The organism is Micromonospora sp. CA-248260 (genome assembly GCF_050942205.1).
GTDB classification, from domain to species: Bacteria; Actinomycetota; Actinomycetes; order Mycobacteriales; family Micromonosporaceae; genus Micromonospora; species Micromonospora antibiotica.
Genome location: NZ_CP192021.1, coordinates 5,039,470 through 5,097,140 on the forward strand (window position 1 = coordinate 5,039,470; position 57,671 = coordinate 5,097,140).

A 57,671-nucleotide genomic window follows, 5' to 3' on the forward strand; every position below is an offset into this window, starting at 1 on the left:
TCCGGTGCCGGTGACCACGGTGACGTTCGGCCCGGGTGACCTGCTGGTGGCGTACACGGACGGGTTGGTGGAACGGCGCGACCAGGCGTACGACGCCGGGGTGACGGCCCTGCACGAGGTGATCGTGCCGGTGCGCGACCAGCCGGTGGAGGTGATCGCGGACACCCTGCTGGCCAAGCTCTCCGGTTCCGACGACGACCAGGCGCTGGTGGTCATCCGGCACGTCGGCTGAGCACCCGTGTCGGTGCCCACATTCGGCCCGTGGGTGTTGCCGACGGCGATCTTCGGGAAAGGCGTTGTGGCGGTGGCTAGATTTGCCGCTGACGACAACGAACAGGATCGGGGTACGGCACATGGGGTCCAGCAGTCAGCCCGCGAAGGCGTCCGGCACCTACCGGATCGGTGGCGACCTCCAGGTCGACCGGCTCGGGTACGGGGCCATGCAGCTCACCGGCCCGGGGGTGTGGGGTGACCCGAAGGACCCGGCCGAGGCGGTGCGGGTGCTACGCCGGGCGTACGAGCTGGGCGTCACGTTCATCGACACCGCCGACTCGTACGGGCCGTTCGTGTCCGAGCTGCTGATCAGGGAGGCGCTGCACCCGTACGCCGACGACCTGGTCATCGCGACCAAGGCCGGGCTGACCCGCTCCGGGCCGGGTGACTGGCGGCCGGTGGGGCGGCCGGAATACCTGCGCCAGCAGTGTGAGCTGAGCCTGCGGCACCTGGGCGTGGAATCGATCGGGCTCTACCAGCTGCACCGCATCGACGCGAAGGTGCCGCTGGCCGACCAGCTCGGCGAGTTGGCCCTGCTCCAGCAGGAGGGCAAGATCCGGCACATCGGGTTGTCCGAGGTGACCGTCGAGCAGATCGAGGCGGCGCAGCAGATCACCCCGATCGTGTCGGTGCAGAACCTCTACAACCTGGCCGACCGCAGCGCCGAGGACGTCCTGGAGCACTGCGAGCGCAACGATCTGGCGTTCATCCCGTGGTTCCCGATCGCCACCGGCAACCTGGCCAAGCCGGGCGGCCCGCTGGACGCCATCGCCACCGGCCACGAGGCGACGCCCGCCCAGCTCGCGCTCGCCTGGCTGCTGCGCCGCTCGCCGGTCATGCTGCCCATTCCGGGTACGTCCTCGGTCGGTCACCTGGAGGAGAACGTCGCCGCCGCCCAGGTGCAGCTCACCGACGAGGAGTACGACGCCCTGGCCAAGGCCGCCTGACCGACCCGCCCCGGCGCGTCGTGCCTGACGGCAACAGGTCGAACAACCCTTATGCCTGTCCGTCATATATATGACGGACAGGCATAAGGGTCTCGGCGAAAAGTGCCTCCGACAGCCTCCGCAGCACCCGACCCACGACGGGAGCGATGTGGTTTCCGGCCCCGGACGAGACCGGAACCCCGTTCCTCCCACAGCGCCCGGCACACGAGGGGGGCGATGTAGCGGCATCCCAAGCTGCGGATACCGCTACATCGCCCCCCTCGTTGAGCCCCGACGCGCCGAGCGCCGCACGCCGGGCGGGCCCGGGGGCGGGCGGGCCCGGGGGCGGGCGGGGGCGGGCGGGGCCGGGGCCCGGGTCGGCTCGGGGCAGGGTGGCGGTGGGTCAGCCGCCGGGGGTGATCTCGTTGCCGGGGTCGGTCGGGCGCAGCGCCCGCTGGGCCTCGTCCAACAGCTTCGCCGCGTCGGTACGGCCGTTGACCTGGATCTCCACCTCGGAGTCGCCGACCTGGAGCCGGATGCTCACCTCGGTCCGCTGCTGGTCCACCCAGCTCTGCACCAGGTTGAACAGGCCGGGCAGCAACCCCTGGGCCACCACCGCGATGATCACCGCGTCGCTGAAACCGGCCCGGCCACCGGCCCCGCCCCCCGGGCCTGCGTCGCGGACCAGGGCCCGGTAGCGCGGGTCGCGGTGCAGCCAGGCCAGCAGCGGCACCCGGTGCGGCCCGGCGGCACGCGGGGCCAGCACCAGCCGGGCCGGGGCGGTGGAACGGGGGGCGGTCATCTCGATCTCCCTATCAGTCGTCGCCACGGTGCGACCCGGCACCGGACGGCACCGTCGACACCGGGTGGCTCAGTCGGCACACGCCGGCTCAGTCGTCACCGGGTTGGAAGGTCAGCTTGCCGTCGACCACCGACAGCACACCGCTGACCCCGACCGTCTGGGTGTCGCTGAACGGGGTGGTCCCGAAGTAGCCGACGGTGCTGCCGGTGGCCCGCGCCGACCCCTGCGACTCGTACGCGGTGGAGACCCGCGCGGTGGTCGGGCCGGTCAGGGTCAGCTCGATCCTCGGGTATTCGGTGATCTTCCAGGCGATCTTCTTCACCGTCGAACCGCCGCTGTAGTAGCGCAGCGGGCAGCCCGGTGGCGCGGCCACCGCCTGCGCCGCGCAGCCGTCCAGGTAGGACCGCACGCTCTGTTCCGCCGCCGCCAGCGCCTCGGGTCGCAGGGTGGGCGTCAGCTCCGCGCCGCTCACGCTCTGCTGCCCGGGTACGACGTAGACCACCCGGGGCGCCGTCTCGCTGAGCGCGTTGCTCTCCCCCGCGACCGTGTACGCCCCGGGCAGCAGCGGTACCGCGACCCCCTCCTCACCGGTGGGTGCGGGCACCCCATTGACGGTCAGCGGGGCCGGGCCGCCGGGCAGGGTCAGGGTCGCCGGGGCGGCGTCGAGGTGCCAGCGGTGGAACAGCCCGAGCACGGCGGAGTCGTCGCGGCGCAACGGCAGCTCGGCGGTCAGCTTCCGCCCGGCGAGGGTGTAGGCGACCGTCGCGACCGCCTCGTCGCCGTCGCGTTCCACCCCCGTCACGGAGACGTCGGTGGGCGGGCGGTAGTCCTTCGCCGCCACCATCCGGGCGAGCTGCCCGCTGTCGCCCAGCGCCGCCCGCACGTCGGGGGTGAGCTGGTCGAGCGCCTCGGGGGCGTCGTGGTCGTCCAGGGCCGCGAAGTAGTCGCTGACGGCCGCCTGGGGACGGAAGAACGCCCACTGGGTCGCCGTCAACCCCCCGCCGAGGCAGCTCACCAGCACCAACGCGCCGACCAGCAGTAGCGCCCGGCGGGAACCGACCGTCGCACCCGTCGTACCGCCGAACAGCTCGTCGAGGCCGCGTGCGGTGGCCGCGCGGTCGGTGGCCGGGTCGGGGACGGGGTGGTCCAGCCGGTCCAGGCGCAGCTCGGACGGCGGGTGGGTGGCGCAGACCGCCTCGTCCCAGCCGCTGCGCCCGGTCTCGAAGGAGCGCCGCCGCTCCAGCATGGCGCGCATCCCCTCCCGGTGCCCGGCGAGCACCGCGCCGGTGTCGGCCCGGTACTCGGCGGCCCGGACGTCCCGGCGGTGGCAGGGCAGGACCAGGTAGCGCATGGTGAGCAGCACCGGCCAGAAGAACAGGAACACCACGAAGTCGGTGGCCGGGTGCGGGAACCGGCGCATCAGCCAGGCCGGCAGTGCGTGCACCAGCACCAGCGGCAGGCCGACGCCCCGGATGAACGCGCTGGTCACCTCGTCGCCGGTGCGCCAGTGCACCAGTTCGTGGCTGAGTAGCGCGGCGATCTCCTCGTCGGTGCAGTCGAGTACGGCGGTGCTCACCACCACGTGCCGGGCGTACGCGCGGGCGTTGGTCAGCACCGGGTCGTCCTCGATCAGCAGCCGGGGTTCACCGGGCAGGCCGAGCCGGGCCGCGCAGTCGCTCAGCAGCGGACGCAGCCGTTCGGCCTCGCGACGGCTGAGCAGACGCGCGCCGGAGACCCCCAGCAGCCACGGTTCCAGCAGCACCCGCCCGACGGTATAGAGCAGCCCGACGAGGCCTGCGGCGACCACCATCCCGGCCAGGCCGGTGAAGAGGTTCGCCGGCTCGTCGAAGGCGTTGCGCCAGGGCAGCACCAGGATGGCCAGGAAACCGACCAGGGCACCGAGCGCGAACCCGGCGAACCCGCCGACCACCCCGCCGGAACGTGCCACGAAGGCTTCCAGCAGCGGCCCGACCAGCGGGGCGTCCCGCAGCAGCGCCGGCACCGCCTCCTCGGACTGGGTGCCCCCGGCGATCAGCCCGTAGAGGCCGAGGGCGAGGCCGCCCCAGACGGCCGCCACCAGTGCCAACGGCACGTAGAACCAGGTGGCCAGGAACGAGCCGAGCACGCCCCGCCAGTCCCGCAGGATGCCGGCGCGCAACCAGACCAGGGCGCTCGGGTAGCCGGGCGGGCGGTGGGCGAACCGGTCCCCGGATTCGTCGGCGGGCGACCCGGCCACCGCCCCGGCGGGCGGCGCGGTCGGCGACCCGGCGGGCGGCGCGGTCGGCGACCCGGCCGGTGGCACGGTCGGGGCCGGGGCGGGGTCGACTTCGGGTCCGGGCTGCGGGGCGCTGTCCATGTCGGACACGTCAGGGCTCCTCGACTACAGCGTCACCTGCCGAAACGGCGGGACGATTCCATGGGCACGGCCGAACCACCCACGAGCAGAGTGGGACGATTCCACGAACACGGCGGTTCGTACGGGCCGTGGGAGGCAGCACATTACTCGCTGCGAATGCGCTCGGCGATTCATATTCACCGGCAGAAACGTCGGGACCGTCCATTGTCGGATATCCGTCCGAGTGCGCCGGGTTCGTCGAGCAATGGCGGCGAAACTGCGCCGGCGAACGGGTCCACACCCCCGCAGGATCCGACGCGACGACGACGCCCGACGGATCAGCAGGTGGCGAGCAGGGCGACGAGCCGACGGACGGCCGGGTCGGTGGTGCCGGTCCGCCAGGCCAGGGCCACGTCGACGGTCGGCACCGGGGCGGCGAAGCGCCGCAGGCGTACCCCCGGAACCTTCAGGGCACGGGCCCGGCCGGCCGGGACGGCCGCGACCACGTCGCCGCCGGCCACCGCGCGCAGCAACTGTTCGTCGTCGGGTTCCTGGCGGACCAGGTGGAAACCGCCGTCGGGCCACACCTGGGCGATGGTGCGGTCGAACATGCCGGGGCCGTTCTCCCGGGGCCACATCACCGCCGGCAGCCCGACCACCTCGGCCCGGCGCACCCGGGCCCGGCCGGCCGCGAGCGGATGCCCCACCGGCACCGCCAGCAGCAACTCCTCCCGGTCGACGGGGCGGCAGGTCAGCCCCGCCTCCGGTAGCGGCGGACGGACGAAGGCGACGTCGAGTCGACCGGTGAGCAGCCCGGTCACGTTGGGTGCGGTCCAGCCGGTCTCGGGGACGACCTCCACCTCGGGGTGCGCCGCCCGGAACCGGGCCACCAGCGCGTCCACCCGACCACCCCGGGCCGAGCGGGTGTACGCCAACCGCAGGCGACCGCCGCGCCCACCGACCAGGTCCCGGATGCGGGCGGTGGCGGCATCCACCTCGGCGAGCAGCCGACGGGCCTCACCTGCCACCTGCGCGCCCACCCCGGTCAGCGTGCAGCCGTGACTGTCCCGGTGCAGCAGGGTCACCCCGAGCTGCCGTTCGAGGGCGCGGATCTGCTGGCTGAGCGCCGGTTGGGCGATCCGCAGCCGGGCGGCGGCCCGGGTGAAGTGCAGCTCGTCGGCGAGCACCACGAAGTACCGCCACCGGCGCAGGTCCCACCCGTCCCGGCCTGGGTCCGGCCGGTCCCGGTCGTGGTCCGGTCGGGTCGGACCGGTGGTCGGTGGTGCCCCCATCCAGGGAGCATAAGCGGCACTTATCGCCGGCCGCCGATTCTGTCTTGGACCGGTCCGTCGGGTCGGGGAGACGATCCAGGTCCGGTCGTCCGAACTGCGGGCGGCACCGACGGGAAGGTCGACGATGGACACGGACGTGCTGGTGGTCGGGGGCGGGATCATCGGGTTGACGGCGGCGGTGCGGCTGCGGGAGCGGGGCGTACGGGTGACGCTGCTGACCGCCGACCCGCCCGCCGACACGGTGTCGGCGGTGGCCGCCGCCGTCTGGTATCCCAGCCACACCGACGCCGACCCCCGGGTGCTGCGCTGGGCCACCGACACGCACACGGAGCTGGGCCGGCAGGCCACCGCCGGGGTGCCCGGGGTGGTGGCCCGGCCGACCCGGATGCTGCTGCGCCGGCCGGGGGTGGGCCCGCCGTGGTGGGCGGCGGCGACCGGCGACCTGGTGACCGGGCCGGGCTTCGGCCCGTACGCGGCGCAGCTGCGGTTCACCGCCCCGACGGTGGAGATGTCGCCCTATCTGGACTGGCTGCGGGACCGGTTCACGGCCGCCGGTGGGGTGCTCCGGGCCGGTCGGCTCGACCGCCTCGACGACGGCTTCGCCCTCGCCCCGACCGTGGTCAACGCCACCGGCCTGGCCGCCGGCCGACTCGCCGCCGACCCTGCGGTGCACCCGGTACGCGGGCACCTGGTGCTGGTGGCGAATCCGGGCCTGACCACCTCGGTCCGGGACGAGGAGAACCCGGCCGGGATCACCTACGTGCACCCGCGCCGGCACGACGTGGTGCTCGGCGGCACCTTCGAGCCGGACGAGTGGGACACCGGCCCGGACCCGGCCACCTCGGCGGCGATCCGGGCCCGGTGCGTGGCGCTGGTGCCGGAACTGGCCGACGCCCCCGTGCTGGGGGTGCGGGTCGGGTTGCGGCCGGCCCGGCACGGTGGGCCGAGGGTGGCGGTGCGGGCCGCGCCGGGGCGGCGGCTGGTGCACGCGTACGGCCACGGGGGTGCCGGGGTGACGCTGTCCTGGGGGTGCGCCGACGAGGTGGCCCGGTTGGCGCTGGACACCTGAGCGGTGCCACCCGGCCCCGCCCCACCAGGGGGACCGTGGGACGGGGCCGGGCGTCGGGGCGGAGGGGCGGGCACCCTCCCCCGCGCTAGCGGCGTTCGTAGAAGGTGATGCTCACGCCGCCGGGGGCGGAACCCGGGTCGGAGCTGAGCCAGGTGTTGGCGTTGAGGAAGGCGTACGGGCCGGCGGCGCGGGCCTCGAACGTCGGCACCAGCCGGCCGAACGCCCCGCAGTTGCGGACCAGGATCAGCTCCCGGTCGTTGGTGGACAGCACGTACCGGGCGTCGAGCGTGCTGGTCGCGCCGATGAGCTGGTAGTCCGCCCCGCCGGGCAGGACGGTCCCGGTCACCCGGCCGGTCATGGTGCCGCCGGTGATGGGGATGATGTTGCGGGTGCCGCGCTTGCTGGCCCCGACCGAGACGCTGGCCCCGAGCGTGACGGTCTCGGTGAACACCGCCGCGCCCCGGGTGCCGCTGCCGGTCAGGCAGTCCCACGACTGGTTGGCCGTCCCGGCCGGGTCGCGTAGCTGCACGCGCGGGTCGGCCGGGGACACCCCGGCGACGTCGTACACGGCCAGGGTGAGGGTGTTCGTCGCGGTGTCGACGGTCCGGGTGCCGACGTACGTCCCGGTGTTCAACCAGGCGTACGCGCTGGAGTTCGGGGCCTCGAAGTCGGGCACGATCCGCACGGTGGACTCGCCGGCCGGTGCGACACCGCAGGTGCGCAGGTAGATGGGGGTGCCGTCGCCGGTGCGCAGGATGGCGACCTGTTCCAGCTCGGTCGCGCCGGTGCCGAGGGTGAGTTCGAGGTCGAGGCCGCCGGTGAGGATGGTGCCGTTGATCCGGTCCCCGGTGATCGTGCCGCCCCTGATGTCGAGGATGCGGCGGTGGCCGTACTGGGTGACGCCGACGTCGCGGATCGCGCCGAGTTGGGCGGTGGCGCGGAAGACCAGCCGGCCACGGGTCGGGGGCACGAGGCCTGCGGACCGGCCGCAGGTCCAGGACGGGTCGGGCACGATGGTCGCCTCCGCGCCGCTCGGGGTGGTGCTGGGGGTGGGTGGCGGGGTGCCCGGGGTGGGTGTGTTCGGCGTGGTGGGCGGGGTGGTGCTACCGGTGCAGGGGGTGCCGTTGAGCGCGAAGTCGGTCGGTGCCGGGTTGCTGGCGTTGTTCCACGAGCCGTTGAAGCCGAACGACGTGCTCGCCCCGGTGCCGAGTGCGGCGTTCCAGGTGGTGTTGCCGACGGTGACCCGGCCGCCGTTCTGGGTGACGGTGCCGTTCCAGTACTGGGTGATCTGCTGCCCGGCGGTGAACGACCAGGTGAGCTGCCAACCGTTGAGCGGGTCACCGAGGTTGGTGACGGCGACGTTGGCCCCGAACCCGCCGTTCCACTGGCTGGAGACCGTGTAGGTCACCCGGCAGCCGGTGGCGGCGGAGGCCGAGGTGGCGACCCCGACGACGCCGACCAGGGTGGCGGCGGCAAGCGCTCCCGCGAGCAGGGGCCGCCGGTGTACGAGCCTCATCTGGTCCTCCCGCATCGACGGCACGACGCCGCGCACGCACGGTTATGTTTCAACCAGTGTCTCGATCGGACAAACTTCTGTCAATCGACGTATCTCGATTAGGTTGCCGTGGTCGACTCCTCCGGACACCGGGCGGCGCGGGTCGCGGCGAAGGAACGATCCGGGAGGTGGGGACCGGCCCGGGGCGACTCTGAGCCGGGCTCGGGAGCTGGAGTTCGGCCGGCTGGACGTAGATCGAGCGGCGGGCCACCGCGTCACCCTTGGCGTCGATCTGGTAGCCGTCGAGCCAGGCCCAACCGTCGTACGTGATCCACTCGGTGCGGACCCGGATCAGGCGGAACAGGATCGGCCTGACGAACTGCGGGCTCGCCTTCCGCGTCACCTGCACCAGCACCCCGGCCCGCAGCGCGATCATCGCGGCCCCTCCTGGCCCGGCCAGTGCCGCTGGTTGATCGGGATGCGGTGCCGGTAACGGCAGGGCAGTTCGTTGCCGCACCGGCAGACGAACCGCCACCGCCGCCACGACCACGCCGGCCGGTGCCGCCGCGCCAACGTCATCGCCGTGGCGAGCAGATACTCGTGGTAGGACACTCGTCGTGACATACCGACACGGTCCCTGGTGGAGGTTTAGTCAGATGGCAATAGCCGATCGCAAAGTAGGCGACTCGCTACCGTCAGCCACATGAGTCGTGACCCGGTGCTGCTGATGGGTCCCTACGAGATCGCCCAGCGGATGGGTGTCTCGCGGCAGCGGTTCCAGCAGCTCACCCGGCATCCCACCTTCCCGAGGCCCTACCAGGAGCTACGCGGCATGAAGGTGTGGCTGGCCGAGGACGTCGAAGAGTGGATCACGAAGCACCGACCGCCGCGCCCCACCGAGGACGACACCCCGGAGTGACCGGCCGCACCTCGGCGCACGACCGTTCGTCGCCGGCACTCACGACGTACGCGACACAGTCGGATCTTGGCGGGAGTGGGTCGGACGCCCACGGCAACGTCCCCGCCGTCGGAGGTCAACAGTGATTGTGGAGAGTTCTTGTCGCCCTGGCGACAAGAACTCTCCACGAAGAAGACCGAGGGCCGGCCTTCGCCAGCGACGAGACGAACAGCGCGCGTACGGCGGAACGGCGCGTCGCGGGGTGGCCCGTCTCGGCAGGACGGTGTCGGAGCTGGGCGTTGCGCAGCTCCTGTTTGCCGGCTCCGACTCCCCTGTTCCCCGCCGGCCCGTTCGACGTGCTCGACGCGGATGTCTTCCATCGCACGTGGCAGGTGGTCGCCCTTCGTTCCCCCAGGCATGTCCCGTACCGCCGACCCGGAACGGCGTACCCCCGGATTGTTAAATCTTGGGGCCGGCACATAGCTGATCTTGTTTGCCGGATTGGCCTCCCCTACGCTCCCTTCTGCCGGCCACGCCAACCGCGTCCATGGCCCACGCAAAGCCTGCCCGAGGAGCACAATGCTGCCCAGATCCACCTTCTTCGCAGGCAGGCGCCTTGCCGCCGTGGCCGTGACGCTGACAACCACGCTGCTTGCCGTCATGGTCGGGCAACCGGCGAGCGCAATCATCGACGGCACCACCAGTGGCAACCTGACGGGCCAGGTGAACATCTGGATCAACAACGGCGCGTCGTTCCAGTGCACGGGTTCCCTGATCGGCGAAAGATACGTGCTGACCGCAGAACACTGCCTGGTCAGTCCGATTACCAGCATGCGCATCTGGACCGGGAACCGAGCCCCGAAACAGGGTCAGCAGATCGCTGTCGACGGTTACGCGGCGGCGGAGAAGGGCTACGACATCGCCATCCTGCACCTTGCCGGGCCGGTCAAGCAGACACAGAACATCGTCAAATACAGTGCCGGCCCTGGGATCATCAAAGCCGGCGTGAACGTGGCCGTGCGCGGCTGGGGCCGCGAAAGCCGGACCGGCACCGGCCCCAGCCCGTCACTGAAGGTCTGCTCGATGAAGGTCGAGTCCTCCGTTGCCGACGTCTTCCAGATCAAGAGGATCAACGGAGTAACCGCAAAGGGCGATTCCGGCGCGGGGGTCTGGGACGGAAGTCTGATCCGAGGTGTCGTCTCCACCGGGGACGAGCAGGCCTACACGAACGCGGTGCCGACCGCGCTCGTCGCTGACTGGATCTATGCGAAGACCAACGTCCGGGGCGTCACCTCCTGAGCGGCGACTGATCAGGTCACGACCACTGCGGCGGGCCGATCCTGGGATTCCCTGGATCGGCCCGCCCGGCGTTTACGCGTCACCACCGGGAGCGCTGCGGAAGCGGCGGCCAGCCGGGCAGCCCCACGCATGTGCATGCCGATGACCGGGTCCGACCGGCTACCCGCGTGCCCGGTGGCGGATCTTGATGTCGTCGAGGTCGGTCGCCACCGACCGGAGGTCACGGTGGTCGACACCGAGTGCCGCGACGGCTGCTGCGGCAAGCGTTTCCGCCCGCCCGATCACGACCGCCTCCCCGTCCTCCTCGGTGGCCGGGATCAGGCAGCGGAAGGTGAACGCGAGCAGGGACCGCTCATAGGTCACCGTGCCCTCTTCGGTGAACTTCGCCCGGAACACCTCATGCTCATCGGCTCTCGCGAGCAGCGCGGCACGCTGCACGTCGCCGAGCGGCGCGAACTTGCCGCGCACGATGACCTGATAGGTCTTACCGGCCATGGTGGGGACCTCCGGCTCTGCTGAGCACGACGACATCGGATGGGCGGCGAGCTGGTGCGCCCGGAAGGAAGACGGACAGGCCACCGGGCAACACGCCACTGACCGGCCGGTACGGTACACGCTGGCGACCCTACCGGGAGGGCCACCAGCACGCCTACGCTTTTCCCCAGCGGTGCGCCTGCACGGCTCAGTCGGCGTCGACCCGGGAGCCTGTCGCGCCGAGGGCTTCGGCGATGGCGGCGAACTCGCGCAGGGCCGCCTGGAGGTCCTCGACGATCTCCTGGGCGATCACCTCGGGTGGCAGCAGCGCGTCGGCGTCCTCCAGGGAGGCGTCCTTGAGCCAGGTGATGTCCAGGTTCACCTTGTCGCGCGCGATCAGCTCGTCATAGGAGAACGCGCGGAAGCGCTCGGTCGGCACCCGCTCGGAGCGGTCCTTGCCGGGCAGGTAGCAGTCGACGAAATCCTGGAGGTGTTCCCGGCGCAGCGGGTTCTGCTTGAGCGTGAAGTGCTGGTTGGTGCGGAAGTCGTACACCCAGAGGTTTTGGGTCCAGGGTTGTTCGCGGGCGCGCTTGCGCTCGAAGAACAGCACGTTGGCCTTGACGCCACCGGCGTAGAAGATGCCGGTGGGCAGGCGCAGCATGGTGTGCAGGTCGTACTGCTTGAGCAGCCGGCGGCGGATGGTCTCCCCCGCGCCGCCTTCGAACAGCACGTTGTCGGGCAGGACGACGGCCGCCCGGCCGTCGATCTCCAACAGCGCGGCGATGTGCTGGACGAAGTTGAGTTGCTTGTTGGCGGTGGTGGCCCAGAAGTCGGCGCGTTCGATCTCGCGTTCCTCGCGGGAGGAACGGCCGTCCTCCCCCACCATCCGGATCGACGAGCTGCGCCCGAACGGCGGGTTGGCGAGCACCAGGCTGACCCGCTGGTCAGGCTCCCGGCCGAGGGCGTCGCGCACGGCGATCAGCGACGGGCCGTTGGGGGTGCCGATGCCGTGCAGCAGCATGTTCATTGCCGCCAGCCGGGCGGTGCCGTCGACCAGCTCGGTGCCGGTGATCGCGCCGTGGGCGAGCCGTCGCCGCTGGTCGGGGGTGAGGGTGCTGCCGTGGTGACGCTGGATGTGGTCGTAGGCGGCGAGCAGGAACCCGCCCGTGCCGCAGGCCGGGTCGGTGATCGTGTCGTCGGGGGTGGGCAGCATGCAGTCGACCATCGCGGCGGTCAACGCACGCGGGGTGAAGTATTGCCCCGCGCCGGATTTCGCGTCCTCCGCGCCCTTGGCCAGCAACTCCTCGTAGGCGTCGCCCTTGACGTCGACCCCGGTGCCCGACCATTCCTGCTTGTCGATCAGGTCGACGATCAGCCGCTTGAGCTTCGCCGGGTCCTGGATCTTGTTCTGCGCCTTGCGGAAGATGGTGCCGAGGGTGCCACCCTCCCGGGCCAGCCCGGTGAGGATGTGCCGATATTGCACCTCCAGATCGTCACCCTCGGCGTCCAGCAGGGTCTGCCAGCTCAGCTCGGCGGGCACGATCTGCTCCGGCCGGAACGTCCGGTTGGCCCGCTCGTCGGCCATCTTGAGGAACAGCAAATAGGTCAACTGCTCCACATAATCGATGGTCGACACGCCGTCGTCGCGCAGCACGTCACAGTAGTTCCAGAGCTTCTGCACCAGACGGCGCGAATCCACAGTGCTCACAGTGGCAAGGTCTCCTGCTGGTAGTCGTCGCCGGTCACCCTGGTCGGCGGTGCCGCCAACTCCCTGGGGGTACGCCGGGAGCGCGTCCGCTGCTTCGGGATGGTGGCCGAGCGTTCGGCCCTGATCCGGGCGAGCAGCTCGGCGGCCGGCTCGTCGTTCGGATCCTGCGGCACAAGCCGCCCCGCAAACGCCTCCGCCAGCAACGATGCCCGTAGCGCGTCTGCCTTCCTCGCAGCGTGCTCAACCTCCGCGATCAGCCGGTCCACCCCCGCCAGCCGATCGGCGGTGCGCGCCACGATTTCCCGCTGCTCGGCGAGCGGGGGTATGGGGAACTCCACCGCCTTGAATCTCGTAGCCGAGAGGTGGGCGATATTGGTGGTAATCCTCACTTCGCGGGCGAAGCGTCCGGCGTGCATATGGCGTCGGAAGACCAACAGCGCCCACTCCGGATCAACATCGGGGCCAGCCCGGAACCGCAGCAGGCTGTTGGTGAAGGCAACGTCCCGGGGGACGCCACGATACAGTGCAGGACGACCGAGAAACTCTGGGCTCTGGCCTTCATTGAGCAGAATGTCGCCCGGCACGAGCTTGAACTTCTCGAAGATGGCCGGCGGGAAATCCATCTCCATCACATCGGCGGTGTCGATGCGGTCCTCGAACACATTTGCGACACGCAGATAGGGCCGCATGTGCTCCCCGGTGTGCCAATCGGGGTGCCGCTGCCGACCGAGGTCGACCCGACCCGCCTCCGCAACGGTCACGGTCCGCCAGCCGGTCTCGTCACCTAGCGGAACGGCATCGACCAGCACTCGCTTCTTCAGAGCGCGCAGGCGCAGCAACTGCTTGGCGAGCAGGTCGGCCGCTTTATCAAGTCGCGAGAGGTGAACTCCGAGATCAGCGACGATGCGACACTGCTCCCGGACGGGTGGCAACCTGACTGGAATTCGATTCATTGCCGCCTGGGTCAGCTTGAGGCGGGTCGTTCCATTAGCGTATCCGCGATAGTCGAAGGAATTCAGATAGTGGTGGAGGTAGCTGATTTCCAGCATCCCCCTCGGACGCAACACATGGGCGTGGTTGTTGACCCATGCAGGTCCGTAAATCCGGTAAGCCTTACCTTTGTAGAGATCAAAGAACTGCACGCCGTCTTCTCCGAGCAGCACCAGATCTTCGTCAAATATGGCAGCATCGATAAAGCCGACCTGTCCGGCTGCACCGTAGTAAGGCACCGAACCAGACCGTTCCGCGCGTTCCTTGGCACTGACGGGGACTCGCTGACTGTCGAGGACGTCGACAAGCTCACCCAGCGGCGCGACAATCCAACCCGGAGGTAGGTCGGTCACGCGGACAGCTCCTGGTTGAGTTCGGTGAGGAGGGGTTCGGCGCGGTTGCCGAAGGCGCCCGCGTACCCGTCGATGCCGCCGCGTTCGGTGAAGGGTGCCCCTTCCAGGTCGTCGGGGGTGATCTCCACGCTGACCGCTATCACGTCCTTGATCCTCTCCAGCCACCACACCTGATCGGCAGTGAAGGTAGCGCCCGCCTGCTGTTGCCGCAGCAGCCACCCACGGAAACGCTCCTCTGTGGCCGTACGAAATGGACGCAGTTCCTGGTCGTGGCCCAGTTCGTAGCGGATCAGGGCGACCAGGTCGGTCACCCCGCGCGCCCCGGACTGCTCGGCGGTGCGGCCGAGCAGCACGTACGCCTGCCACAGCGACTCCGGGGTCCACGCCTGCGGGGGCCGGGCGATCCGGGCCGCGAGCTCCTTGAGCTGTTCGTAGCTGACCCGGCCCTTGCCCTCGTAGAACACCTGCAACCCGGTGATCTCGTCGCGGTGCTGTTCCAGGTAGTCGTGCCAGCTCCGCACGGTCACCTGGGCGCGTTCGGCGGCGGGCACCCCGGCCGCCGACACCAGCTTGTCGACGTTGACCTCGTCGATGGTGATGTCGTGGGCGCGGCGGATCTCCAGGATGCGGTCGCGGAGCTGCGGGTTCGCAGCCAACGGGCGCAGCGCCCCGGCCAGCAGGTCACGGACGGCGTCCGGCCCGGCCTGGGTCGCCGGGTTGAGCTGTTCGGGGGCGACGGCGTCGACCAGGCCCCGGACGATGCCGGTGAGCGGCTGCCCGCCCAGCTCCGCCAACTCGGCGCGTTCGTCGTCGGTGAGTTGCCGGTCGAGGCGGGACAACCGGGACGCCAGGGTGGCCACCTCGTTGGCGTCGGCGGTGAGGGTGCCGGCCTTGCGCAGCAGGTCACGCAGCGAGATCTGCTGTTCGGTGTGCCGTTGCAGCGGCACCGCCTCGTCCAGGTCGGCCTCGGTGACGCCTACCGCGTCGACGATGACGAACCGGTCCTTCACCTGGGCGTCCGGGGTGACGGACTGGAAGTCGGCCGGGTCGATGGTGCGTGCCCCACGCCCCTTCATCTGCTCGAAGTAGGTGGCGCTGCGCACCGGCCGGAGGAAGAACACACACTCCAGCGGGCGTACGTCGGTGCCGGTGGCGATCATGTCGACGGTGACCGCGACCCGCATCTCCGGGCTGTTGCGGAACGCCTGGATGAGGGTGTCGGGGTTGTCGCCGTCCCGCCGGGAGGAATAGGTGATCTTTCTGGCGAACTCGTTGCCGCGCCCGAACACCTCCCGGACCATGGCGACGATCTCCTCGGCGTGGTTGTCGTCGCACGCGAAGATCAGCGTCTTGGGCACCGTGGAACGGCCGGGGAAGATCTCGGTGAACAGCCGCTCGCGGAAGGTCTCCAGCACCAGCCTCAGCTGCCCCTTGGAGATCACCGACCGGCCGACCTGGCGGCCCGCGTACGTGAAGTCGTCCTCCAGCTCCTGGTAGCGCTCGGCGCGGGTCCGCCGGTCCCGCAGCGGCACGACCGTGCCGGCCTCGATCTTCTGCCCGCCCTCGGTGATCTCGGTCTTGATCCGGTAGACGTCGAAATTGACGTTCACCCCATCGGCGACCGCCTGCTCGTAGGTGTATTCGGACACCAGGTTCTGCTGGAAGAAGCCGAGGGTCTGCTTCACCGGCGTCGCGGTCAGCCCCACCACGAAGGCGTCGAAATACTCGATCACGGCACGCCACTTGCCATAGATCGAGCGGTGACACTCGTCCACCACGATCAGGTCGAACGTCTCCGGCGGCAACTGCGGGTTGTAACCCACCTCGGCCGGGGAGTCCAGGTCGTAGCTGTCGTACGCCCGGTCGTCCAGGTCGACGTCGGGTAGTTCGACGCCGCGCAGCGCCCCGTGGAGGCGCTGGATCGTGGAGATCACCACGTTCGACGAGTCCAGCAGGCCGACCCCGGAGAGCCGGTCCACCGTGTACAGCTCGGTGAACTTCCGCCCGTCGTCGGGGGTCTGGTAGCCGGCGTACTCGCGCAGGGTCTGCTTGCCGAGGTTGTTCCGGTCGACCAGGAACAGGATGCGGCGGGCACGGGCGTGCTTGAGCAGCCGGTAGCTGCTGGTGACTGCGGTGAAGGTCTTGCCCGCCCCGGTCGCCATCTGGATCAACGCCCGGGGTCGGGCCTCGGCCAGCGAGCGTTCCAGGCCGTCGACCGCGTCGATCTGCGCCGGGCGCAGACCCAACCGGTCCAGCGTCGGCATCCGGCGCAGCCGGGCACGCAGCGTCGGTGCCTCCGGCTCGTCGTCCGCCTCCCGCATCCACCGGGCGAGCGTCTCCGGCCGATGGAACGCGAACACCTCCCGGGTACGCGGAAACGGGTCGAGCTGGTTGACGAAAGCGGTCTCCGTGCCGGTGGCGACGTATCCGAACGGCAGTGCCGCCTCCCGCCGCCACGCGCTGAGCCGCTGCTCGGCGGTCAACCCGTTGAGGTAGCGGCCGAGCTGCGCCTCCACCCCACGCGGGGCGGTGCCCTCCCGCTTGGCCTCGATCACCCCGACCAGCCGCTGGTTGACATAGAGCAGATAGTCGGCGCGGCCCGTCGCCAGGGTCACCTCGCGCACCGCGACGCCGACGCCCGCGTACAGGTTGAGCTGGTTCTCGTCCTGGACCTGCCAACCGGCGGCGGTGAGCTGACAGTCGATCTCGACCCGGGTCTGCGCCTCGTTCAGCGGCTCCTGGGAGGCGCGGCGGGCGCGGGCGATGAAATCCTCCCGCTTGGCGGCGGACACCGTCACCGGCTGCGCACTGTCGAATGCCTGCTGCGCCGCCTCGGCGGCCGGTTCGAGACTGGCGACCAACGCGGCGGCCTGCGGGCGTCGAGCGTCGGCGTCCCGCACCGCCTGCTCGGCGGCATCCGTCGCGGCGGCCTGGGCCAGCGCCAGCGACGGTTGCCCGTCCAGCAACAGCTTCGTCTGGGCAAGCTCCTGCTTGTACCGTTCGATCTCGGCGCGCAGCCCCTCGGCAATCGACACCGGGACCTGCGCCGGAGGCGGGGTCGGGGGCACGAAGCCACGCGGGGAACGGTCGTCGGTCAACGCCCGGTGATACCAGACGCCCAGCTCGAAACAGGTCCGTAGCAGCGCCAGTGCCTCACGGACCTCGCCGAGGTGGTCGTGGACCGCCCGGTTGCCGGTGTCCCGCAGGCGGTCGAAGGCGGCGTAGACCTTCGCGGTGACGGCACCCGAGGTGTGCAACGCCTGCACCTGGTGAAAGAACGTGTCCTTGGCCGGGGTGACCTGGGTACGCCGTACCAGGTCCCGGGCGAGGACGTCACCGAACGCGCGGGCCTTGAACATCGCCGACTGCGCGTCGACGTAGACGAGCAGTTCCGCCCCGGCGCCGTACCAGACCAGCAGCGGATGGTCCGCCAAGAACCCGAAGTTGGCAGACTGCTCCGCCAGGCGGCGTACCTCTCGATGATCCACGACTCTCCACGTCCATAGCCGACGGTGAACACGTCAGAATATGAACGGGTGTACATTTTCGGAACCTGGTGCGTTATCGGAAACCCGACAACGTCGGGGCACGGGCGACGTCGGGGCACGGGCGACGTCGGGGCACGGGCGACGTCAGGACACGGGCGACGTCCGGACAGACTATGCGGGGAAGGTCTTATGCCACAGCGTCATGAATATGCCTGACAGGCATAACCCTCCCCCAGGAATCATCCCCGCCCGGGGTCAGCCGAGGGGTAGCTCCCTGATGGAGCTGGCGACCTCGATCGACGCCTCCGCATCGAACCGGTCGACATCCACCAGCACGTCGACCGCGAGCCCTGGTCGGACCAGCCAGAACGCCTCGCCCCCGCCGGTCAACCCGACGCCGTCACCGCGCCCGAACTCGGCAAGCGGCCACTCAGCGGAATCCCGCTCGTGGTACCCGGCCAGGAAATCGCGCACCTGCAACAGCGTGGTCAGCCGTTCCCCCCGCAACACGTGCACCCGCAGGTCGACCCGGTAGCCGTCCTCCACCGCACGTTCCCAGACCCGGCTGGCGAAGCTGACGTCCTCCCACTCGGAAGCGAAGTCCGACACCAGTTCCCCGGCCCCTTCCGGCACCCACCCGACGTGGAACCCGTCCAGATCGCCACCGTCACGCCCCTGCACCGTCATCCCCCACCGCCTCGATCGTGTCCAACTGGTCGACCGCCAGCGCCGAGGCTGGCGGTGGAACTGACTTCGCGAAGAATCGACACCACGAATCCGGCGGATCACACCGCCCGCACGCGTTACGCCAGCGGCCATCCGGCAGATCGGTGGCCACACGGGCAACCCGACCACGGCCGGCCCGCCCACACCGGTCGTGGGGCCACTCAATTACCCAACGCGCGTACCTTGGAGATCGTCTCCTGGAGCTGCTGGTAGGCCGGCTGACCGCCCTGCGTGGCCTGGGCGAGCGCCTGCCGGTAGCTGTCGATCACGCCGATCAGCGGGCCGGCGGCGACGCCCTGCAACGCCCCGGCGACCAGGGAACGCGCCTCGGCGGCGTCCTGTGCGGCCGCTGCCGTCTTCGCCCGCGCCTCGTCCAGCTTCTGCGAGGCCGCCGCCAGCTTCGCGATCATCTCCGCCGCGCTCACACACGCTCCCCCTGGCCTGTCGACACACCACAGTCACGCCGCCGCACCGACGATGACCACAGAGAGCCTACGAGGTGAACACCGAACGCAGCCACCCCCCACCGGGACCACCCCCACGCGGTACGGGTGACCACCGCCAATGCCCGGCCCATGCAAAGCCCCCACTGGCCGCCCCCGCCCGGCTAACCCCGCTGGGCTACCCCCGCTCGGCTAACCCCGCTCGGTTAGGCCGCCACCTGCGGCCAAGATCGTGCTCGATCCACGATGTAGTGGCCTCGTAACGCCCGCGGGGATGCCACTACAACCAGGAAGTAGCACGATCTTGGCGTCGGCGTCGGAATGGGGCGTTGGCGTCGGCGTCGACATGGGGCGTCGCCGTGGGGCGTCGGCGTGGCAGGGCACGGGGTGTGGGGCATCCCGGTCACTCCCGCTCGGCGACAAACACCCCAAGCCCGTGGACACCCTGCACCCATCCCTGCGTCTGCAAGACGAGAATGGCTTGCCGCACGACGGTCGTCGAGACGCCGTGCTCAGTCTTGAGCTGCATGGTGGAGGGCAACTGGTCCCCTGGCGCAAGCTCTCCTGATTCGATCTGCCCACGGATCTGGTCCGCGAGTTGTTGCCACTTGGGCTTGACGGGCATGTGTGTACTCCCAGGTCTGCCCCGCCATTCGATCACGTGCCACTACTCGTGACAAGTAACGTGTTGTCGTGCTTGCCTTGCGTGACTAGATGTGTAAAGCTCCCATCGATCGGCTCCCAGGTCTGCAAACCCGGAGCTGGTCGGTTCCGCACCCGCACAGAGCGCCCGGTCGGGTCATCCCCCCGACCCGACCGGGCGTGCCACCACCTGCCCACACGCCCCGACCACTTGTGCACCACCCTCACCAAGATCAGATTGCGATTTTGTACACGACACGCCGAGGGGAGTACGCAAATCGCAATCTGATCTTGAGCGCCAGTCGCTCAAGCAACTGGACCAGCACCGTGCAGCTGACCGTCGCCCCCGACGGCGCGCTCCAGCCACCAGACCCCGCCGAGACTCACCGGATCCGGCTCAACACCCACCAGCCCTCGCCCGAGGAGACCGACCTGGAGGTACCCCGATGAACGACCGACCCGACCACCACCCCAGCCGACGACAGCACGACAACCAGCGACCACACGACAACGAGCGAGCACAGGGCGACCAGCGAGCACAGGACAGCCAGCGAGCGCACGACAACCGCCGTCCGTACGACAGCAACGCGTCGGACGCCGACCTGCCCTCGGAGTCCGGCGGCGACCTCGGCCTGCTCGTCTCCGACCAGGACGTCGAGGACGCCGACGACATCCTGTTCGCCCATCCCCCGCGCGTGGTGACCCGCCGGGTCTGCGGCTGTGGCGCGGACTACCCCTGCGAGCAGGTGAGGTACGCCCGACTGATCAAGGCCGCCGCGCCGAGGGGACGCCGGTGAACGCCGCCGAGCTGCGCCGGTACGCCGCCGGGCGGGCCGCCGAGGCGCGGCGGACGTTGGCCGACCACGGCATCGAGACGTACACCGGGATCTGTCGGGGGTGCGGCCGGGGCTGCTCCCCGCCGAGGTGGGCGACCGGCACCAACTCGATCCCGACCCGGCGCAGGCGAAACAGGTACCGACCGTGCGGCCCGGCGGTGACCACGTCGGCAACAGCAGCCACGGAGGGCTTACCGCCCGACCTCTCCGGTGGTCGTCCCCGTACGAAAGACCACCGGGAAAGCGGAGGCACCGAATTCGGGAGATCAGAAGAGGCGGAGGTCAGCAGACGTTCGCCGTATTCCAACTCACCTTCGTCACGCCCATTGGTACATAGAAGAATCCGTCGCCGGGGGTAGCACAGTCCGTGCCGGTCATAATCGTTCCGGCAGAGTTGAAGCGCCAGCTGATCGCGGCGTTTCGGTTCGTGTAGTTGTAGTAGTTGAAACCCGTGATGTTGCCGGTCCACTCGGTGGTGGTCACCAGGGACGGAGTCTCCGTAGGGACCCCGTTCGGGTGATCCCAGTGGGGCCAGACGCAGAATGTGCCCGGCTGGCAGTTCCCGGGCGGATAGACGCCGGCCCCCAGCTGGGGTGCCGCCGAGGCAGGAGGGGCCACAGCCAGCACACCGGCGACGACCCCGGCGATGGCGAAGGATTTCAACAGCACGGCTACCTACTCCCATTGATGCTGGTGGATCGAAATCTCAAGCTACCGCCGGAAAGTTGCACGGTCAAGTACCTGACGCTCGCGGGGTGCCGGCAGGAAACTCGGGCCACCCGGCGGCAGCAATCAGTGACGAGGTTGTTGACACGGGGAATACAATCGATCCAGATCAATTCATTGCGGGGTGAACGAGCTCCGGCCCCGTTCCTGGACACCGTGAGGAAGGGAAGCTCATGCGCAGTTTCACCAGCCGAATCGCTGCGGGTCTCGCCGCCGCATTGATCACCACACTGGCCGTAACGATACCGGCGTCGCCCGCAGCCGCTGTCGAGACGCTCAAGGTCCCCGACGTCGGCCTCGTCTTCTACCAGGCCACCACGCAGATCATCGTCGGCAGACAGGCCACGCCCGACGGCATCTGCCGCCCGGTCCCGGCAGAGGCGATCTGGGCGATCGGCTGGAACGGCTTCGGTTCCGTCTCCGGCTACCGGACCTCCGACTGCACCGGTACCGCGTCCGAGCTGAACAACTTCCACAGCTGGCCGTACGAGGGCTACTACCTCTCCTACCGGGCCGGCTGACCAGCGTCCCCGGTGGTCGTTCGCACACGAGCACCGGGACGAGGTCCCTTCTTCACCGCCGCCGCAACGACCACCACCGCCGCAGCAGCAGCCGCCACCGGCCCCGCCAGGCACCTCACCGCACGACGCGGAACAGCAGCAGGGTCACGCAGTACGCCAGCGGCACCAGCAGGACGCAGACGACGAAGCCGAGCGGGGCGTACCGGGGCGGATCGGTGCTGGCCAGTGCCGGCCGTCCCCACCGCCCGAGGATCAACCAGCCGGCGACGAAGGAGATCAGCGGCAGCCCGGCGCAGGTCAGCGCGCCCAGGGTGAAGCCGTCGACCACGCCGATGCCGTTGGCGACCACCAGCACCAGCATGACCAGTGCCCCGACGGCGGCACAGCCGGCGTAGACGGCGACCGCGCGGGCGGTCGGTGACCAGGTGGGCAGCAGAGCGGGTCGCCGGGCCAACGCCTCGGCCTGCTGCCCCAGCCGGTCCGCCTCGTCGACCAGCCGCCCGGTCTCCGCCAGCACCACCGCCGGATCGCCGTCCACCCCGGACCCGCCGGGAGCCGTGCCCGCCCCGGGGGCGGGCCCCGGGGCCGAACCGGAGCCGACGGCGGGACCCGCACCGGCCCCGGGGACCGGCCCCGGACCGGGGGTCGGGTCGGCCACGGCAGGTAGGCCGGCGGCGGCGGCGAGCTGGGTGAGGCGCTGTTCCTGGGCGGCCAGCCGCTGACCGAGCTGGGTCACCCCGGCGTGCAGGCTCCGGCGGCGTTCCGCCTCGGCGGCGGCACCCCGCTCACCCTCGCGGATCCGGGCGGAGAGCTGCCGGACGGCCGCCGCGTAGTCGTCGTAGCCGGCCACTCAGCGTTCCTCCTCGTCGGGCTGGTGTCCGGGGCGGACGAACGGCACGATCACCGTGCGCCGCTGGGCGTGCCGGTCGACCAGCAGGGCCCGGTTGGGGCGAGGGGTCCACACCAGATCGGTCACCCCGAGATACAGCCCGAGATCGTCGGCGGGCACGTTCAACGCCACCAGGCAGGCCACGTCGTCGCGGTTCTGGCTACCACCGAGGTCGTCGGCGAGCCGACGCAGCCCCCGCCACCAGCCGAGCAGGTGCACCCCACGCCCCGGCCCCTCCCCCAGCAGCGCCCGCAGGTCGTCGTGGCCGGTGCGGTAGGTGTCGGGGTCGGCGGCGGCGAGCACCGCGCCGGCCGCGTCCACCCCGAAGACCACCAGGTACGTCCGGCCGCGCTCGCCGGGGCCGGCGGTCAGCGCACCGATGCGGGCCCGCAGGCCGGCCGCGTCGACCTGGGTCACCTGGTGTCCGGCGGCCTTCAACCCGGCAGCCGTGTCGTCGGCGAGTTCGTCGGCGGCCGACACCAGCGGGACCAGCACGAACTCGGCCTCGCCGGGGCGGTGCTGGCCGGCCAGGCTCAACGCGGCGGCCCGCAGCACGTGCCCGCCGGTCGCCGAGGTGCCCACCACGGCCAGGTGCCGGCCGGGGGAGGCGTCCAGGTCGAACCGGGCGGTGCTGCCGACCACGTCGACCGTCCGGCCCACCAGCACCGCCGGGCGGCGGGTCACGGCGGCGGCCGGCATCGGCTCGTCCTCCACGTGGGCGGTGGCGTAGCCCCGGAAGACCGCGGGCGGGCCGGTGTCGTCGGGGCGGGCGTCCCACAGTTCGTAGCGCAGCCGGGCGAGCTGGCGGGCGTCGGCGTGCGCGTCGGGGAACCGCAGCAGGGTGTCCGCGCCGGCCGCCCCGGCGGCGGTGTTGACCAGCGCCGTGCCGATCCGGGTCGGGCCGGTCACGGTGGCCCGGGGGCCGAGCACCGGCTCACCGCCGGGCAGCGCCACCCGCAGCGCGAACTGCCCGAACAGCGACTCGGCCCGGCCGTACAGGGCCTCCACGCCGCTGGTGCTCTGACTGGCCAGCACCAGGTGCACCCCGTACGAGCGGCCCTTGCGGGCCAGCTCCTCCAGCAGGTCGACGGCTTCCCGGGCCAGCCGGTCGTTGCCGGCGAACAGCACGTGGAACTCGTCGATCACGGCCACCGTGCGGGGCACCGGTTCGGTGTCCGGCAGGTCGGCGAGCTTGGTCACCCCGTGCCGCTTGAACAGCCCGGCCCGCCGGCCCAGCTCCCGGCGCAGCTCCCGCAGCACGGCCAGGCCGTACTCCCGGTCGGATTCGACGCCGACGGCCCGCGCGTGCGGCAGGAACGACGGGTCCCGTTCGGTGGGGACGAACTCGGTGAAGCTGACCCCCTCCTTGAAGTCGAGCAGCCACAGCTGAAGCTCGGCCGGGGAGTAGCGGGCCGCCAGGCCGTAGAGCACGTCGAGCAGGAAGACCGTCTTGCCCGCGCCGGTGCGGCCACCGACCAGCCAGTGCGGCGTCGCGTCGTCGAAGGCCAGCACCACCGGGGTACGACCCGAGCGGCCGACCACGGTCCGCAGGCCGGCGCGGGCGGACTCGGTCCAGCGCCGCTCGGGCAGCAGGTCGGCCAGGTGCAGGGCGGTGTCCCGGCGCACCTGCGCGCCCAACTGGTCGGCCAACGCCTGGACCGCCCCGGCGGGCGGATCGCCGTCGAGCAGCACCGGCACGGGCAGGCCGGTGCCGTCGGCGCTGAACGGTTGCCCCGGCGGGTCGCCGATGCGGGCGTAGCGTTCGTCGAGGCGTACCTCGGTGGTGCCGCCCAGCGCGGGTGGGACCTGCCCGGGCGTGGTCACCGCGCGCCCGGCGAACAGCACGCACACCCCGGCGGTCGGGCCGGCGTGGGTCAGCGCGGCGAGCCGGGCCAGATCCCGCGGACCGGGCGCGGACGCGGCCACCACCAGCAGCAGTTCCGGTTCTCCCGCACCGGCCTGGGCGGCGCGGGCGTGCGCCTCGGCGGTGTCCAGCAACGCGCCGATCTCCGCCTCGGTGGTGGCGACCCCACCGAGCACCCCGGCGTCGCGCAGCGGGCGCAGCGGAATGAAGGTGGCACCCCACGCGGCCGGGTCGATACCGACCACCCGCACGCTGCCCGGCGTGGCCGTGCTGAGCAGCCGCAGCACCAGCACCCGCAGCAGCACCGCCACCCGGGGATCGCGGGCGTCCCGGTCGACCGCCAGGTGCCGGCCGGCACCCAACGGCAGCAGCAGCGGGAACCGTCCGTCCGCCGTGGACGCCTCCCCGATGCGCACCGGGGCGGGGCCGCCGTCCGCCGGTGGGGCGGCCAGCGTGTCGGCGAGCCGGGCCAGTCGGGCGACCAGGTCGGCGGTGCGTTCCGGGACGGGCTCCCCGGTCAGCCGGTCCAGCAGCGCACGGGCCGCCGTCCACCGCTGCCGGGCCTGCCGGTGCGCGGCGACCGCCTGCCCGTACGCCGATGCGAGCCTGCCCACCCACTGCTCCCCACCGCCGCGCTGACGAATCGAGGGAACCCTAGCGCCCCGGCCGGTCGGCACGCACGACCCGCCCACCGATCAACTCGTCGGCGTCCCGACTGCGGCCCGCCGTCGGCGCCCCGGCTGCGGCCCGCTGTCGGCGGTGTCGCCCGGCGCTCCGGTGGGGCGCCGGAGGCGACCGACGCCCGACGCCGACGGTCGGCGACCCGGGGGCCGCCGACCGTCGGCGTGGGTCAGCGCAGCGCGGCGGTGAGCGCCGGCAGGTAGCCGGACCGGTAACCGTCGGCGTTCGGGTGGTATGCCTCGATGACGCCGCTGACGTCGCGGATCCACGGGGCGGCGGCGCAGACACCGTGCCCGGTGAAGAACGGCCGGGTGTCGGCGAAGGTGGCCCCGACCGCCCCGGCCCGCGCGGCGGTGACCGTGGCGAGCACGTCGGCGGCCTCGTTGAGGATGGTCCGCTTGTAGCTGCTCATCGCCAGCACTCCACAGGAGCCGGTTTCGAAGAGCCGGGGGTAGCCGAGCACCACCAGTCGGGCGTTCGGGGCCCGGTCACGGATCGCGGCGTAGGTGGCGTCGAGCCGGCCGGGCAGCGTCGAGGTGGCGAAGCTCTTGGCCTTGTCGACCGCCGCGGTGCAGGTCGCCGTGCTGCCGAACCGGCAACTGGTGATCACGTCGGCGAAGCCTGCGTCGTTGCCACCGATGGTGATGGTGACCAACGTGGTGGTGGCGCTCAGCGATCCGACCTGCTTGCTGATCACGTCGGAGGTGACCGCGCCACCGCAGGCGGGGAAGGCGAAGCTGGTCACCGCGTTGGCGGCGGCCCAGAGCGGGGCGTACGACTTCTGGCTGCGCAGGCAGGTGGACAGGTCGTACGGGCCGGCGCCGACGCCGGAGGAGTACGAGTCGCCGAGCGCCACGTAGTGGACGGTGGCGGCCTGGGCGGGGGTGGGGACGAGCACGACACCGACGGCGGTGGCGAGCAGGGCGGCGAGTGCGGTGGCCGCACGGGCCAGGGCACGACGGGGTAGGGCGCGGTGGGGCATGACGGTCCTCCGGGGGCAGGAAGGGTGGAGCCTCTGGACCGCGCGCGTGGCCAAGGGGGGTGAGGCGTTGTTACTAGTCGGTAATGCTAGCGAAACATCGACACAAAGAGAACAGCCGATCCCCATCGATCCGACGCACACGTTTCCACCGCCGTCGATTAGGTTGTCGGTGCGAACACCCCGATGGAGGGAGTCCACCCCGTGCGACGTGTTTTCACGGCGGCCATCGCCGCCCTGACCGTCACCACCGCCGGCACCCTGGTGACCGGCACCCCCGGCCAGGCCGACGCCCGACCGGGCAAGAGCCGGTCGGTCGCGGTCTCGGCCGCCCCGAAACCCGGCAGCCCCGGCCTCGGCGACCCCTACTTCCCCGACTACGGCAACGGTGGCTACGACGTCGACCACTACGACGTGCGGCTGCGCTACGAGCCGGCCACCGACCGGCTCAGCGGCACCACCACCATCCTGGCCACCGCCACCCAGGACCTCTCCCGGTTCAACCTCGACTTCCTGCTCGACGTGGAGTCGGTGCGGGTCAACGGGTGGACCGCCCGGTTCGCCCGGGAGGGCGACCACGAGCTGGTGGTGACCGCGCCGCGCGGCCTCACCACCGGCCAGGCGATGACCGTCGTGGTCACCTACTCCGGCGTGCCGTCCGAGACCCTGGTGAACGGCTACTCCGGCTGGACCCGCACCGTCGACGGCGCGCTCGCCGTCAACGAGCCCGAGTCGGCCTGGTGGTGGTTCCCGTCCAACGACCACCCGCTGGACAAGGCCACCTGGGACGTCTCGGTGTCGGTGCCCGACGGCGTCGAGGTGATCAGCAACGGCGTGCAGCCCCGGCCCCCGCTGGCCGAGGCCGGCAACCGGATGCGGTGGGGCTGGCGCAGCACCAAACCCGGCGCGACCTACCTGGCGTTCCTCGCGATCGGCCAGTACGACATCGTCACCGACACCGCCCCGAACGGGCAGCCGGTGATCAACGCCTACAGCACCACGCTGGGCGACCGGGGTCCCGCCGCCCGGGCCAGCATCGAACGCACCGCCGAGGTCGTCGACTGGGCCAGTGGCGTCTTCGGGCCGTACCCGTTCGAGGCGCAGGGGGGTGTGGCCGCGCCGATCGACAGCCTCGGCTTCGCCCTGGAGACGCAGACCCGCCCGGTGTACGGGCCCGGCTTCTGGCGACGCGGCAGCAACCCGTACGTGGTGGTGCACGAGAACGCCCACCAGTGGTTCGGCGACTCGGTCTCGGTGGCGAACTGGAGCAACATCTGGCTCAACGAGGGCTTCGCCTCGTACGCCGAGTGGCTCTGGTCGGAGGCGCAGGGTGAGGGCACCGCGCAGGAGCTGTTCGACTTCACCTACGCCAACTACCCCGCCGGCGACGGCTTCTGGCAGGTGCTGCCGGGCAACCCGGGTGCCGGCGCGGTCTTCGACGACGCGGTCTACGACCGGGGCGCGATGGCCCTGCACCAGCTCCGGCTGACCGTCGGCGACGACGCGTTCTTCCGGATCCTGCCCGCCTGGACCGCCGAGCACCGGTACGGCAACGGCACCATCGCCCAGTTCCAGGCCCTCGCCGAGCGGATCTCCGGCCTCGACCTGGACCCGGTCTTCACGACCTGGCTGTTCACCCCCGGCCGGCCCACCCCGGCCACCGCCACCCGCAGCACGACCGCCCCGGCGCAGCCGAAGTCGTGGACCCAGATCCGGGCGGCGCACCAACTGCTGGCGCGCTGACCGACCCCGGTTCGGGCTGCCCGCCCCCGGCACCGGCGCGGGCAGCCCGGACCGGCCCGCAACCGTGACCTTCCGGCACCCGGGCCGGTCCCGGCGGAACTCGGTCCCGGCTCGGCACGGTTTCGGCCCGAGGTCGGGTCTGGTCTGGTCTGGGGCTGGTCGGGGCCGGGGTCGGCCCCGGGCTGGTCGGGGCCGGGGTCGGCTCCGGGCGACGCCGATCGGGGCAGCGTCGGACCGAGCCGGAACGATGGTTCCGGAGAGCGATATGCCTGACGGGCATATTTATGACTGTCAGGCATATCGCTCTCCGTGGTGATACGTGCTCTCGGGAGGGCTGGCTCCGACACCCCCGTGACACCACAACGGCAGGGCCGGGACAGGTGGTGCCGCAGAAGCGGCTGTGAGCCGGCAGGGCGCAGCGGGCGAAACGGTGGCCGTGCCACAGGCCGTGCCACAAGGTCGGGCCGTCAGCCGACCCGGAGACCAGGTCGGCTGACGGCCACCGTTCGACGGGCGGGGGTCAGCGGGCGGCGAGGGGCTGGCGGGCCGGGTCGACCGGGGCCGGCAGGTCACCCACCCCACCCAGGTAGGAGTGGATCGCCGCGGCGGCGGCCCGCCCCTCGGCGATCGCCCAGACGATCAGCGACGCCCCCCGGTGCATGTCCCCGGCGACGAACACCCCGTCGGCGTCGGTCTGCCAGTCGGGGCGGGCGTCGACCGCACCCCGGGCGTTGCGGACCACCCCGAACTGGGCCAGCAGCGGCTGCTCCTCGGTGCCTTCGAAGCCGATGGCCAGCAGCACCAGGTCCGCCGGGAGTTCCCGCTCGGAGCCGGGCAGCGCGGTGACCACCCGTCGGCCGTCGCGCCGCTCCACCGTCACCTCGGCGATCCGGACGCCCTTGACCTGACCGGTGCCGTCGTCCACGAACTCCTGCACGGCCACCGCGAAGACCCGCTCCCCGCCCTCCTCGTGCGCCGGGTAGTTGCGCAGCACCCACGGCCAGGTCGGCCACGGGTCCCGTTCGGCGTCGCGGCCGTGCGGCGGCTCCGGGTAGAGATCGAGCTGGTGGACGCCGGCCGCGCCCTGCCGGTGGGCCACGCCCAGGCAGTCGGCGGCGGTGTCGCCACCACCGATGATCACCACGTGCTTGCCGGCCGCGTCGATCGGCGTGCCGTCGGGCAGCACCGCCGGCGCGGGTCGACCGTCCCCGGCCGCCGCGACCACCCGGTTGGCGGCGACCAGGTGGGTCATCGCCTGGTGGACGCCGCGCAGCGGCCGACCGGGCGTCTCCGGGGTGTCCCGGCCCTGGAGCGCGCCACAGGCCAGCAGCACCGCGTCGTGCCGGGCCCGCAGCTCCTCGGCGGTCACGTCGACCCCGACGTTCACCCCGGTGCGGAACTGCACGCCCTCGGCGGCGAGCTGGGCCAGCCGCCGGTCGATGTGCTGCTTCTCCAGCTTGAAATCGGGGATGCCGTAACGCAGCAGACCGCCGATCGCGTCGTCCCGCTCGTACACCGTGACGGCGTGACCGGCGCGGGCCAGTTGCTGGGCGGCGGCGAGCCCGGCGGGCCCGGAACCGACCACGGCGACCGACCGCCCGGTCGACGCCGGCACCGGGCGGGGGTTCAGCCCGCCCCGGGCCACCGCCGCGTCGGCGATCTCCACCTCCACCTGCTTGATGGTGACCGGCTGCTGGCCGCCCAGACCCAGCACGCAGGCCGCCTCGCAGGGCGCCGGGCAGAGCCGGCCGGTGAACTCGGGGAAGTTGTTGGTGGCGTGCAGCGACTCGACCGCGGCGTCCCAGGTGCCGGTGCGGACCAGGTCGTTCCAGTCCGGGATGCGGTTGCCCAGCGGGCAGCCGTCGTGGCAGAACGGGATGCCGCAGTCCATGCACCGGGTGGCCTGCTCCCGGATCAGCTCGGCCCCGGCGGGCGGGTACACCTCGCGCCAGTCGGTGATCCGCACCGCCACCGGGCGACGGGCCGGCAACTGCCGCTCGTAACGCAGGAAACCATTCGGGTCAGGCACGAGCCACCTCCTGGGCGACCACCCGCGCGGCGGGCGGCACCGACGCGGTCAGCGCAGACATGACCGCGTCGTCGACGTCGCGGCCGGCGGCTTCGGCGGCCTTCATGATCTCCATAACCCGGCGGTAGTCCCGGGGGACCACGGCGGTGAACTCCTCCACCGCCTCCGGCCAGTTCTTGAGCAACTCCGCGCCGACCGCCGAGTCGGTCTCCGCGACGTGCCGCTGCACCAGGTCGTGCAGCAACTCCCGCTCGGCGTCGCGCAGTGGGGACAGGTCGACCAGTTCCGCGTTGACCCGGCCGGTGTCCAACCGGTGCACGTACGCCGTCCCACCGGACATGCCGGCGGCGAAGTTACGGCCCGTCTCGCCGAGCACCACCACCGTGCCACCGGTCATGTACTCGCAACCGTGGTCGCCGACGCCCTCGACGACGGCCACCGCACCGGAGTTACGCACCGCGAAGCGCTCCCCCACCCGGCCGCGCAGGAACAGCTCACCGCCGGTGGCCCCGTACAGGATGGTGTTGCCGGCGATGATCTGGTCCTCGGCGCGCTGCCCGGCGGTGGCCTCGGGGTCGACGAACGGCGCGGCGGCGTCCGGGCGGATCACGATCCGGCCCCCGGAGAGCCCCTTGCCGACGTAGTCGTTGGCGTCGCCGTGCAGTCGCAGGGTCACCCCGCGCGGCAGGAACGCGCCGAAGGACTGCCCGGCGGTGCCGCGCAGCACGAACTCGACGGTGTCGTCCGGCAGGCCGGCGCCGCCGTGCCGGCGGGTCACCTCGCCGCCGAGCATCGCGCCGACGCTGCGGTGCTCGTTGCGCACCGCCACCTCCACCCGGACCGGGCTGCCGTCGCGCAGCGCCGGTTGGGCCAGCGCGATCAGCTCGTTGTCCAGGGCCAGCTCCAGGCCGTGGTCCTGGGCGCGGACACCGCGCCGGGCGGCACCCTCGGGCAGCTGCGGGGTGTGCAGCACCCGGGCCAGGTCGAGGCCGTGGCCCTTCCAGTGGTCGATCGCCGGTACGATGTCGAGCACCTCGGTCTGCCCGATCGCCTCTTCGATGCTGCGGAAGCCCAGCTCGGCCAGGTAGCCGCGGACCTCCTCGGCGAGGAAGAGGAAGAAGTTCTCCACGAACTCCGGCCGGCCGGTGAAGCGTTCCCGCAGCACCGGGTTCTGGGTGGCGATGCCGACCGGGCAGGTGTCGAGGTGGCAGACCCGCATCATCACGCAGCCCTCGACGATCAGCGGGGCGGTGGCGAAACCGAACTCCTCCGCGCCGAGCAGCATCGCCACCACCACGTCCCGGCCGGTCTTGAGCTGGCCGTCGACCTGCACGGTGACCCGGTCACGCAGCTTGTTGAGCAGCAGCGTCTGCTGCGCCTCGGCCAGGCCCAACTCCCAGGGGGTGCCGGCGTGCTTGAGCGAGTTGAGCGGGGACGCGCCGGTGCCGCCGTCGTGCCCGGAGATCAGGATGACGTCGGCCTTGAGCTTGGCGACCCCGGCCGCGACGGTGCCCACACCGACCTCGCTGACCAGCTTGACGTGCACCCGGGCGGCCGGGTTGACGCACTTGAGGTCGTGCACGAGCTGGGCGAGGTCCTCGATGGAGTAGATGTCGTGGTGCGGCGGCGGGGAGATCAGGCCGACGCCGGGGGTGGCGTGCCGGGTGCGGGCGATCCACGGCCACACCTTGTTGCCGGGCAGCTGCCCACCCTCGCCGGGCTTCGCGCCCTGCGCCATCTTGATCTGGAGATCGTCGGCGTTGACCAGGTATTCGCTGGTCACCCCGAAGCGTCCGCTGGCGATCTGCTTGACCGCCGAGCGGCGTGCCGGGTCGTGCAGCCGGTCGACGTCCTCGCCGCCCTCGCCGGTGTTGGACTTGCCGCCGAGCCGGTTCATCGCGATGGCCAGCGTCTCGTGCGCCTCCGCCGAGATCGACCCGTACGACATGGCGCCGGTGGCGAACCGCTTGACGATCTCGGTGGCCGGCTCGACCTCCTCGATCGGCACCGCCGGACGCAGCCCGGTCCGCAGGGTGAACAGCCCGCGCAGCGAACCGGCCTGGGCGGCCAGCTCGTCGACCTTGGCGGTGTACTGGCGGAACACGTCGTACTGGCGGCTGCGGGTGGCGTGCTGGAGCAGGAAGACCGTCTCCGGGTTGAACAGGTGCAGTTCACCCTCGCGCCGCCACTGGTACTCGCCGCCCACCTCCAGCCGGGTGGAGCCGACGGTGCCGGGCGTCGGCCAGGCCTGCCCGTGCCGGGCGGCGACCTCGGTGTGGATCCCGGCCAGCCCGATCCCGCCGATGGTGCTGGGGGTGCCCCGGAAATAGCGGTCGACCAGCCGGGTGTCCAGGCCGACGGCCTCGAAGACCTGCGCGCCGCAGTACGACGACACCGTCGAGATGCCCATCTTGGACATGATCTTGAGGACGCCCTTGCCGAGCGCCTTGACGTAGTTGCGGACCGCCTTCGCCGGCTCCACCCCGACCAGGGCCCCGGTGGCGATCATGTCCTCCACCGACTCGAAGGCCAGGTAGGGGTTGACCGCCGCCGCGCCGTACCCGATGAGCACCGCCGCGTGGTGCACCTCGCGGCAGTCACCGGACTCCACGATCAGCGCCACCTGGGTCCGGGTCTGCTCCCGCACCAGGTGCTGGTGCACCGCCGCGGTCAGCAGCAGCGACGGGATCGGCGCCAGGTCGGCGTTGGAGTCCCGGTCGGACAGCACCAGGATGCGCACGCCGTCCTCGATCGCCTCGGACACGTGCCGGCAGATCTCGGTCAACCGGGCCTTGATGCCGGCCCCGCCGTCGCGGATGCGGTAGAGCCCGGACACCCGGACCGCCTTGAAGCCGGGCAGGTCACCGTCCTCGTCGACGTCGAGCAGCTTCGCCAGCTCGTCGTTGTCGATCACCGGGTAGGGCAGCACGATCTGCCGGCAGCTCGCCGCACCCGGGTCCAGCAGGTTGCCCTCCGGGCCGATGGTCGACGCCAGGCTGGTCACCAACTCCTCCCGGATCGCGTCCAACGGCGGGTTGGTGACCTGCGCGAAGAGCTGGTGGAAGTAGTCGTAGAGCAGCCGGGGCCGGGTCGACAGCGGCGCGATCGGGGTGTCGGTGCCCATCGAGCCCAGCGGCTCCGCCCCGGTACGGGCCATCGGGGCGAGCAGGATCTTCAGCTCCTCCTCGGTGTAACCGAAGGTCTGCTGCCGCCGGCGCACCGAGTCGTGGGTGTAGACCACGTGCTCCCGGGCGGGCAGGTCACCGAGGTCGATCAGGCCGGCGTGCAGCCACTCGTCGTACGGCTGGGCGGCAGCCAACTCGGTCTTGATCTCGTCGTCCGAGACGATCCGGCCGTTGACCGTGTCCACCAGGAACATCCGGCCCGGCTGGAGGCGGCCCTTGGCGACCACCGAGGCCGGGTCGAGGTCGAGCACGCCCGCCTCGCTGCCCAGCACCACCAGCCCGTCGGCGGTCCGCCACCAGCGCCCCGGCCGCAGGCCGTTGCGGTCCAGCACCGCCCCGACGATCTCACCGTCGGTGAAGGCGACCGAGGCCGGCCCGTCCCACGGCTCCATCAGGCTGGCGTGGAACCGGTAGAACGCGCGCTTGTCCGGGCGCATCGCCGGGTCGTTCTCCCACGCCTCCGGGATCATCATCAGCACCGCGTGCGGCAGGCTCCGGCCGGCCAGGTGCAGCAACTCCAGCACCTCGTCGAAGTTGGCCGAGTCGGAAGCGGCCGGAGTGCAGACCGGGAACACCCGGCGGATGTTGCCGGGCAGGTGCGGGCTACGCAGCAGCGCCTCGCGGGCCTGCATCCAGTTCCGGTTGCCGCGGATCGTGTTGATCTCGCCGTTGTGCGCGATGAACCGGTACGGGTGGGCCAACGGCCAGGACGGAAAGGTGTTGGTGGAGAACCGGGAGTGCACCAGCGCGATCGCGCTGTCGACCCGCTCGTCGGTCAGCTCCGGGAAATACTCCGGCAGCTGGTCGGGGGTGAGCATGCCCTTCCAGGTCATCGTCCGCGCCGACAGCGACGGGAAGTAGGCGGTCACCCCCCGCTCGGCGGTCTCCCGCTCGGCCTGCTTACGCACGCAGAACGCCACCCGGTCCAGGTCGATGCCGGACAGCGGGGAACCGGCCGGACCCGCCGGGGTGTCGGTGAGCCGGTGCGCGGCCAGGAAGAGCTGCCGGATCCGGGGCATCGCCGCCAACGCCGTCTCACCGAGCCCGCTCGGGTCGGTCGGCACGTCGCGCCAGCCGAGCACCTCGGCCCCCTCGACGAGGGCGTACTTCTCCACCACCTGACGGGCGCGGGCCTCACCGCCGTCGTCGTCGGGGAGAAAGACCAGACCGGTGGCGTACTGGCCGGCGGGGGGCAGGGGGAAGTCCACCACCGCACGCAGGAACGCGTCCGGCACCTGGATCATGATGCCCGCGCCGTCGCCGGTGTTCTGCTCGGCGCCCCGGGCGCCACGATGGTCGAGCCGGCAGAGCGCACCGAGGCCGTTCGCCACCACCGCATGGGAGCGCCGCCCGTGGAGGTCGGCCACGAAGGCCACCCCGCACGCGTCGTGCTCGTGCGCCGGGTCGTACAGACCGGTCGCGGAAGGGACCGGCTGCGGGCTGTGCGGGTACGGAAGGGCCACCGGGTCTCCTGTCGTCACTCAGGTTGTTTCATGGTCGGGACGACGTCGGCCCTGGGCGGTCTGTTGAGTCTACGTTAGGGCGACCCGGGCAGGGCCAGTGCGGATTGATCACACCTTCCAGACTCTGGGACGTGTAGTCTCGCGCGGTGGATCCTGCGCACCGCGACCTGTTCGACCGGTTGGAACGCTTCTATGACGCGGTGCCCCGGGACGCCGCCCGCGCCGAGGAACACGGCGGCCTGGTGCTGTTCGCCCGGGACGGGGTCGGTTGGCCGTTCTATGCCCGCCCCCGCCTGGACGCCACCGCGCCACCGTCGCTGGCCGACCTGCACACCGTCCGGGAACGGCAGCGTGAGCTGGGCCTGCCCGAGGCGTTCGAGTGGGTGCACGAGACCACCCCGGACCTGCTCGCCACCGCCCGGGCCGCCGGCCTGAGCGTGCTGGAGGCCCCGCTGATGGTGCTCGACCCGCAGGTGATCCCGGCCGACCCGGCGACGCTCACCGACGTACCGGTGCGGGTGCTGGACCCGGACGCGCCCGGCTTCGCGCTCGACGTGGCGGCCCGCCGCGCGGTCGCCGCGGTCGGTTTCTCCGCCGCCGGCACCGCCCCCGGCGCCGCCGGCCCGGCCGAACGGGACGCCGCGATGACCGAGCTGGACGTGGCCGCCCTCGACGAGGAGCGGGCCGCGATCGCCGCCGGCCGGCGACTGTCGGCGGTCGCCTGGACGCCTGACGACGGCGCGTTGGCCAGCGGGATGGCGATGCGGGTCGACGACGTCGCCGAGGTCGCCGGGGTCGCCACCCTGCCGGCCGCCCGCCGCCGGGGCCTCGCCGCCGCGGTCACCGCCACTCTGGCCCGCACCCTGCGCGCCGCCGGCACCGACCTGGTCTTCCTCTCCGCCGGCAGCGAGGACGTCGCCCGCATCTACCTGCGCGTCGGCTTCCGCCGCATCGGCACCGCCTGCATAGCCGAACCCACCGCCCTCCTCTAACAGCCCCTGTCCCTCCCCCGCCCCGCCCCAGCTCGTCCCGGCTCGGCTCGGCTCGCCCCGCCCCGGCTCGGTGATCAAGAAGTTTGCGTCAGGAAATGGGCCGCGCATGACGTAAACCTCTTGATCACCGGCCCGGGGACGGCCGCGCAGGCGGGGCGGGGCGGGGCAGGCGGGGCGGGGCGGGCGAGCCGGGGGCAGCGGGTCAGGGGGTGGGTGGGGGCGCCAGGCGGCGGCTGCGGCGGCGGCACCGGAGAGCAGGCGGGGGCTGATCGTGCCGAGCGCCGCGTCGCGGGCGCGCAGGGCCAGCCGGCCCCGGGTCTGGAGCACCGCCGACATCCGGCGGGTCTGCCGGACCACGGTGGCCGCCCGGGGACGGCGCAACCGGTCGTACGCCAGCACGGCGTCGGGCAACCGGGACTCGCGCAGCAGCGACGACAGGGTGGCCGCGTCCTCGAAGGCCAGGCAGGCGCCCTGTCCCAGGTGCGGTGGCATGGCGTGGGCGGCGTCGCCGAGCAGCACCACCCCGCCCGGCCCGGCGGGAAAGCCGTACGCCCGGGGCAGCGGACGCAACTCACGCACCTCCTGCTGCACCAGGTCGGCGGGTTCGGTGGCCGCCAGGAGATCACCGATCGGGGCGGGCCAGCCCGCGTACCACCGCTTGAGCAGGGCGAGCTGGGTCTGCGGGGACTCCGGGCGGGGCGCACCGGCGGCGGTGGCCACCCAGTAGACGCCACCTCGACGGGACGCGCCGGACGACCCCCGCTCGCCGAGCGAGGCCGCCACGAACCGGTAACCGGCGCCCAGCACCTCACCACCGACCGGCTGGTCGGCCGGCACCGGCACCCGGTACCAGGGGATCACCGCCCGCCAGGCGGCGCAGCCGGAACTGACCACGCTGGCCTCGGGGGCGAGCTGACGGCGCAGCACGCTGTCCGTGCCGTCGGCGGCGACCACCAGGTCCGCCTCGACGAACTGCCCGTTCAGCCCGACCCCGGGCCGCTCGTCGGGGTTCGCCCGGACGCTGTCCACCACGACCCCGGTCCGCAGCTCGACCCGGTCCCCGAGGCCGGCGATCAGGGCGTCGTGCAGATCCTCCCGGTGCACCACCACCGGCATCCGGTCGGCCGGGGTGGGCCGGGGCTGCGCCAGCCAGTGACCGTCGGGGCGGCGGATACCGCCGTCGGGCAGCGGGGTGGCGATGGCGTCCAGGCCGGCGCCGAGGCCGAGTACCCGCAACGCGCGTACCCCGTTGGGCCAGAGCACCACGGCGGTGGGTTCCGGGCGGACCCGGTCGGCCCGTTCCAGCAGGGTGACCTGCCAGCCGGAGCGGGCCAGCGCGCCGGCCACCGACAGTCCGCCGAGCCCGGCGCCGACCACCACCGCGCTGCGCATGCCGGGCCCGCTCAGTTGTCCCGGTCGGCGGGCCGGCCACCCGCGCCGCCGGCCCCCGCTGACGCGTCGACGTCGTCACCCGCGCCGGTCCCGGCGGCCCGGTCGCCGCCGGCCCCCGCCTCCGCACCGCCGCTGAGCCGGTCGGGCTCCGCCGGCTGGTCGTCGTGGCCCGCCGGCTGGTCGTCGTGGCCTTCAGGCTGGTCGTCGTGGCCCGCAGGCTGGTCGTCGGTCGCCGCCGCGTCGTCGGCGGCGGGTCCGTCGGGCCGTACCCCGGTCTCCCGGTACGCGGTGAACTGTTCCTCGTCGACCACCTGGTAGCCCACCGGCGCGACCGTCGCGGCGGACCCCTTGCCGGTCTGGGACAGGTCGACCTGGGAGACGTCGCCGCCGGTCACCGGAGCCGGCGCGGGGGCGTCGATCGGGATCAGGTAACCCCGGGGGCCCCGCACCCGCAGGAAGTAGATCAGCGCGCCGAGGAAGACCAGCCCGGCGGTCCACACGTTGAGCCGGACCCCGAGGATCCGGTTCGCCTCGTCGCTGCGCATCAGCTCGATCCAGAACCGGCCGGCGGTGTAACCCATCACGTAGAGCGCGAAGGCCCGGCCGCGCCCCAGCTTGAACCGCCGGTCCAGGGCGAACACCAGGCCGGCGACGCCGAGGTTCCACAGCGCCTCGTAGGCGAACGTCGGATGGTAGAGGCCGGGCTCCAGGATGGGCTGGTTGGCGTCGTCGCGCAGCGCGTGCCCGGGATTGTCCGGGTCCATCCGGTGGATCTCCAGGCCCCACGGCAGGCTGGTCCGCCCGCCGTACAGCTCGTTGTTGAACCAGTTGCCGAGCCGGCCCACCGCCTGGGCCAGCGGCAGGCCCGGGGCGAGGGCGTCGGCCACCACCGTCAGCGGGATGCCGAGCTGCCGGGCGGCGATCCAGGCACCGACCGCGCCACCGGCGACGGCACCCCAGATGCCGAGACCGCCCTCCCAGATGGCGAACGCCTTCCAGGGGTCACCGCCGGTGCCGAAGTATTTCTCGGGTGAGGTGATCACGTGGTAGATCCGGGCGCCGATGATGCCGGTCGGGACCGCCCAGACCGCGATGTCGAGCACCGCGCCGGGGGCGACGCCACGCTGGCGCAGCCGATGCTCGGTCACCAGACAGGCGATCACGATGCCGGCGACGATGCAGAGGGCGTACGCCCGCAGCGGGACCGGCCCGAGCTGCCAGACGGCGGTCGTCGGGCTGGGCAGCGCCGCCAGGGGCGTCATCGAGACGTGGGTCACGGGTGCACAGGCTACCGCTGCGGAGCCCCACCGTGGCACCCGGTCCGGTCAGACCTGCCACCCGACCATGCAACCCCGTCGTCCGGTCGCCCGACGGACGCCACCCGTGGGGCGAAATGGCAGCATTCCGCCGCAGCGGACACCGCCGTCGCGCCCCCACTGAGTTGATCAATCCGAGCCGTACCGCACCTCGGCGACGGACGGCAGGGTGGGACGGGCCGGCCGGGTGCGGGCTCAGCGGGTCGGGTTGCGGACGCCCTCGGCCAGCTCGGCGGAGAGGGTACGCAGGGCGGCCAACCCCGCGTCGAGGTCCGGGGCGTCCAGCAGCCGGCGGATCAGCGCGCTACCCACGATCACCCCGTCGGCGTACCCGGCGACGGTGGCCGCCTGCGCGCCGGTGCCGACGCCGAGACCCACCCCGACGGGCAGCTCGGTGACCTCCCGCAGCCGGGAGACCAGCACCGGGGCGGCGTCCGAGGTCTGGGAGCGGGCCCCGGTCACCCCCATGATGGCGGTGGCGTAGACGAAGCCCCGGCAGTGCTCGACGGTCATCCGCAGCCGGGCGTCCGTGGACGACGGGGAGACCAGGAACGTCCGGTCCAGCCCGTACGCGTCCGAGGCGGCCAGCCACTCGCCGGCCTCGTCGGGAATGAGGTCGGGGGTGATCAGGCCGGTGCCCCCGGCGGCGGCCAGGTCCCGGGCGAACGCGTCCACCCCGTACTGCTCGATCGGGTTCCAGTAGGTCATGGTGACCACGGGTGCCCCGGTGGCCGCGACCGCCTCGATGATGCGCAGCGTGTCGGCGGTACGGACGCCACCGGCCAGGGCGATGTCGCTGGCCTTCTGGATCACCGGGCCGTCCATCACCGGGTCGGAGTAGGGGATCTCCACCTCGATGACGTCCACCCCGGCCTCGACCATCGCGGTCATCGCGGCGATGCTGCCCTCGACGGTGGGGAACCCGGCCGGCATGCAGCCGACCAGGACGGCCCGCCCGTCGGCCCGGGCCTTGTCGAAGGCCACCCCGATCCGGCTCACGGTCTCACTGCTCCTTGTCGAGGATGCCGAAGTATTCACCGGCGGTGTGCACGTCCTTGTCGCCCCGGCCGGAGAGGTTGACCACGAGGAGCGGTTCCCGGCCCAGCTCGGCGGCGAGCTGCGGGGCGATCTGCACCGCGCCGGCGAGGGCGTGCGCGCTCTCGATCGCCGGGATGATCCCCTCGGTGCGGCAGAGCAGCTCGAACGCGGCCATCGCCTCCCGGTCGGTCACCGGCTGGTAGCGGGCCCGGCCGCTGTCGTGCAGCCACGCGTGCTCCGGGCCGACGCCGGGATAGTCCAGGCCGGCGGAGATCGAGTGCGACTCGACGGTCTGGCCGTCGGCGTTCTGCAGCACGTACGTGCGGGCGCCGTGCAGCACCCCGGGGGTGCCGCCGGTGATGCTGGCGGCGTGCCGGTCGGTGTCCACGCCCTCGCCGCCGGCCTCGAAGCCGTACAGCCGCACGTCGGTGTCGGGCACGAAGGCGTGGAAGATGCCCAGCGCGTTGGAGCCGCCGCCGACGCAGGCGAGCACCGCGTCGGGCAGCCCACCGGTCAGGTCGAGGCACTGCTGGCGGGCCTCGTCGCCGATGCCGCGCACGAAGTCGCGGACCATCTCCGGGAACGGGTGCGGGCCGGCGGCGGTGCCGATCAGGTAGTGGGTGTCGTCGACGTTGGCGACCCAGTCCCGCATCGCCTCGTTCATCGCGTCCTTGAGGGTGCGCGAGCCGGTGGTCACCGGGATCACGGTGGCCCCCAGCATCCGCATCCGGGCCACGTTGAGCGCCTGCCGCTCGGTGTCCACCTCGCCCATGTAGACCACACAGTCGAGGTCGAACAGGGCGGCGGCGGTGGCGGTGGCCACCCCGTGCTGACCGGCGCCGGTCTCGGCGATCACCCGCCGCTTGCCCATCCGCCGGGTGAGCAGCGCCTGGCCCAGCACGTTGCGCACCTTGTGCGCGCCGGTGTGGTTGAGGTCCTCCCGCTTGAGCAGGACCCGGGCACCGATCTTGGCGGAGAACCGCTCGGCGGAGTAGAGCAGGGAGGGGGTGCCGGCGTAGTCGCGCAGCAGGGCCGCGAACTCGGCGAGGAACTCCTCGTCGGTCATCGCCTTGCGGTACGCGGCGTCCAGCTCGTCGAGCGCAGCGACCAGCGCCTCGGGGACGAACCGGCCGCCGAACCGGCCGAAGTGACCGGCGGAGTCGGGAAACTGGCCGGCCGGGGTCGTCACGTCGGCGCTCATGCCGTCGCTCCCCGGCCGTCCGCGCGCCGACGCCCCGTCGCGTCGCCGGTGACGAATCGCTCGCGCTCGCTCATCGCGATGTCCTCTCGCTGCGCAGATCTGCCCGTCGGGTCAGCGCGCCGGGCGGGGCGTGGCCGGGTGGTTCCCGGCGTTGACCAGCTCGGCGACCGCCTCACGGGGGCTCTTCTGGGTGACCAGCCCCTCGCCCACCAGGACGGCGTCGGCGCCGGCCGAGGCGTACCGGATCAGGTCGTGCGGACCGCGCACGCCGGACTCGGCGATCTTGACGACGCTGCTCGGCAGGCCGGGGGCGATCCGTTCGAACACCGACCGGTCGACCTCCAGGGTACGCAGGTCACGGGCGTTGACCCCGATCACCTGCGCGCCGGCCTCCAGGGCCCGGTCGGCCTCCTCCTCGGTGTGCACCTCGACCAGCGCGCACATGCCGAGCGACTCGATCCGCTCCAGCAACCCGACCAGGGCGTTCTGCTCCAGCGCGGCGACGATCAGCAGCACCAGGTCGGCACCGTGCGCCCGGGCCTCGTGCACCTGGTAGCTGGAGACCACGAAGTCCTTACGCAGGACCGGCACCTGCACCGCAGCCCGCACCGCCGCCAGGTCGTCGAGTGAGCCACCGAACCAGCGCCCCTCGGTCAGCACACTGATCGCCCGGGCACCACCCGAGGCGTACTCGCCGGCCAGCTCGGCCGGGTCGGCGATCTCGGCCAGTCGGCCCCGGCTCGGTGAGGAACGCTTCACCTCGGCGATCACGGCCACGCCGGGCTTGCGCAGGGCCGCGTACGCGTCCAGCGGCGGCGGCGCGGCGGCGGCCAGTTCGCGCAACCGCTCCAGCGGAAGCTGCTCCTGCCGTCGCGCCACATCCTCGCGGACGCCGGCCAGGATCTCGTCGAGCACGCTTGCGGACGCCGCCGAACCGGCCCCGTCCCCCTCTGCGTGCGCATGCTCAGCAGTCACCAACGGACTCCCCTCTCCGGGTGTCATGGGCCGATGCTAGGGGGCGCCACCTGGCGACAAGTGCCGGGGGTATGGCGCTCCTCACGAGATGGGCTGTGGCATGATGCCGGACCTCCGGTGAACGGAATGTCACACAGCGCCACCGTACCCGTCGGCGGGTGTCATCGACATCCGTCGTCCGGAGCCGCCCGGACCATCGATAGACGCCCATATGCGTTATGAGATCACGTTCCGGCGCACCGCGCAGCTCGGCCCGGTCGAGGCGGCTGTGACGAAACTCAAGGATCTCCGCCCGGTGCAGGTGGGGGCCGTTGACCGGCCCGTCACCAGGGCGAAACGTGAACCGGGCAGCATCGGTTTCGGGCAGACTCGACCATGCGCCTGCCCACCATCGGATCTCATCGTGCGGGGTGACCTATGAGCACTGCGGGGCCGAACGCCGGCATCGGACTCACCACCATCTCCCGAACCGTCGCCTCGCTGGCCGTCGAGGTGGTGCACACCCTGGAACGGGTCGTCGCGGGCGAGGGGCGGGTACGCACCGCCCGGGGCAACGCCTGGGAGGCGGTCTGCGCCGACCGGGCGCGCGCCGACCAGCGCGCCGAGCTGGACCGCCTGGTCGCCGAGCTGGCCGCCACCCGGGCCGCGGCCCGGGACCGGCACCTGGGTCAGGACCGGCGGGCCGTTCGGGACCAGCGCGCCACCTGCGCGCCGCAGCCGGTCAGCTGACCGTCGGGTCCTCACCCCGGTCGAGCGCGTCCCACGCCGCCCGGTTGCCCCCTCGGCGATCGGCCGACCGTCGGGCCGGTCCGGCCCGGTGGCGCGCGCCGTCCGCTCGTAGCGGGCACCCATCGTCGGCCAACCCGCGCCGCGCAGCGCGGTGAGCAACCCGCCTCCGGCCGCCACCAGGCCGCCGAGCAGGCAGAGCGCCGGCCACTGCCGGTGCGCCTCAGCCCCCGGGTCGACGGCCAGCCCGTAACCGCCACCGGCCGCCACCGCCAGGCCGAGCAGGGCGACGAAACCACCCAGCAGCCGCCGCAGCCGCCCCCGGGTGGCCAGCACCGCACCGCCACCGGCCAACGCGACCAGCGCCAACGCGGACAGCCAGGGCAGCAGGTCCGCCCCGGAGCGGTCCTGCCGGGCCGGCGGCAACGCCCCCCGGGCGAGCACCTCCACCGACCAGGTGCGGGTCGCCGTCCAGGTGGCCAGGCCCGCCCCCGCCAGGCAGAGCAGCACGGCGTACGCCAGCTCACGCCGCCCGGAGGTGGCCGAACCGCCGGATTCCGCCGAACCGTCGGGGACAGCCGGACCGTCGGAGGCGGTGCCGCTCACCGGGCCGGTCGCAGGGTCTCGGCGGCGGCGATGGCAGCCAGCACGGCGGCGGCCTTGTTCCGGGTCTCCTGGTCCTCGGCGGCCGGATCAGAATCGGCCACCACCCCCGCCCCGGCCTGCACGTACGCCCGGCCGTCGCGGATCAGCGCGGTCCGGATCGCGATCGCCATGTCGAGGTCGCCGCCGAACCCGAAGTAGCCCACGGTGCCGCCGTAGAGCCCTCGGCGCACCGGCTCCAGCCCTTCGATGATCTCCATGGCGCGGACCTTCGGGGCCCCGGACAGGGTGCCGGCCGGGAAGGTCGCGGCCAGCGCGTCGAAGGCCGTCCGGTCCTCGCGCAGGGTGCCCACCACCGTGGAGACGATGTGCATCACGTGGCTGTACCGCTCGATGGTGGCGAACTCCGGCACCTGCACGGTGCCCGGCTGGCAGACTCGGCCCAGGTCGTTGCGGCCCAGGTCGACAAGCATCACGTGCTCGGCGCGTTCCTTCGGGTCGGCCAGCAGCTCGGTGGCGAGCCGGGCGTCGGCGACCGGGGTGGACCCGCGCGGCCGGGTGCCGGCGATCGGGTGCAACATCGCCCGCCGCTGCCCGTCGGTGTCGGCGTTGACCTTGAGGTGCGCCTCCGGGGACGAGCCGACGATGTCGAACCCGTCGAAGCGCAGCAGGTACATGTACGGGCTCGGGTTGGTCGTCCGCAGCACCCGGTAGACGTCCAGCGGGTCGGCGTCGGTGGCCCGCTCGAAGCGTTGGGCCAGCACGATCTGGAAGCACTCGCCGGCCCGGATCGCCTCCTTCGCCGCCTCGACCGCCTTCGGGTAGCCGCCGTCCGGGGTGCGGCTGACCACGTCGCCGGCCGGTGGCCGACCCACCGTCGAGATCATGGGCGGAATCGGTCGGGACAACGCGGTGGTCATCGCGTCGAGCCGCCCCACCGCGTGGTGGTAGGCGGCGGTGACCCGGTCGGCCCGGTCCGGGTCGGTAAGCGGTGGCAGCACCGCGTTGGCGACCAGGATCGCCGACCCGTCGTAGTGGTCCAGCACCACCAGGTCGGTGGCGAGCATCATGCCCAACTCCGGCACCCCGAGGTCGTCCTCGGTCAGCTCGGGCAACCGCTCGAACCGGCGGATCAGGTCGTACCCCAGGTAGCCGACCATGCCACCGGTCAGCGGCGGCAGGCCCGCCGCCGGGTCCGGGGTGCCACCGGCGAGCGCCTCGACGGTCTCCCGCAGCACGTGCACCGGGTCGCCGGAGACCGGAACGCCGGCCGGCGGGGTGCCGGTCCACTGCGCGACGCCGTCCCGTTCGACCAGGGTGGCGCTGCTGCGCACCCCGATGAACGAGTACCGCGACCAGGCCATGCCGGCCGAACCGACACCCTGCTCGGCGGACTCCAGCAGGAACGTTCCCGGCCCGCCGGCCAGCTTGCGGTAGACCCCCACCGGGGTCTCCGCGTCGGCCAGCAGCCGGCGGGTCACCGGCACCACCCGCCACCGGGCCGCCGCCGCCACGAACCCCGCGAGATCCGGGCTGAGCGCACCGTCGGTCATCGCTGGACCCCCTGACCGGTGACCGGGAGTTCGGTGAAGAAGCAGGTGTGTTCGCCGGTGTGGCAGGCAGCGCCGACCTGGTCCACGCCGACCAGCAGCGCGTCGCCGTCGCAGTCCAACGCCACCGAACGGACGTACTGGTGGTGGCCGGAGGTGGCGCCCTTGACCCAGTACTCCTGCCGGCTGCGCGACCAGTAGGTGGCCCGGCCGGTGGTGAGGGTGCGGTGCAGCGCCTCGTCGTCCATCCAGGCGACCATCAGCACCTCGCCGGTGTCGTGCTGGCGCACGACTGCGGCCACCAGGCCGTCCGGGGTGCGGCGCAGCCGGGCGGCGATGGCCGGGTCGAGACGGGACGGGCGGGCCGCGTCGGCGGGTCCGCCGTCGCTGGGGGCAGAGTCAGGTACGGGCACAGTTCCCGATTGTCCCGCACGCGGTGCGGGCACCTGCGCCCCGTCCCCGACCGCCCGGGACAACTGGGCGACGTAGCGGTCCAGCCGGCCATCGTGCAGCGCCAGGGCGAGGTCCGGGCCGGCCGTCTCGGCGATCCGATCGGCGTACGGGCGGACCAGCGGGAGCACCCCGGCCACCAGGCGGGCCGCGGCGACGCCGACCTCGGCGGCGGCAGCGGGGCGTACCCCCAGGCAGCGCAGCATGTCGTCGCGGTAGCCCGGCGGCGCGACCGGCAGGTCCAGGGCGGCGGCGAAGGCGGCCCGGCGGGACACCACCCGCACCCCGGGTTGGCCGGGCGCAGCACGCACGGGCAGAGCCGGGCCAGGTCGGCGGCGGCCAGCCGGACGCCGAGCGGGTCGTCGGCGGCCAGCGCCCCGGCCACCTTGCCGAGGGTGGCGACCAGCTCCTCCAGCCGGGGCTGGTCGGCGGGCTGGCAGAGCACGGGCAGGTCGATCCGGCGACGCCAGGTCGGGTCGGCCCAGAGCAGCCGGGTGGGGGTGGTCACCGGCAGCCCGAACGCCCAGTCGGCGGGTTCGCCCAGCCGGTCGACCCAGGTGCGGACGTCCCGCGCGGCCACCGAGACGTGCACGATCCGCCCGTCGACCTCGGTCAGGTAGGCGCGACGGGTGTCGTACGGCGTCTCGGCCGGCCGGCCCGTGCCACCCGGACCGGCGCGGTCGGCGTCGACCGGGGTCGTCTGCCGGGCCGGACCGGTCGGGCCCGGCGCGGACGGCGGACCGGCCCGGCGCGGGCCCGGCGCGGGACCGACCCGCTCGGGCGGCCCCGGCGCAGCGGCCCGGCGCGACAGGGCCGACGGCCCCGCACCGGGCGGGGACGCCGGGTCCGAGGGCGGTGACGGGTCCGACAGCGGTGACAGGTGCCACGGATCCGCCGGGACGGGCCGGCCGGTCGCGGTGACCAGGACGTCGAGGTCGACGTCACTGTAGGCGGTGGCGGCTGACCGGGCGTGGCTGCCGCGCAGCAGAATCCCGACCACCGGACGCTCGGCGGAGGCCCGTAACCGGTCGGTCCAGTCGGCCAGGAAGGCGGCCTCCGGCAACGGAGCGTGATCCACCGCGCCATCGTGCCGTACGTCCGATCAGGTCCGCAATGCCCGAAGGCGGACATCCTGTCCGGTCAGAAGGCTAGCGCCCGGTCCGAAGGCTGAAGCCCGGGTCGGGGCTAAAGACCGGTAAGAAGGCTAGCGCCCGATCCGAGGGTAGGGCCGCAGGTGCTGACGGTCGCCTGAGCACGCGGCCCGATCCGGACACCGGCCGAGGTGACCGGATCGGGCCGTTCGTGGCGAGAGAGGCGACCGGCGCAGGTCAGTGGCCGACCGTCCGCATCCCGGCTGCCGCGTACCGCTCGCCGGCCACCGCGTCGGCGGGGACCGCCTCCCGCAACCGGGCCTGTTGGGCGGCGGTGAGCCGCAGATCGGCGGCGGCGGTGTTCTCCTCCAGGTAGCGGACCCGCTTGGTGCCCGGGATCGGGAGCACGTCCGGGCCCTGGGCGAGCAGCCAGGCCAGGGCGGCCTGGGCCGGCGTGCAGCCGATCTCGTCGGCCACCGCCCGGACGGCGGCCACCAGGCGCAGGTTGGCGTCGAGGCTCTCCGCCGCGAAGCGGGGAGCCGCCGCCCGCCAGTCACCCTCGGCGAGCTGGTCCCGCCCGGTGATCGCCCCGGTGAGCAGCCCCCGCCCGACCGGTGAGTACGCCACCAGGGCCACCCCCAACTCCCGGCAGGTGTCCAGCATCTCCCCCTCGACGTCCCGGGTGAACAGGGAGTACTCCATCTGCACGGCCGAGATCGGGTGCACCGCGTGGGCCGTACGCAGGGTCGCCGGGCTGACCTCGGACAGGCCGAGCCGGCGCACCTTGCCCGCCTCGACCAGCTCGGCCATCGCCGTGACGGTCTCCTCGATCGGGGTGCCCGGGTCACGGCGGTGCAGGTAGTACAGGTCGATGGTGTCGACCCCGAGCCGCCCGAGGGAGGCGTCACAGGCCTCCCGGGCCCAGGCCGCGCTGCTGTCGACGCGGACCCCGGTGCCGTCGGGGGTGCGTCGGTTGCCGAACTTGGTGGCCAGGAAGACCTCGTCGCGGCGGGCCCGCACCACCGGGGCGAGCAGCCGCTCGTTGGCGCCGAAGCCGTACATGTCGGCGGTGTCGAGGTGGTTCACCCCCAGGTCGAGGGCGCGGTGCAGGGTGCGCGTCGACTCCGCGTCGTCCGGCCCGCCGTAGGCGAAGCTCATCCCCATGCAGCCCAGGCCGATCGCGGAGACCTCCGGACCGTCGGCCCCCAGCTGTCGACGGATCATCGCCCCTCCTCCGCGCAACGGTAGATTTCGATCTTGTAGTTGAGCACCTTGAGGTCCTCCTCCAGTTCGGCCATCCGGGTCAGTACCCGGACCCGGTGGGCTTCGAACAGCGCCCGTCGGGCGGCCCGCGTCCGGTCGCCCTGGCGGGCCAGCTCGGCGTACCGGCGCATGTCACGCACGGGCATGCCGGTGCGGCGCAGCCGGGTGAGCAGCATCAGCCAGTTCAGGTCGGCCTCGGTGTAGCGGCGGCGGCCGGCCGAGTCGCGGCCGACCGGGGCGACCAGCCCTTCCTGTTCGTACCAGCGCAGTGTGTAGGTGGTCAGGCCGACCCGGGCCGCCGCCTCGCCGACCGACAGGACTCTCTCCCGCGTGCTGATGTCCACGTGCCCCAGGTTCTCAGTTCGAGCGTGCTCGAAGTCAACCGTTGCGCGACACCGGGTAATTCATCTAGCGTTGATTTCAACACAAGATGAGTTTTGAGGAGGCGCGATGGACGACGCCATCGCCGTCCGCGACCTGGTCGTCGACCGGGGTCGACGACGGGTGCTGGACGGCATCGGCTGCACGGTGCCGCGCGGCGCGGTCACCGGGCTGCTCGGCCCGAGCGGCAGCGGCAAGACCACCCTGATGCGGGCCGTGGTCGGGGTGCAGACGATCAACTCGGGCACGGTCACCGTGCTGGGTCGACCGGCCGGCGCGGCCGAGCTACGCCGCCGGGTCGGCTACCTGACCCAGGCCCCCAGCGTCTACGTCGACCTGACGGTCCGGGAGAACGCCCGCTACTTCGCCGCCCTCCAGGGGCGTACCGCCGCCGACGCCGACGCGGCGGTCACCGACGTCGGCCTGGCCGCCGCCGCCGGCCAACTGGTCGGCACCCTCTCCGGCGGGCAACGCAGCCGGGCCTCACTGGCCTGCGCGCTGGTCGGCGAACCGGAACTGGTCGTCCTCGACGAGCCCACCGTCGGGCAGGACCCGGTGCTACGGGCCGACCTGTGGGCCCGGTTCCACGCCCTGGCCGCCGCCGGGACCACCCTGCTGGTGTCCAGCCACGTGATGGACGAGGCGGCCCGCTGCGACCGGCTGCTGCTGATCCGCCACGGCCGGCTGATCGCCGACGACACCCCCGACGCGGTCCGCGCCGCGACCGGGGTGGACGACCTGGAAGAGGCGTTCCTGCGCCTCATCCGGGCCGGCGAGGCCGGCCCGGCGGACATCGGGGAGGCGGCGTGAACCCGACGATCCTGGCCGCCACCACCGGGCGCATCCTGCGTCAACTGCGACACGACCGGCGTACGGTGGCGCTGCTGGTGGTGGTGCCGACGGTGCTGCTCACCCTGGTCTACTACATGTACGCCGACCAGCCCGCCCCACCCGGGCGACCGTCCCCCTTCGACCGGGTGGCCCTGGTGATGCTGGGCTTCTTCCCGTTCATCATCATGTTCCTGGTGACCAGCATCGCGATGCTCCGGGAACGCACCAGCGGGACGCTGGAACGGCTGCTCACCACCCCGCTGGGCAAGCTCGACCTGCTCTTCGGCTACGGCATCGCGTTCGGGCTGGCCGGGGTGGTCCAGTCGACCGTCGCCGCCGCCGCGGCGTACCGGCTGCTCGGGCTGACCACCGCCGGGTCCGCCGCGCTGGTCGTGCTGATCGCCGCGGTCAACGCGGTGCTGGCCGTCGCGCTGGGGCTGCTGTGCAGCGCCTTCGCCCGCACCGAGTTCCAGGCGGTGCAGTTCATGCCGGTCGTGGTCGCCCCGCAACTGCTCCTGTGCGGGCTGTTCGTGCCGCGCGACCAGATGGCCGGCTGGCTCCAGGCCGTCAGCGACGCGCTGCCCCTGTCGTACGCGGTGGAGGCGCTCCAGGAGGTCGGCGCGCACCCCACACCGACCGGCCTGATGTGGCGCGACGTGTCGATCGTGGCCGGCGCGGCGGTGGTGGCCCTGGTGCTGGCGGCGGCGACCCTGCGCCGGCGCAGCGGGTGAGCCCGGTGACCCGACGCACCGGCCGCCGCCCCGGCAACCAGGACACCCGGGAGGCGATCCTCGCCGCCGCCCGGTCGGCGTTCGCCGAACGCGGTTTCGACGCGACCTCGATCCGGCAGGTCGCCACCGCCGCCGGGGTCGATCCGGCCCTGGTCCACCACTACTTCGGCAGCAAGGAGGAGCTGTTCCGGGCCACCGTCGACATCCCGGTCGACCCGGCCGCGCTGCTGCCCGCCGTGCTGGCCGGCGACCCGGACGGGATCGGGGAACGGCTGGTCCGCACGTTCCTCGGGGTGTGGGACTCGCCGGCCGGCGGGGCGGCGGTGGCGCTGCTCCGCTCGGCGAGCAACAACGAGTGGACGGCCCGGCTGATGCGCGAGTTCCTGACCCCCCAGGTGCTGCGCCGGGTGCTCGACCAGCTCGACCTCGACCCGGCGGAACGGCCGCTGCGCGGCGCCCTGGTCGCCACCCAGATGATCGGCCTGGCCATGATGCGCTACGTCATCCGCCTCGAACCGGTCGCCTCCGCCACCCCCGACACCCTGGCCACAACCCTCGGCCCCACCATCCACCGCTACCTCACCGCCCCCCTCCCCTAACCCCGCCCCGGCGACGCCCTGCCCCGGCGACGCCCCGCCCCGGTGATGCCCTGCCCCGGTGATGCCCCGTCCCGGTGATCAAGAGGTTTACGTCACGAAAGCCGCCCGGCATGACGCAAACCTCTTGATCACCGGGGCAGGGGGCGGGGGTGGGAGCGGGGGTGGGGGTCAGGGGTGGGGGTGGGCGGGGGTGGGGAGGTGGAGCAGGGGGTGCAGGAGGTGGGGCAGGTCCGCCGGGTCGGTGGCCGGGTGGGGGAACGGCAGGCGGGTGCGGCGGCGGTCGCCGGGTCGGCCGTACGCCACGACCAGGCCGTAGCGGTCCAGGCGTACCACCCGGGGCTCGTCGCCGGTCAGCCGGAGCCGACCGCGCAGGTACGCGACCGTCTCCGGCCCGTGGCGGTTGGCGAGATCGGCCAGCAGCGCGGCCTCGTCGGCGTGCAGCGGGTCCGGCTCGGCGGCGGCGTACTCGCCGGGATCGACCCGGTGCACCACACCGGCGGTCTCCAGCCGGGCCTCGACCACCTCGAAGCGGTGCAGCCGGAAGCGGCTCCCGACGTCGAGCAGGTCGCCGGTCGGGTCCACGGCGGCGAAGTCGACGGCGGCGCGACGGGCCGACTCTCCGTCCAGTGGCACCGCCCAGCCGGAGACCCAGGCCCGGCCGGCCGAGGGCGCTCCGGCGGCCGGAGGCAGATCGAGCACGTCGAGCACCACGGCGACGTCCCGGGCGACCCCCGGGTCGAGCTCGGCGGCCAGGTCGCTGAAGACCGGGACGAGCAGCAGCACCCGCCCCTCCACGTCGGTGGCGTGCCGGACGTGGAACGGCCCGGGTCGGTGGGCGAGATGCACCAGGCCGGGCAGCCGACCGGCCACCAGGGTACGGATCAGCTCAGCAGGGGTCGGGGCCACCGGGCACCTCCGATAAAGGTTAGCCTTACCTAACCCGCAGCGTAGAGCACCCGGGCGACCACGTCCACCGACCGCCGATTCCGCAGGGACACGCTGCTCGGCGGCACGGACCCGGCGGCCGGTCGCCCGTCACCGGCACCGCGCCGGACGTCAGCGGGCCTGCGCCAACCAGCCAGCCGAAGCGTCCACAGCAGGTGGCAGGGCGGTGTCCGGTGCCGGCCGGTCAGCGGGTCTGTTCCAACCAGGAGGCGTAGAGCAGGCCGTAGACCGAGTCGGGGTCACGGAGGAGTTCCTCGTGCGGGCCGCGCTGCACGATCCGACCCCGGTCCACCACCACCACCTCGTCGGCGGCCTGCGCGGTGGAGAGGCGATGCGCGATGGCCAGCGTGGTACGACCCCGGGTCACCGCGTCCAGGGTGCGTTGCAGGCGTACCTCGGTGGCCGGGTCGACGGCGCTCGTCGCCTCGTCCAGCACCAGCAGATCCGGATCCGCCACGTACGCCCGGGCCAGCGCCACCAGCTGCCGCTCCCCGACGCTCAACGCCTCCCCCCGCTCCCCCACCGCAGTGGCCAGACCCGCCGGCAGACCGTCCAACCAGTCGGCCAGCCCCAGCTCGGTGAACGCGGCGGTGAGCTGCGCGTCGGTCAGCTCGGGGCGGGCGAAGCGGACGTTCTCCCCGACCGTGGCGTCGAACAGGAACCCGTCCTGCGGCACCATCACCACCCGGGACCGCAACGAGTCGAACCGCACCTCGTCCAGCGGCACCCCGGACAGCAGCACCCGCCCCTGCGTCGGGTCCATCAGCCGGGTGAGCAGCTTGGCGAAGGTGGTCTTGCCGCTGCCGGTCTCGCCGACCACCGCCACCCGGCTCTTCGCCGCGATGTCCAGGGTGACGCCGTGCAGCACCGGCGGCCCACCCGGATAGGCGAACGTCACCCCGGCGAAGCGGATGTCCAACGGCCCGGCCGGCAGCTCCCGACCCTGCTCGCCCGGGTCGGCCACGTCCGGCGCGATGTCGAGCACGTCGAGCACCCGCCGCCAGCCGGCAATGGCGTTCTGCGCCTCGTTGAGCACCTCGGTGGCGATCTGCACCGGCTGGATGAAGAGGGTGACCAGGAAGAGGAAGGCGGTGAGCTGGCCGACGGACAGCGTCCGGTCCACCCCGAGCGACACCCCGACCACCACCACCCCGGCCAGTGCCACCCCGGCCGCCAACTCCCCCACCGAGCTGCCCATGATGCTGATCCGGATCGCCCGCTGCTGGGCCACCCGCTGCCCGTCGATCGCCTCGTCCAGCCGGCGGGCCGTCCGCCCGGACACCCCGTACGCCCGGATCACCGGCGCACCCACCACGCTCTCGGCGATCGTGCCGAGCAGGGTGCCCATCCGCTGCCGGACCACCCCGTACGCCCCGGCCAACCGGCGCTGCAGCAGCCGGATCATCAGCACCGCCGGGGTGAACGCGACGAGCACCACCAGCGTCAACTGCCAGGAGTACGCCAGCATCACCGCCGTGGTGACCACGAGCTGGCCCAGGTTGACCAGGAGGATGACCCCGCCCCACTGGAGGAAATGGGTGATCTGGTCGACGTCGCTGGTCACCCGGGAGACCAGCGAACCGCGCCGCTCGGACTGCTGGTGCAGCATCGACAGGTCGTGCACGTGCCGGAACGCCCTGGTCCGGACGTTGGCCAGTGCGGTCTCGCTGACCGTGAACAGCCGCCGCATCATCAGGTACCCACAGGCGGTGGTGACCACCAGCACCGCCGTGGTGGCGGTGACCACCGTGACGATCACCCCGAGGTCCGGACCACCGGGTACGGCGATCCCCTGGTCGATGCCGCGTTGCACGGCGACCGGGACCGCCACCCGGCCGACCATGTAGACCAGCGCCAGGGCGATCGTGCCGGCCAGTCCGGTACGTAGCTCGGGCGAGAGCGCCAGCCCCCGGCGCAACGTCTGCCAGGTCCCCTCGACCCGTTCGTCCCCGCCACCCACATTCGCGCTCACCGGCGTCGACCCTTCGTTCGCAACTGCGGGGCTCCGCTGCGCTGCACTCCTCGCGCTCACCGGTCCACCTCGATTTCCAGGCCCGACGGCAGCGGGGCGACCTCGTCGTACGTCCGGTTCTGTTCGCGTTCCAGCTCGGCCTGCTCGTAGGCGGTGACCAGGTCGACGTAGCCGGGCACGCTGGCCAGCAGCTCGGTGTGGGTGCCCCGGGCCAGCACCCGGCCCTGCTCCAGGTAGATCACCTCGTCGGCGAGCGCGATGGTCGCCCGCCGGTAGGCCACCACCAGGATCGACGCGGCTGCCGGCTGGCCGGGTGCCGGGGCGCGCAGCCCGGCCAGGATGGCCGCCTCGACCCGCGGGTCGACCGCACTGGTGGCGTCGTCGAGCACCAGCAGCCGGGGCCGGCCGGCCAGCGCGCGGGCCAGGGTGAGACGTTGTCGTTGGCCGCCGGAGAGCGAGGTGCCCCGCTCCCCGACCATGGTGTCCAGCCCGTCGGGGAGGGCGGCGACGAAACCGTCGGCCTCGGCCAGCCGCAGCGCCGCCCAGACGTCCTCGTCGTCGATGCCCGGCCGGTCCAGGCTGATGTTGGCCCGGACGGTGTCGTCGAAGACGAACGGCACCTGGGCGACCAGGGCGACGGTCGAGGCGAGTGACGCGGCGGTGAGCCGGCGCACGTCCACCCCGTCGAGGGTGACCGTGCCGGCATCCGGGTCGACCAGTCGGACCGCCAGCGAGGCGATGGTGGACTTGCCGGCGCCGGTCGGCCCGACCAGCGCCACCGTCCGCCCGGCGGGCACGGTGAAGGCGACCTCGCCGAGCACAGACGTCCCGGGCAGGTGCGCCTCGGCGGGCTCGTAGCCGAAGTGGACGCCGTCGAAGGCGAGGGTGGCGGGCGTGGCGTCGTCGGCGAGGGTGACGTCCCCGTAGGGCATCTCGCCGGTGGCGTCGAGTACCCGGCTGACCCGGTCCCACCCGGCCACGCTGCGGGGCAGCTCGGCCAGCACCCAGCCGATGGCCCGCACCGGGAAGGCCAGCACGGTGAAGAGGAAGGCGACGCTGACCAGTTCGGTGACGGTGATCGCACCCTGCCGCAGCCGGATCGTGCCGACCACGAGCACGGCCAGGGTGCCGAGGCTGGGCAGCGTCTCCAGCAGCGGATCGAAGACCCCCCGCAGCCGGCCGACGGAGATCAGCGAGTCGCGTAGCTCGTGGGCCCGGCCGGCGAACCGGGCGGTCTCCTGGGCCTCCCGGCCCATGGTCTTGACCACCAGCGCGCCGTCGAAGCTCTCGTGGGCGATCCCGCTGACCTCGGCCCGCAGCCGTTGCGCCCGGGCCTGGCGGGGGGCCATCCGGCGGGAGTAGACCACGTTGAGCGCGAACAGGGCGGGGAACACGGCCAGCCCGACCAGGGCGAGCGCCCAGTCGGTGACGAAGAGTGAGCCGACCGCGCCGACCAGCATCACCAGCGTGCCCACCGCGAACGGCAGCGGCGCGATCGGATACCAGGCGGCCTCGACGTCGGAGTTGGCGTTGGACAGCAACGTGCCGGTGGAGTTGCGGTGGTGCCAGGACAGCGGCAGCTCCAGGTAACGGCGCGTCACCCGGCGGCGGTAGGCGGCCTGGAGGCGGAACTGCATGTAACCGGCGCCGAGCCGACGGCCGAAGATGCCCACCACCCGCAGCACGCTGATCCCGAACAACGCCACGGCGGCCAGGGCCAGCGTGCTCGTGCCGACCTCGCCGGACTCGATCGCCGGCACCACCACGTCGCCGACGACCGCGCCGACCACGTACGCGCTGACGATCACCAGCCCGCCGAAGAGCACGCTACCGGCGACCGCCACCGCGAAGATCCGCGGTTGTTCCCGGATCGCCCGGCCGAGGACCCACAACCCCCGGTGGATCACGTCCCGACTCGTCCCGCTCGCCACGCTCTCCCCCGCCGTAAGCCGCAATTATCTCCCTTATCCTTACCGCTCGCCGCCACCTACGCCGCCCGGCGCGGTATGTCCACCATCACGTCGAAGACCGCGCCACCACACCGCGCCCGGGCCGCCGGCCCGCCGGACGGCGCTGCCGGACCGCGCGGGGCAGGTGGGAAGGGTCGCTCGCCGCGCCGACTGCGGCCGACCGTCCTACGATCGCTGCATGCCGCGGTACGCCCGAGCGGAGCGCGAGGCGCTCGCCGACCTGATGCTGGAAGTGGGCCCGGACGCCCCGACGATCAACGAGGGGTGGACCGCCCGGGACCTCGCCGCCCACCTGGTGGTGCGGGAGCGCCGCCCCGACGCCGCCGGTGGCATCCTGCTGCCACCCCTGCACGGGTACGCCGAGCGGGTGCGGCTGCGCACGGCCGCCCGGCCCTGGCCGGAGCTGGTCGACCAGGTGCGCCGGCCGCCGGTGTGGAGCCCGGTCAGCAACCCGCTCACCGACGAGTTGGCCAACACGATGGAGTTCTTCATCCACCACGAGGACGTCCGGCGGGCCCGGTCGGGGTGGCACCCCCGGGACCTCCCGGCGGGGCTGGCCGCCCGGTTGTGGAAGCCGGTCGCCCTGCTCGCCCGGACCCGGGCCCGCCGGTTCCCGGCCAGTCTGCTGGTGCAGGCGCCGGGGCACGGCGAGGTGGCCACCGGCCGGGGTGGTGACCGGGTACGCCTGGTCGGCTCCCCCGGTGAGCTGGTGCTGTTCCTCTCCGGCCGGCAACGGGTGGCCCGGGTCCAGCTCGACGGCCCGCCCGCGTTGACCGAACGGCTGCGTACCGCCCAGCTGGGGATGTAGGCGCCCCGGCCCGCACCCGCGTGCCGTCCGGGCACCGGACCGCACGGCCGGCGAGCACCCGCGCGCCGGCAGGTCACCCGTTGTGCCGTTCCCGTCACCTTCTGCCGTGGCGGTCGACTCGACCGCCCCGACCGCCACCGGCAATGATCTGTGTCGATTCCCCAGGCGTACTCTCCGGCAACGCCACCGGTGGGGTGGCCGACTGGGGAAACCATGCGAAGCTTCGACGTCTCGGCGCTGCTCGAACCACCCTTCGTCAGCCGACGGCACGCCGCCACCGACGCGGTGGCGGCGGCGAGCCTGGAGTGGGCCCACCGGCAGGGCCTGGTCGGGGCGGGTCGTTCGGCGGGCCGGCTGCACCGGGCCGGGGCCGCCGAGCTGGCCGGCCGCGCCTGCCCGCAGGCGTCGGTGGCGCACCTGCGGCTGCTCACCGACCTGTTCTCCTGGCTGTTCGTGGTGGACGACGTCTGCGACGACGACGGGCTGGGCAGCACGCCGGCCACCCTCGCGCCGACCGTCGCCGCGCTGCTGGACGTCCTCGACCGGCACGGGGCCCCGACCGGCCGGGGCGCTCGGTGCCGCCCTGGCCGACCTGTGCCGCCGGGTCGGCCACCAGCGCCGCCCCGCGCTGCTGCTGCGGCTGGTCAGCCAGTTGCGGGCGTACCTGCTCGCGCTGCTGTGGGAGGCGGCGAACCGGGAGCACCGGCGGGTGCCGGGGGTGGCGGAGTACCGCCAGATGCGCCGGCACACCGGTGGGGTACGCCCCAGCCTGGCCCTCACCGATCTGGCGTACGGTCGACTGCCCGGCGCCCGGAGGCGGGTCGACCCCGCGGTGGTCGCGCTGGACGACCTCGCCGTCGACCTGGTCTGCTGGTGCAACGACCTGTTCTCCTACCGCAAGGAGCAGGGTCCGGTGGCCGACCCGCACAACCTGGTGACCGTCCTCGCCGCGCAGACCGGACGGGGTGAGGCGGCCGCCTTCCGCCTGGCTGCCGGGTGGTTCAACGACGGGCTGGCCGACTACCTGGTCCGCGAGGCGGCGCTGGTCGCGCACGGCGGGCCCGCGTTGACGCCCTACCTGGCGGCCCGCCGCTCGTGGCTGCGCGCCACCTACGACTGGTCGGCACGGGCGGACCGGTACGCCTGACCCGGCCGCCGCACCCGCGGGGCTCGGGGAGCGGTCACCGGCCACCTCTGCGGGGATTCAGCCGCCTCACAGGTACGGGGGCTAGCCGATGCCCCGGCGCAGGCAATACCCTTCGGTAACCGCAGCGCGACGTGACCCCCGTCACGTCACCCACCCCTGAAGGCGGCTTCCACGATGGCTCTCGATATCCCGTACCGCTCCATTCCCGACATGTTCCGTAAGCGGGTGGCCGCGACCCCCGACCAGCACGCCTTCGCCCATCCGGCACCCGACGACTCCGGCCCGGTCTGGTTGACCTGGGCCCAGGTAGGCCGGCGGGCCGACGCGGTCGCTGCGGGCCTGCACGGGCTCGGGGTCGGGCTGGAGGATCCGGTGGCGATCCTGGCGAACACCCGACTGGAGTGGATCATCGCCGATTTCGGCATCATGTGCGCGGGCGGGGCGACCACCACCGTCTACCCCACCACCGAGCCGCAGGACGCGGCGTACATCATCGCCGACTCCGGTTCCCGGGTGCTGTTCGCGGAGAACCCGGCCCAGGCGGCGAAGGTCGCGGGCACGCAACTGCCCGCGCTGACCCACGTGGTGCTCTTCGACGGCACCCCCGACCCGGCCGCCGCCGTGCCCCAGTTGACCCTGGCCGAGCTGGAGGAGCAGGGCGCGCAGGCGCTCGCCGCCGACCCGGGCCTGGTCGACCGGCTGATCGCCCCGGTCGGCCCCGATCACCTGGCGACGCTGATCTACACCTCGGGCACCACCGGCCGGCCCAAGGGCGTCGAGCTGCTGCACGGCGGCTGGTGCTGGGAGGGGGTGGTGCAGGCCGAGACGGGTCTGCTGCGCGACGACGACGTGCAGTACCTCTGGCTGCCGCTGTCGCACTCGTTCGGCAAGACGCTGCTCTGCGGCTCGACACACGTCGGACTGCCGACCTACGTCGACGGGCGGGTGGACAAGCTGGTCGAGTTGCTGTCGGTGATCCGGCCGACGCTGATGTGCGGGGCGCCCCGGGTCTACGAGAAGGTCTACAACAAGGCGGTCACCACCGCGCAGGACGCCGGCGGCGCGAAGGCGAAGATCTTCGCCTGGGCCGTCGCGGTCGGCAAGGAGAAGATCGCCCTGGAGCAGGCCGGCCGGCCGGTGCCGGGTGGCCTGAAGCTCAGGTACGCGGTGGCCGAGAAGCTGGTGTTCAGTAAGCTCCAGGCCCGGCTCGGCGGCCGGATCCGGGTGCTCGTCTCCGGGGCGGCCCCGCTGAGCGCGGAGATCGCCACCTTCTTCGCCGCGGCGAACCTGCCCATCTCCGAGGGGTACGGCCTGACCGAGACCAGCGCCGGCAACTTCGTCAACCCGCCCGACGGGTTGCGGATCGGCACGGTCGGCCGGGCGATGGGCGACCTGGAGTGCCGGATCGACACCGACGGGGAGATCCTGGTCCGGGGCCGGCCGGTGATGCGCGGCTACCACAACCTGCCCGAGGAGACGGCCGCCGCGTTCACCGAGGACGGCTTCTTCCGTACCGGGGACATCGGCAGCCTCGACGACGACGGTTACCTGCGCATCACCG

49 protein-coding genes and 3 pseudogenes (2 of these 52 only partly in view) are annotated in these 57,671 nt (G+C 72.6%); 18 read left to right on the forward strand and 34 right to left on the reverse strand.

Annotated elements, in window-relative coordinates; translation table 11 throughout:
• A protein-coding gene (locus tag ACQP2H_RS21485; protein ID WP_433228620.1) for a PP2C family protein-serine/threonine phosphatase crosses the window boundary here: on the forward strand, positions 1–232 show its 3' end. 2,018 nt of this gene lie to the left of the window's left edge; 232 of the gene's 2,250 nt are visible here — the last part of the coding sequence; the start codon falls outside the window, past its left edge; its stop codon occupies positions 230–232.
• 121 nt (positions 233–353) lie between these two features.
• A complete protein-coding gene (locus ACQP2H_RS21490) occupies positions 354–1,220 on the forward strand; it encodes an aldo/keto reductase (RefSeq protein ID WP_363818418.1) in 867 nt (288 codons plus the stop codon).
• Between the two features lie 382 nt (positions 1,221–1,602).
• Here the strand turns inward: ACQP2H_RS21490 and ACQP2H_RS21495 are convergent, their stop codons facing one another.
• The 3 genes from ACQP2H_RS21495 to ACQP2H_RS21505 all read right to left on the reverse strand — a co-directional run bounded on the left by ACQP2H_RS21495 (position 1,603) and on the right by ACQP2H_RS21505 (position 5,628).
• Positions 1,603–2,001 (reverse strand): effector-associated constant component EACC1, encoded by a 399-nt coding sequence (locus ACQP2H_RS21495; protein ID WP_219463820.1) that lies wholly within the window; start codon positions 1,999–2,001, stop codon positions 1,603–1,605.
• Positions 2,002–2,089: 88 nt separating this feature from the next.
• Positions 2,090–4,357 carry a M48 family metalloprotease gene (locus tag ACQP2H_RS21500; RefSeq protein ID WP_433233619.1) on the reverse strand — a complete coding sequence of 756 codons (2,268 nt, stop codon included), beginning with the start codon at positions 4,355–4,357 and terminating at the stop codon, positions 2,090–2,092.
• Between the two features lie 317 nt (positions 4,358–4,674).
• A complete protein-coding gene (locus tag ACQP2H_RS21505; RefSeq protein WP_433228622.1) occupies positions 4,675–5,628 on the reverse strand; it encodes a LysR family transcriptional regulator in 954 nt (317 codons plus the stop codon).
• Positions 5,629–5,752: 124 nt separating this feature from the next.
• Between ACQP2H_RS21505 and ACQP2H_RS21510 the strand changes: the two genes are divergently transcribed.
• A complete protein-coding gene (locus ACQP2H_RS21510; protein WP_433228624.1) occupies positions 5,753–6,697 on the forward strand; it encodes an FAD-dependent oxidoreductase in 945 nt (314 codons plus the stop codon).
• Positions 6,698–6,782: 85 nt separating this feature from the next.
• Here the strand turns inward: ACQP2H_RS21510 and ACQP2H_RS21515 are convergent, their stop codons facing one another.
• From ACQP2H_RS21515 to ACQP2H_RS21525, 3 genes are read right to left on the reverse strand one after another with little or no spacing between them, the layout of a single operon-like run.
• On the reverse strand, positions 6,783–8,213 hold the full coding sequence (locus tag ACQP2H_RS21515; RefSeq protein ID WP_433228626.1) for a DUF3237 family protein: 1,431 nt from the start codon (positions 8,211–8,213) through the stop codon (positions 6,783–6,785).
• A 49-nt stretch (positions 8,214–8,262) separates the two neighbouring features.
• Entirely contained in the window at positions 8,263–8,628 is a 366-nt protein-coding gene (locus tag ACQP2H_RS21520; RefSeq protein ID WP_433228628.1) for a hypothetical protein, read from the reverse strand.
• Positions 8,625–8,816, reverse strand: coding sequence for a hypothetical protein (locus tag ACQP2H_RS21525; protein ID WP_219463829.1), 192 nt, complete (start codon positions 8,814–8,816; stop codon positions 8,625–8,627). Before ACQP2H_RS21525 ends, ACQP2H_RS21520 begins: the two co-directional genes overlap by 4 nt.
• Before the next feature lie 79 nt (positions 8,817–8,895).
• Here ACQP2H_RS21525 and ACQP2H_RS21530 point away from each other — a divergent pair, with 79 nt between their 5' ends.
• Complete coding sequence (locus ACQP2H_RS21530; protein ID WP_219463832.1) at positions 8,896–9,111, forward strand: helix-turn-helix transcriptional regulator; 216 nt, start codon at positions 8,896–8,898, stop codon at positions 9,109–9,111.
• Between the two features lie 558 nt (positions 9,112–9,669).
• On the forward strand, positions 9,670–10,389 hold the full coding sequence (locus tag ACQP2H_RS21535) for a trypsin-like serine protease (RefSeq protein WP_357536921.1): 720 nt from the start codon (positions 9,670–9,672) through the stop codon (positions 10,387–10,389).
• A 159-nt stretch (positions 10,390–10,548) separates the two neighbouring features.
• Here ACQP2H_RS21535 and ACQP2H_RS21540 read toward each other — a convergent pair whose 3' ends face one another.
• The 7 genes from ACQP2H_RS21540 to ACQP2H_RS21570 all read right to left on the reverse strand — a co-directional run bounded on the left by ACQP2H_RS21540 (position 10,549) and on the right by ACQP2H_RS21570 (position 19,196).
• Entirely contained in the window at positions 10,549–10,884 is a 336-nt protein-coding gene (locus tag ACQP2H_RS21540; RefSeq protein ID WP_219463836.1) for a DUF6204 family protein, read from the reverse strand.
• Positions 10,885–11,071: 187 nt separating this feature from the next.
• Complete coding sequence (locus tag ACQP2H_RS21545) at positions 11,072–12,562, reverse strand: type I restriction-modification system subunit M (RefSeq protein WP_433228632.1); 1,491 nt, start codon at positions 12,560–12,562, stop codon at positions 11,072–11,074.
• A gap of 5 nt (positions 12,563–12,567) precedes the next feature.
• Positions 12,568–13,914 (reverse strand): restriction endonuclease subunit S, encoded by a 1,347-nt coding sequence (locus tag ACQP2H_RS21550; protein ID WP_433228634.1) that lies wholly within the window; start codon positions 13,912–13,914, stop codon positions 12,568–12,570.
• Positions 13,911–17,402, reverse strand: coding sequence for a DEAD/DEAH box helicase family protein (locus tag ACQP2H_RS21555; protein WP_433228636.1), 3,492 nt, complete (start codon positions 17,400–17,402; stop codon positions 13,911–13,913). The genes ACQP2H_RS21550 and ACQP2H_RS21555 overlap by 4 nt, the downstream gene beginning before the upstream one ends.
• A 255-nt stretch (positions 17,403–17,657) precedes the next feature.
• Positions 17,658–18,089 (reverse strand): hypothetical protein, encoded by a 432-nt coding sequence (locus ACQP2H_RS21560; protein WP_433228638.1) that lies wholly within the window; start codon positions 18,087–18,089, stop codon positions 17,658–17,660.
• Positions 18,090–18,289: 200 nt separating this feature from the next.
• Positions 18,290–18,553, reverse strand: a complete 264-nt coding sequence (locus ACQP2H_RS21565; RefSeq protein WP_357013967.1) for a DUF6244 family protein — start codon at positions 18,551–18,553, stop codon at positions 18,290–18,292.
• A gap of 421 nt (positions 18,554–18,974) precedes the next feature.
• The gene (locus ACQP2H_RS21570; RefSeq protein ID WP_208570915.1) at positions 18,975–19,196 is read right to left on the reverse strand and encodes a winged helix-turn-helix domain-containing protein; all 222 of its coding nucleotides are present in this window, start codon (positions 19,194–19,196) and stop codon (positions 18,975–18,977) included.
• Positions 19,197–19,504: 308 nt separating this feature from the next.
• On the opposite strand from ACQP2H_RS21570, the gene ACQP2H_RS21575 reads away from it, so the two are divergent.
• Both ACQP2H_RS21575 and ACQP2H_RS21580 read left to right on the forward strand, forming a co-directional pair.
• The gene (locus ACQP2H_RS21575) at positions 19,505–19,663 is read left to right on the forward strand and encodes a hypothetical protein (RefSeq protein ID WP_219463851.1); all 159 of its coding nucleotides are present in this window, start codon (positions 19,505–19,507) and stop codon (positions 19,661–19,663) included.
• Positions 19,660–20,010: a hypothetical protein gene (locus tag ACQP2H_RS21580; protein ID WP_433228641.1), complete on the forward strand. Its 351-nt coding sequence runs from the start codon at positions 19,660–19,662 to the stop codon at positions 20,008–20,010. The genes ACQP2H_RS21575 and ACQP2H_RS21580 overlap by 4 nt, the downstream gene beginning before the upstream one ends.
• Here ACQP2H_RS21580 and ACQP2H_RS21585 read toward each other — a convergent pair.
• Together ACQP2H_RS21585 and ACQP2H_RS21590 are read right to left on the reverse strand one after the other, a co-directional pair.
• The gene (locus tag ACQP2H_RS21585) at positions 19,979–20,233 is read right to left on the reverse strand and encodes a hypothetical protein (RefSeq protein ID WP_357536935.1); all 255 of its coding nucleotides are present in this window, start codon (positions 20,231–20,233) and stop codon (positions 19,979–19,981) included. The two genes, ACQP2H_RS21580 and ACQP2H_RS21585, sit on opposite strands and share 32 nt — an antisense overlap.
• Positions 20,234–20,331: 98 nt before the next feature.
• The gene (locus tag ACQP2H_RS21590) at positions 20,332–20,532 is read right to left on the reverse strand and encodes a hypothetical protein (protein ID WP_255597670.1); all 201 of its coding nucleotides are present in this window, start codon (positions 20,530–20,532) and stop codon (positions 20,332–20,334) included.
• Positions 20,533–20,948: 416 nt separating this feature from the next.
• Here ACQP2H_RS21590 and ACQP2H_RS21595 point away from each other — a divergent pair, with 416 nt between their 5' ends.
• Positions 20,949–21,296, forward strand: coding sequence for a hypothetical protein (locus tag ACQP2H_RS21595; RefSeq protein ID WP_208570917.1), 348 nt, complete (start codon positions 20,949–20,951; stop codon positions 21,294–21,296).
• Positions 21,297–21,411: 115 nt separating this feature from the next.
• Here ACQP2H_RS21595 and ACQP2H_RS21600 read toward each other — a convergent pair whose 3' ends face one another.
• From ACQP2H_RS21600 to ACQP2H_RS21610, 3 genes are all read right to left on the reverse strand, one after another.
• Positions 21,412–22,146 carry a hypothetical protein gene (locus ACQP2H_RS21600; protein ID WP_433228644.1) on the reverse strand — a complete coding sequence of 245 codons (735 nt, stop codon included), beginning with the start codon at positions 22,144–22,146 and terminating at the stop codon, positions 21,412–21,414.
• Positions 22,147–24,663 (reverse strand): FtsK/SpoIIIE domain-containing protein, encoded by a 2,517-nt coding sequence (locus ACQP2H_RS21605; protein ID WP_433228646.1) that lies wholly within the window; start codon positions 24,661–24,663, stop codon positions 22,147–22,149.
• A 236-nt stretch (positions 24,664–24,899) separates the two neighbouring features.
• Entirely contained in the window at positions 24,900–25,712 is an 813-nt protein-coding gene (locus ACQP2H_RS21610; protein WP_219463856.1) for an SGNH/GDSL hydrolase family protein, read from the reverse strand.
• Positions 25,713–25,913: 201 nt separating this feature from the next.
• Between ACQP2H_RS21610 and ACQP2H_RS21615 the strand changes: the two genes are divergently transcribed.
• Complete coding sequence (locus tag ACQP2H_RS21615) at positions 25,914–27,452, forward strand: M1 family metallopeptidase (RefSeq protein ID WP_357536941.1); 1,539 nt, start codon at positions 25,914–25,916, stop codon at positions 27,450–27,452.
• 520 nt (positions 27,453–27,972) lie between these two features.
• Here ACQP2H_RS21615 and ACQP2H_RS21620 read toward each other — a convergent pair.
• Complete coding sequence (locus ACQP2H_RS21620; protein WP_208569686.1) at positions 27,973–29,481, reverse strand: glutamate synthase subunit beta; 1,509 nt, start codon at positions 29,479–29,481, stop codon at positions 27,973–27,975.
• Complete coding sequence (gene gltB, locus ACQP2H_RS21625) at positions 29,474–34,129, reverse strand: glutamate synthase large subunit (RefSeq protein WP_357536943.1); 4,656 nt, start codon at positions 34,127–34,129, stop codon at positions 29,474–29,476. The genes ACQP2H_RS21620 and gltB overlap by 8 nt, the downstream gene beginning before the upstream one ends.
• A gap of 146 nt (positions 34,130–34,275) precedes the next feature.
• Between gltB and ACQP2H_RS21630 the strand changes: the two genes are divergently transcribed.
• Positions 34,276–35,121 carry a GNAT family N-acetyltransferase gene (locus tag ACQP2H_RS21630; RefSeq protein WP_219463864.1) on the forward strand — a complete coding sequence of 282 codons (846 nt, stop codon included), beginning with the start codon at positions 34,276–34,278 and terminating at the stop codon, positions 35,119–35,121.
• 216 nt (positions 35,122–35,337) lie between these two features.
• On the opposite strand, the pseudogene ACQP2H_RS21635 reads toward ACQP2H_RS21630, so the two are convergent.
• The 5 genes and pseudogenes from ACQP2H_RS21635 to trpC form a co-directional block, all read right to left on the reverse strand.
• Positions 35,338–36,513 (reverse strand): annotated as a pseudogene (locus tag ACQP2H_RS21635) (FAD-dependent oxidoreductase); the annotation flags it as partial.
• An 11-nt stretch (positions 36,514–36,524) separates the two neighbouring features.
• Complete coding sequence (lgt, locus tag ACQP2H_RS21640) at positions 36,525–37,790, reverse strand: prolipoprotein diacylglyceryl transferase (protein ID WP_433228650.1); 1,266 nt, start codon at positions 37,788–37,790, stop codon at positions 36,525–36,527.
• Positions 37,791–38,024: 234 nt separating this feature from the next.
• Positions 38,025–38,828, reverse strand: a complete 804-nt coding sequence (trpA, locus tag ACQP2H_RS21645; RefSeq protein ID WP_208569690.1) for a tryptophan synthase subunit alpha — start codon at positions 38,826–38,828, stop codon at positions 38,025–38,027.
• Positions 38,829–38,832: 4 nt separating this feature from the next.
• Positions 38,833–40,068 carry a tryptophan synthase subunit beta gene (gene trpB / locus ACQP2H_RS21650; protein ID WP_433228652.1) on the reverse strand — a complete coding sequence of 412 codons (1,236 nt, stop codon included), beginning with the start codon at positions 40,066–40,068 and terminating at the stop codon, positions 38,833–38,835.
• Positions 40,069–40,179: 111 nt separating this feature from the next.
• Positions 40,180–40,983 (reverse strand): indole-3-glycerol phosphate synthase TrpC, encoded by an 804-nt coding sequence (gene trpC, locus ACQP2H_RS21655; protein ID WP_176738808.1) that lies wholly within the window; start codon positions 40,981–40,983, stop codon positions 40,180–40,182.
• Between the two features lie 477 nt (positions 40,984–41,460).
• Here trpC and ACQP2H_RS21660 point away from each other — a divergent pair, with 477 nt between their 5' ends.
• Positions 41,461–41,772 carry a hypothetical protein gene (locus ACQP2H_RS21660; protein ID WP_433228654.1) on the forward strand — a complete coding sequence of 104 codons (312 nt, stop codon included), beginning with the start codon at positions 41,461–41,463 and terminating at the stop codon, positions 41,770–41,772.
• Here ACQP2H_RS21660 and ACQP2H_RS21665 read toward each other — a convergent pair.
• From ACQP2H_RS21665 to ACQP2H_RS21680, 4 genes and pseudogenes are all read right to left on the reverse strand, one after another.
• A pseudogene (locus tag ACQP2H_RS21665) lies at positions 41,765–42,375 on the reverse strand (Trp biosynthesis-associated membrane protein). The gene ACQP2H_RS21660 and the pseudogene ACQP2H_RS21665 overlap by 8 nt on opposite strands.
• Positions 42,372–43,925 carry an anthranilate synthase component I gene (locus ACQP2H_RS21670; RefSeq protein WP_357014006.1) on the reverse strand — a complete coding sequence of 518 codons (1,554 nt, stop codon included), beginning with the start codon at positions 43,923–43,925 and terminating at the stop codon, positions 42,372–42,374. Before ACQP2H_RS21670 ends, ACQP2H_RS21665 begins: the two are co-directional and overlap by 4 nt.
• Positions 43,922–44,335: a phosphoribosyl-AMP cyclohydrolase gene (gene hisI, locus ACQP2H_RS21675; protein ID WP_308291109.1), complete on the reverse strand. Its 414-nt coding sequence runs from the start codon at positions 44,333–44,335 to the stop codon at positions 43,922–43,924. The genes ACQP2H_RS21670 and hisI overlap by 4 nt, the downstream gene beginning before the upstream one ends.
• Before the next feature lie 207 nt (positions 44,336–44,542).
• Positions 44,543–44,817 (reverse strand): annotated as a pseudogene (locus ACQP2H_RS21680) (phosphoribosyl-AMP cyclohydrolase); the annotation flags it as partial.
• On the opposite strand from ACQP2H_RS21680, the gene ACQP2H_RS21685 reads away from it, so the two are divergent.
• Complete coding sequence (locus ACQP2H_RS21685; RefSeq protein ID WP_433233771.1) at positions 44,768–44,992, forward strand: hypothetical protein; 225 nt, start codon at positions 44,768–44,770, stop codon at positions 44,990–44,992. The pseudogene ACQP2H_RS21680 and the gene ACQP2H_RS21685 sit on opposite strands and share 50 nt — an antisense overlap.
• A gap of 708 nt (positions 44,993–45,700) precedes the next feature.
• Here the strand turns inward: ACQP2H_RS21685 and ACQP2H_RS21690 are convergent.
• Positions 45,701–46,687: an aldo/keto reductase gene (locus ACQP2H_RS21690; RefSeq protein WP_219463872.1), complete on the reverse strand. Its 987-nt coding sequence runs from the start codon at positions 46,685–46,687 to the stop codon at positions 45,701–45,703.
• Positions 46,684–47,070 (reverse strand): MerR family transcriptional regulator, encoded by a 387-nt coding sequence (locus ACQP2H_RS21695; protein WP_208569696.1) that lies wholly within the window; start codon positions 47,068–47,070, stop codon positions 46,684–46,686. The genes ACQP2H_RS21690 and ACQP2H_RS21695 overlap by 4 nt, the downstream gene beginning before the upstream one ends.
• 106 nt (positions 47,071–47,176) lie before the next feature.
• Between ACQP2H_RS21695 and ACQP2H_RS21700 the strand changes: the two genes are divergently transcribed.
• Genes ACQP2H_RS21700 through ACQP2H_RS21710 form a run of 3 tightly spaced genes read left to right on the forward strand, consistent with a single transcriptional unit; the run spans position 47,177 to position 49,268 of the window.
• Positions 47,177–47,917: an ABC transporter ATP-binding protein gene (locus ACQP2H_RS21700; RefSeq protein WP_219463875.1), complete on the forward strand. Its 741-nt coding sequence runs from the start codon at positions 47,177–47,179 to the stop codon at positions 47,915–47,917.
• Complete coding sequence (locus tag ACQP2H_RS21705) at positions 47,914–48,669, forward strand: ABC transporter permease (RefSeq protein ID WP_219463877.1); 756 nt, start codon at positions 47,914–47,916, stop codon at positions 48,667–48,669. Before ACQP2H_RS21700 ends, ACQP2H_RS21705 begins: the two co-directional genes overlap by 4 nt.
• A 5-nt stretch (positions 48,670–48,674) precedes the next feature.
• Positions 48,675–49,268: a TetR family transcriptional regulator gene (locus ACQP2H_RS21710; protein ID WP_433228656.1), complete on the forward strand. Its 594-nt coding sequence runs from the start codon at positions 48,675–48,677 to the stop codon at positions 49,266–49,268.
• A gap of 168 nt (positions 49,269–49,436) precedes the next feature.
• Here ACQP2H_RS21710 and ACQP2H_RS21715 read toward each other — a convergent pair whose 3' ends face one another.
• The 3 genes from ACQP2H_RS21715 to ACQP2H_RS21725 all read right to left on the reverse strand — a co-directional run bounded on the left by ACQP2H_RS21715 (position 49,437) and on the right by ACQP2H_RS21725 (position 54,116).
• Positions 49,437–50,174, reverse strand: a complete 738-nt coding sequence (locus tag ACQP2H_RS21715; protein WP_433228658.1) for a DUF2470 domain-containing protein — start codon at positions 50,172–50,174, stop codon at positions 49,437–49,439.
• A 223-nt stretch (positions 50,175–50,397) separates the two neighbouring features.
• Complete coding sequence (locus ACQP2H_RS21720; protein ID WP_308290857.1) at positions 50,398–52,185, reverse strand: ABC transporter ATP-binding protein; 1,788 nt, start codon at positions 52,183–52,185, stop codon at positions 50,398–50,400.
• Between the two features lie 56 nt (positions 52,186–52,241).
• Positions 52,242–54,116, reverse strand: coding sequence for an ABC transporter ATP-binding protein (locus tag ACQP2H_RS21725; RefSeq protein ID WP_363818457.1), 1,875 nt, complete (start codon positions 54,114–54,116; stop codon positions 52,242–52,244).
• A gap of 217 nt (positions 54,117–54,333) precedes the next feature.
• Between ACQP2H_RS21725 and ACQP2H_RS21730 the strand changes: the two genes are divergently transcribed.
• The 3 genes from ACQP2H_RS21730 to ACQP2H_RS21740 all read left to right on the forward strand — a co-directional run.
• On the forward strand, positions 54,334–54,963 hold the full coding sequence (locus ACQP2H_RS21730; RefSeq protein ID WP_357536956.1) for a TIGR03085 family metal-binding protein: 630 nt from the start codon (positions 54,334–54,336) through the stop codon (positions 54,961–54,963).
• A gap of 106 nt (positions 54,964–55,069) precedes the next feature.
• Positions 55,070–56,110, forward strand: a complete 1,041-nt coding sequence (locus ACQP2H_RS21735; protein WP_433228660.1) for a terpene synthase family protein — start codon at positions 55,070–55,072, stop codon at positions 56,108–56,110.
• Between the two features lie 174 nt (positions 56,111–56,284).
• Positions 56,285–57,671 carry the 5' portion of an AMP-dependent synthetase/ligase gene (locus tag ACQP2H_RS21740; RefSeq protein WP_208569704.1) on the forward strand. Its footprint extends 440 nt past the window's final position, so the window shows 1,387 of its 1,827 coding nt (coding positions 1–1,387); its start codon is at positions 56,285–56,287; its stop codon lies off the right edge, out of view.

Coding starts and splice junctions, on each gene's coding strand:
- ACQP2H_RS21490 (WP_363818418.1), top strand. CDS start 354: ATGGGGTCCAGCAGTCAGCCCGCGAAGGCGTCCGGCACCTACCGGATC.
- ACQP2H_RS21495 (WP_219463820.1), bottom strand. CDS start 2,001: ATGACCGCCCCCCGTTCCACCGCCCCGGCCCGGCTGGTGCTGGCCCCG.
- ACQP2H_RS21500 (WP_433233619.1), bottom strand. CDS start 4,357: ATGGACAGCGCCCCGCAGCCCGGACCCGAAGTCGACCCCGCCCCGGCC.
- ACQP2H_RS21505 (WP_433228622.1), bottom strand. CDS start 5,628: ATGGGGGCACCACCGACCACCGGTCCGACCCGACCGGACCACGACCGG.
- ACQP2H_RS21510 (WP_433228624.1), top strand. CDS start 5,753: ATGGACACGGACGTGCTGGTGGTCGGGGGCGGGATCATCGGGTTGACG.
- ACQP2H_RS21515 (WP_433228626.1), bottom strand. CDS start 8,213: ATGAGGCTCGTACACCGGCGGCCCCTGCTCGCGGGAGCGCTTGCCGCC.
- ACQP2H_RS21520 (WP_433228628.1), bottom strand. CDS start 8,628: ATGATCGCGCTGCGGGCCGGGGTGCTGGTGCAGGTGACGCGGAAGGCG.
- ACQP2H_RS21525 (WP_219463829.1), bottom strand. CDS start 8,816: ATGTCACGACGAGTGTCCTACCACGAGTATCTGCTCGCCACGGCGATG.
- ACQP2H_RS21530 (WP_219463832.1), top strand. CDS start 8,896: ATGAGTCGTGACCCGGTGCTGCTGATGGGTCCCTACGAGATCGCCCAG.
- ACQP2H_RS21535 (WP_357536921.1), top strand. CDS start 9,670: ATGCTGCCCAGATCCACCTTCTTCGCAGGCAGGCGCCTTGCCGCCGTG.
- ACQP2H_RS21540 (WP_219463836.1), bottom strand. CDS start 10,884: ATGGCCGGTAAGACCTATCAGGTCATCGTGCGCGGCAAGTTCGCGCCG.
- ACQP2H_RS21560 (WP_433228638.1), bottom strand. CDS start 18,089: ATGACGGTGCAGGGGCGTGACGGTGGCGATCTGGACGGGTTCCACGTC.
- ACQP2H_RS21570 (WP_208570915.1), bottom strand. CDS start 19,196: ATGCCCGTCAAGCCCAAGTGGCAACAACTCGCGGACCAGATCCGTGGG.
- ACQP2H_RS21580 (WP_433228641.1), top strand. CDS start 19,660: ATGAACGACCGACCCGACCACCACCCCAGCCGACGACAGCACGACAAC.
- ACQP2H_RS21595 (WP_208570917.1), top strand. CDS start 20,949: ATGCGCAGTTTCACCAGCCGAATCGCTGCGGGTCTCGCCGCCGCATTG.
- ACQP2H_RS21610 (WP_219463856.1), bottom strand. CDS start 25,712: ATGCCCCACCGCGCCCTACCCCGTCGTGCCCTGGCCCGTGCGGCCACC.
- trpB (WP_433228652.1), bottom strand. CDS start 40,068: ATGAGCGCCGACGTGACGACCCCGGCCGGCCAGTTTCCCGACTCCGCC.
- ACQP2H_RS21660 (WP_433228654.1), top strand. CDS start 41,461: ATGAGCACTGCGGGGCCGAACGCCGGCATCGGACTCACCACCATCTCC.
- ACQP2H_RS21670 (WP_357014006.1), bottom strand. CDS start 43,925: ATGACCGACGGTGCGCTCAGCCCGGATCTCGCGGGGTTCGTGGCGGCG.
- ACQP2H_RS21690 (WP_219463872.1), bottom strand. CDS start 46,687: ATGATCCGTCGACAGCTGGGGGCCGACGGTCCGGAGGTCTCCGCGATC.
- ACQP2H_RS21700 (WP_219463875.1), top strand. CDS start 47,177: ATGGACGACGCCATCGCCGTCCGCGACCTGGTCGTCGACCGGGGTCGA.
- ACQP2H_RS21730 (WP_357536956.1), top strand. CDS start 54,334: ATGCCGCGGTACGCCCGAGCGGAGCGCGAGGCGCTCGCCGACCTGATG.